Genomic DNA, 57671 nt, shown 5'->3' with positions numbered 1-57671 from the left:
GGCGGCCGGGCTCGAGCCGAACGATCCCGCGTTGCGCGAAGCGGCCGAGGCCTCCGAGGGAAGCGTCGCACGGGCGCTGACGTTGCTCGGCGGCGACGCCCTGAAACTTCAGCAGCGCACGGCGGCGCTGCTTGCGCGCCTGCCGCAGGTCGATCCGCGCGAATTGCACACGCTCGGCGATTCGCTCGGCACCAGCGACCGTGTCGCGCTTGCCGCCTTCATCGACGGCATTGACCGCTGGATCGCGGAGCGCCTGCATGCGGATGAGGCCAATGCCAACCAGAACCTGCCGCGCCTTGCGCGCCTAAGCGAGGTATGGGAAAAGATCGTCCGCGCCGCGCGCGACACCGAAACCTACAATCTGGAGCGCAAGCCCTTGGTCTTCTCGGTGTTCGGCTGGCTGTCGGACGCAACGCGCTAGAGCATGATCCGGAAAAGTGCGGAGCGGTTTTCCGAAAAGATCATGCGCAAAACAACAACCTAACGCAGGTTCGTTTCCAAATTTCGGACAAGCCGGTAAAAGGAATTCGTGGTGGCAACGCGAGCTAAGAAGACCGTCAAAGGCAAGCGCAGCAAGAAGGCTGCCAAGAAGCCCGTGAAGAAAGCCGCCGGGAAGGCCGTGAAGGCGCGCGCGACCAAAGCCGTCAAGAGGACCAAGAAGGCTGCGGCCAAGAAGGGCGTGACGAAGAGCGCTGCGAGGACGACAAAGAAGGCCGGAAAGAAGGCCGCGAAAGGGCGGGTCGTCGCCGGGAAGGCTTCGACGAATGCAACTGCAAAAAAGCCGGCCAAAACTCCGGCGAAGAAGGTCGCGAAGAAGGCGGTTGCGTCTGCCGTGACCGCCGCGCCGGCTCCTGTCGTCATGTCGCCGAAGGCCGTGACGCCCAAGGTATCAAAACCCAAGGTGTCGAAACCCAAGACCTCGCGTGCGCCGAAGCCGGTCGCTGCATCAAAGGCTGCCGCGCCCGTTACCGCCTCGGCGCGCGACAACGTCTTCTACATCACGACCGCGATCGCCTATCCCAATGGCAGCCCGCATATCGGTCACGCCTATGAGGCAATCGCGACCGACGCGCTGGCGCGCTTTGCGCGGCTCGACGGCAAGGACGTGTTCTTCCTGACCGGCACCGACGAGCACGGTCAGAAAATGGTTCAGACCGCGGCCGGGGAAGGCATGTCCGCCGCCGCGCTCGCGACCCGCAATGCCGGCCGCTTCAAGGAGATGGACGAGCGTCTGAACGTGTCGTTCGACCGCTTCATCCGCACCACCGAGGAGCAGCATCACCGCTCCAGCCAGGAGATCTGGCGGCGCATGGAAGCGAACGGCGACATCTATGCTGACAGCTATTCGGGCTGGTACTCGGTCCGCGACGAGGCCTATTACGCCGAGGACGAGACGCGCCTGAACGACGACGGCGTGCGCTTGGGGCCACAGGGTACGCCGGTCGAATGGGTCGAGGAGAAGAGCTATTTCTTCCGCCTGTCGGCGTATCAGGACAAGCTGCTCAAGCTCTACGCGGATCACCCTGATTTCATCGGACCGGACTCCCGCAAGAACGAAGTGGTGAGCTTCGTCAAGGGCGGCCTGCGCGATCTCTCGATCTCGCGTACCACTTTCGATTGGGGCGTGAAGGTGCCTGGCGACGAAGAGCACGTGATGTATGTCTGGGTCGATGCGCTGACCAACTACATCACCGGCGTCGGCTTTCCCGATGAGAGCGACAGGAACTGGCGCTACTGGCCGGCCGACGTGCACATCATCGGCAAGGACATCATCCGTTTCCATGCCGTGTATTGGCCGGCCTTCCTTCTGTCAGCGGGCATCTCGCTGCCGAAGCGGGTCTATGCCCACGGATTCCTGTTCAACAGGGGCGAGAAGATGTCGAAATCGGTCGGCAACGTCGTCGATCCCTTCAATCTCGCCGACCAGTACGGCGTCGACCAGATGCGCTATTTCTTCCTGCGCGAAGTGCCGTTCGGGCAGGACGGCAATTACAATCACGAGGCCATCGTGGCGCGTATCAACGCCGATCTCGCCAACGATCTCGGCAACCTCGCGCAACGTTCGCTGTCGATGATCGCCAAGCAGTTCGGCGGCGTGCTGCCCGAGCCCGGCGAGTTCAGCGACAACGACAAGGCGATTTTGGCGATGGCCGATGGCATGGTCGCTGCGTCACGCGAGTCCATGGCGGCGCAGCAGATCCATCAATGGCTCAACACGGTCTGGGCCGTGGTCGCGGAAGCCAACCGCTATTTCGCCGGGGAGGCGCCATGGGCGCTCGCCAAGACCGATCCTGCCAGGCAGAGAACGGTGCTCTACGTCACCGCCGATGTCGTGCGCCAGATCGCGATCCTGGCTCAGCCCGCGATGCCGACGGCTTCAGGGAAGTTGCTCGACAGCCTCGGCATCCCCGATACCGAGCGCAACTTCGCCATGCTCGGCGCCGCCAGGCGCATCGCGCCCGGCTCGACGTTGCCGGCGCCGACGCCGGCGTTCCCGCGCTACATCGAGCCTGCGGCCTAGGGACGCCGAGCGATGCTGGTCGACAGCCACTGCCATCTGGATTTTCCGGACTTTGCGGATGATCTCGACGGGATCGTATCGCGGGCGCGAGCGGCCGGTATTGGCCGCATGATCACTATCTCTACACGGGTGCGAAAGCTGAATCAGCTTCTGGCCATCGCCGAACGTTACGACGACGTCTATTGCTCGGTCGGCACTCATCCGCACAACGCGGACGAGGAGGACGGCATCGCGCCGGACGAGCTCGTTGTCCTGACGCAGCACCCCAAGGTCGTCGCGCTCGGCGAGGCCGGGCTCGACTATTTCTACGACAATGGCTCGCCGGAGGCGCAGGCGAGGGGCTTTCGCGCCCACATCGCCGCCGCCCGCGCCACCGGCCTGCCGCTGGTGATCCACACCCGGGAAGCCGACGAGGACTGCGCACGCATTCTGGAAGACGAGGCGGCAAAGGGATCGTTTCGCGCCGTGCTGCATTGTTACACGGGCGGGCGCGAGCTGGCCCTGAAGGCAGTGTCGCTCGGGCTCCATATCGGCTTCACGGGAATCCTGACCTTCAAGAAATCGGAAGCCTTGCGCGAACTCGCCGCCGAATTGCCCTCCGACCGTATCCTGGTTGAAACGGACTCGCCCTATCTTGCGCCGGGCAAATTCCGGGGCAAACGCAACGAGCCCGCCTATGTGGTCGAGGTCGCAAAAGTGCTCGCTCAGACGCGCGGCGTGTCGCTTGACGAAATCTCACGCCAGACCACCGAAAACTTCTTCCGCCTGTTCTCCAAGGTGAAAGCTTAGGACTGGAGCCGCATGACGCTGACGCTGACGATCCTGGGTTGCGGCTCCTCCGCCGGCGTGCCGCGCCCGGCGCTCGGCTGGGGCGCCTGCGATCCCAACAATCCCAAGAACCGCCGTCGCCGCTGCTCGCTGCTGGTCGAACGGACGTCCGAGCACGGCACGACACGCATTGTGATCGACACCTCGCCGGATCTACGCGAGCAGCTGCTCTCGACCAATGTCGACCACATCGACGCAGTGTTCCTGACGCACGAGCACGCCGACCAGACCCACGGCATGGACGATCTACGCTCGGTCGTCATGCACATGCGTCGTCGTATCCCGACCTACTTCAATCAGTCGACCGCCAAGGACATCCTGTCGCGGTTCTCCTATTGCTTCATCTCGCCCGAGGGCAGCGACTACCCGCCGATCCTGACTCGGCATTCGATCGAGGCGGGCGAAAGCCAAACCGTTCTGGGGAAGGGCGGCGCCGTGACGATGACAGCCTTCCTGGTGCAGCACGGCAACATTCCCGCGCTCGGCTATCGGATCGGGGATGCCGCCTACACGCCCGACCTCAACGACATCCCGCGCGAGAGCTGGGGCGCACTGGAAAATCTGGACCTCTGGATCGTCGACGGCCTGCGCTACACCAGCCATGTCAGCCATTTCAGCATCAACGACGCCCTGTCCTGGATCGAGCGGTTCAAGCCGAAGCGCGCGGTCATCACCAATATGACCGCCGACGTCGACTACGAGGTCATCCGTCAGTCGCTGCCGGCAGGCGTGGTGCCGGCCTATGACGGGCTGCGGCTGGAGACGCACTGAACCTGGGGTAGAAATTCCGGCGTCAGCCGGCATACTCCTTGCTTGCGCCGGCCCCATCATGTTGATCTAACGTCTGAAAGACAGGCGTTGGACAGGGCGAAATTCAGGCACGACCGCACAGGTCGATTGGATCGCCTTGTGCGAGGATGGGGATTGCCTTGGCAGGGGACGATGTAGCGGCTCGGGGACCAGTGCGACGCGCTCTGGACCTGCTTTATCTCGGCGCGGGCTACGCCGCGGGCGTCTTCCTGGTCGCGATCTTCGCAATCATGATGGTCATGTCGGTCGGGCGCCAGTTTGCGATCAACATTCCCGCCGGCGACGATTTCGCGTCCTGGTGCATGGCCGCGATGGCTTTCCTCGGTCTCGCACACACCTTCAAGCGCGGAGAGATGATCCGCGTCGGTCTGCTGCTGGAGCGTTTGCACGGGCGGACCAAGCAGATCGCCGAGATCACGGCGCTCGGTATTGCCACCGCCTTCATTCTCTATTTCACCCGCTATGCCGTGCAGATGACCTACGATTCCTGGCGCTTCAACGATGTGGCGCAGGGCGTCGTCGCGCTACCGCTCTGGATTCCGCAGCTCGGCTTTGCCGGCGGGCTTGCGATCCTGTCGATCGCGCTCATCGATGAAATGGTCAGTGTCGTCGGCGGCAACCGGCCGAGCTACGAGCGGGGCTCACCGGATGAGACACCGGACGAATTCATAGAGCGCATCTCGCAGGGCGGCGGAGGTTGACCATGGCCAATCTCGGCATGATCGAGCTGTCGTTCGTTCTGCTCGGCGTCATGATCCTGCTGCTGGGAAGCGGCGTGTGGATTGCGGTCTCGCTTGGACTTGTCGGCTTCGTGGCGATGGCGCTGACAACGAGCCTGCCGCTCGGCGCCGTGCTCGCCACCACCACCTGGAGCGCCAGTTCCTCATGGACGCTGGCGGCCCTGCCGCTGTTCATCTGGATGGGCGAGATCCTCTTCCGCACCAAATTGTCGGAAGAGATGTTTCGGGGGCTGTCGCCCTGGGTTCAGTGGCTGCCGGGGCGCCTGACCCATGTCAACGTGATCGGCTGCGGCATCTTTGCGGCGGTGTCCGGCTCCTCGGCGGCGACCTGCGCGACGATCGGAAAAATCGCGCTGCCTGAGCTCGACAAGCGCGGCTACGACAAGAGCCTGAGTCTCGGATCGCTCGCAGGCGCGGGCACGCTCGGCCTCCTGATTCCGCCCTCGATCCCGATGGTGGTCTACGCGGTCACGGCGAACGTCTCCGTGCTTCAGGTGTTTCTCGGCGGGTTCTTGCCGGGCGTGCTCGTGATGGTGCTTTATTCGGGCTACATCATCATCTGGTCGCTGCTCAATCCCAAGAAGGTTCCGCCGCGCGACCCGCCGATGCCGTTCCGGCAGAAGCTGCGGGAGTCGGCGAAGCTCGCACCCTGTCTGCTTCTGATTCTGGCCGTGTTTCTTTCCCTCGTGTTGGGCTTCGCGACCGCGACGGAATGCGCTGCATGGGGCGTTACGGGCGCGTTGCTGCTGGCGTGGTGGAGCGGCACGTTGACGCGGAAGAATTTCCTCGAGAGCATCATGAGCGCGACGCGCCTAACCTGCATGATCATGCTGATCCTGGCAGGTGCGGCCTACACCACGGCTGCGATGGCCTATACGGGCATTCCGGCCGCGCTCGCCACCTGGGTCCAGGGGCAGCAGCTCACGCCGAGCATGCTCGCGCTGTATCTGAGCATTATGTACATCATCCTGGGATGCCTGATCGACGGCATCTCGATGATCGTTCTGACGGCCGTCATCGTGCTGCCGATGGTCAGGCAGGCCGGGCTCGACCTGGTCTGGTTCGGCGTCTATCTCATCATTCATGTGGAAATGGCGCAGATCACGCCGCCGGTTGGATTCAATCTGTTCGTGCTCCAGAACATGAGCGGTCGTGATACGTTCACCGTTGCGCGGGCAGCGTTTCCGTTCTTCGTCCTGCTGCTCGCTTCCGTGTTCATCATCACGGAGTATCCGCAGATCGTGATGTTTCTGCCCAAGCTCGCTTTCCCAGACTGACCGCATCCGGTTTTCAAGTTTACTGTGAGGAGAAGTCCAATGATGTCTCGTTTAGTCCGCGCATCCTTGATCGCCGGAGCCGTGATGGCTGCGACACCGGCGTTGGCCCAGACCAAATGGAATCTGCCGGCAGCGTATCCTGCGGACAATCCGCACTCCGAAAACCTGGTCGCTTTCGCCAAGGACGTCGAAGCCGCCACCTCCGGCAAGCTCCAGATCACGGTTCATCCGGGCGCCTCGCTGTTCAAGGCACCCGACATCAAGCGCGCGGTGGTGACCGGGCAGGCGCAGATGGGCGAGGTGCTGCTCTCGATCCACGAGAACGAGGATCCGCTGTTCGGCGTCGACGTCGTGCCGTTCCTGGCCACCAGCTTCCCGGACGCGATGAAGCTGTATCAGGCCTCCAAGCCTGCGATCGTGAAGAAGCTCGATGCGCAGGGGCTCAAGCTGCTGTTCGTGGTGCCGTGGGCGCCGCAGGGCGTCTATGTCAACAAGCCGCTGGCCTCGATCGAAGACATGAAGGGCTTGAAGTGGCGGGCCTACAATGTCGGGACCGCGCGCATCGGCGAACTGGTCGGCGCCCAGTCGGTCACGATCCAGGCGGCGGAACTGCCGCAGGCACTGGCGACGGGCGTGGTGAACTCCTTCATGTCGTCGGGTGGCACCGGCTACGACGCCAAGGCCTGGGAGTCGCTCAAATATTTCTATGACGTGCAGGCCTGGATTCCGAAGGACTACACCTTCGTCAACAAGGCCGCGTTCGAGGCGCTCGACAAGCCGACCCAGGAGGCCATCCTCAAGGCCGCCGCGACCGCGGAAACCCGCGGCTGGAAGGCCTGGCAGGACAAGAGCACCTGGTATATCGACCAGCTCAAGGCGAAAGGCATGACGGTCGAGCCGCCGAGCCCGGCACTCAAGGCCGGCTTCCAGAAGATCGGTGAACAGCTCACGGCCGACTGGCTCAAGAAGGCCGGCGCCGACGGCCAGGCGGTGGTCGACGCTTACAAGAAGATGTGAGACCGATGCGGCCTTCCGCTCACCGCTCTCCAGCGCGTGGGCGGAAGGCCATCGGCAGCCAACTCAGCTCGAAATCGCCTGCGCCGAACCGACCTCGTTTCGCAGCAGGAATTTCTGGATCTTGCCGGTCGAGGTCTTCGGGATCGGTCCGAACACGACCGCCTTCGGTGTCTTGAAGCCGCTCATGTGCGAACGGCAGAAAGCGATGATGTCGGCCTCGCTGGCGCTGGCGCCGTCCTTCAGCTCGACGAAGGCGCAGGGCACTTCACCCCATTTCGGATCAGGCTTGGCGACCACGGCTGCGAACAGTATGGCCGGATGCTTGTAGAGGATGTCCTCGACCTCGACGGAGGAGATGTTCTCGCCGCCGGAAATGATGATGTCCTTGGAGCGGTCCTTGATGATGACGTAGCCGTGCTCGTCGAGCACGCCGAGATCGCCGGTGTGAAACCAGCCACCCTCGAAGGCTTCCTTGGTTGCTTTCTCGTTCTTGAGATAGCCCTTCATCACGATGTTGCCGCGGAACATGACCTCGCCGATGGTCTCGCCGTCGCGCGGGACTTCCTGCATGGTCTGCGGATTGATCACAGTGACTCTTTCCTGGAGCGGGTACGGCACGCCCTGCCGGCGCTTCATGCGCGCGCGTTCCGCAGGCGGAAGGTCGTCCCAGCCGGGCTGCTCGGCGCAGACCGAGGCGGGGCCGTAGACCTCGGTCAGGCCGTACACATGCGTCAGCTTGATGCCGATGCTTTCGGCGCCTTCCAGCACCGCGACCGGCGGCGCAGCGCCTGCGATCAGGCCGACGACGCGGCGGGCAGCATTGCCGGTTGACGTTTCCTTGGGCGCATCGGGGGCGTTGATCAGCGTGTTGTAGACGATCGGCGCGCCGCACATGTGGGTGACGCCGTGCTGCTTGATCAGCTGGAAGATCCTGGTCGGCTCGACCTTGCGCAGGCAGACATTGATGCCGGTGGCGGCCGCAATTGTCCACGGGAAGCACCAGCCGTTGCAGTGGAACATCGGCAGCGTCCAGAGATAGACCGGATGCTGGCCGAGATTGCCGGCAAGGATGTTGCTGACGGCGTTCAGGTACGCACCGCGATGATGGGTGACGACGCCCTTGGGATTGCCCGTCGTGCCCGAGGTGTAGCTCAGCGCGATGGCATCCCACTCATCCTGCGGCAGGACGGCGGTGAATGCGGGATCGCCGTGCGCGACCGCCGCCTCATATTCGATCTCGCCGATGCGCTTGCCGCCCTTGAACGCGGCGTCGTCGACGTCGATCACCAGCGGCTTGGGCCCTGCCATCCGCGCGAGTGCCTCGCTGATGACGCCCGAAAACTCGGGATCGACCAGGATGATCTTGGCGCCGCCATGTTCGAGCTGGAACGCGATCGAGGGCGCATCGAGACGGATGTTGAGAGCGTTGAGCACGGCGCCGGTCATGGGCACGGCGAAATGCGCTTCGTTCATCGCCGGAATGTTCGGCAGCATGGCCGCAACGGTGTCGCCGACGCCGATGCCCTTGCCCGCGAGATAAGAGGCAAAGCGGCGGCAGCGCTCATAGGTCTGCGCCCAGGTGAAGCTGCGGCCCTCATAAACGGTGCTGACGTGATCGGGATAGACTGTGGCGCTGCGCGCGAGGAAGCTCAGCGGGCTCAGCGGCACGTAGTTGGCGGGAGTCTTTTCGAGGCCGATATTGTACGGGTTCTGCCGCTCACTCATCGACACACTCCTTAAATCGCGTCAAAGAAATCCGATCGAGATCCAGGGGAAGATCGCGACGATGATCAATCCCACCAGCAGCGCCAAAAGATAGCCCCAGATCGGCCTGATGCCTTCAGCCGGATCGACGCGTCCGATGGCGCAGGCGGCATAATAGCCGACGCCGAATGGCGGGGCGAATAGCCCGATACCCATGGCGAGAATGATCACCATGGCATAGTGCACCTCGTGGACGCCGACGGCGCGGGCGATCGGAAACAGCAGCGGCCCGAACAGCACGATGGCTGGAATACCCTCCAGTACACTGCCGAGGATGGTGAAGGCCAGGATCGACACGGCAATGAAGGTCGCGGCCCCGCCCGGCAATCCCGTCATGGCGGCGGCCAGCGAGCGCGAGAATCCGGATTGGGTCAGGCCCCAGGCCATGCCGGTCGCCGTGCCGATAATCAAGAGGATCGCGCCCGACAGTGCTGCGGTTTCGACCAGCATCGGAAACAGCCGCCGCCAGTCGAAGCGGCGGTAGACGAGGAGGCCGACGAGGGCGCCATAGACGATGCCGATGGTGGAGACCTCGGTCGCGGTCGCGATGCCCTCGACGACCGCGTAGCGGATCACGAACGGCAGCGCGAGCGCGGGCAGGGCGATGATGAAGGTCCTGCCGATCTCGGATGCCGTGGCACGGCGGACATGGCTCATGTCCTCGTGGCGGTAGCGCCACCACACCAGCATGCAGAGCGTGACCGCGAGCACGACGCCGGGCAAGAGGCCGCCAGTGAACAGCGCCGCGATGGAGACGCCGGTGACCGAGCCGATCGTGATCAGCACGAGACTCGGCGGAATGGTCTCGGTCTGGGCGCCCGTCGCCGCCAGAAGCGCGACGAGGTCCCCAGGCTTGGCCCCACGCTCTTTCATCTCGGGAAACAGCACGGGCGCAACTGCGGCCATGTCGGCGGCCTTCGCCCCGGAAATGCCGGAGACCAGGTACATGGCGCCGACAAGCACGTAGTGCAGGCCGCCCCTGATATGGCCGAGCAGGCTTGCCAGGAACGCCACCATGGCCCGCGCCATGCCGGTCATCTCGATCAGGAGTCCCAGGAATACGAACAAGGGCACGGAGAGCAGGATGAGGTGGCTCATGCCCTCGTCCATCCGCCCGACCAGGACCATGACGGGCGTCCGCGTGGTCAGCGCGAGATAACCGAAGATCGCCAGGCCAAAGCCGAAGGCAATGGGAACCCCGGCAAAGACGCAAAAGCCGGCAACGCCGACGAAGAAGACGATGAGGTTGAGATTGCCTAGCGGCCGCAGGAGCGGCTCGGCCAGCCAGAACAGGCCGATCACGACCGCAACCGACAGCACGGCGGCTGCGACCATTCGGTAGTCGGCCGCGCGCAGCAGCCGCAGCAAGGCAAAGGCCGCCATCAGGCCGGTCCCGACCGGTAGCGCAGCGGCGCGCCACATATTCGAGATCTGGAGCGCCGGAGTGGTGATGTAGCTCTCTTCATAGGCATAGTCGCAGGACGGCCAGACGATCAGCGCCAGAAACGCGAGCGCCGCGCAGGTCGCGACCAAATCGAGATAGGCCCGCATCGCAGGCTTGGCGCTCGCGACGATCGCGGTCATGCGCATGTGCTCGGAGCGGCGGAATGCGACCGCCGCGCCCAGCATGGCCAGCCACAGGAACAGGATCGAGGCGAGCTCGTCGGACCAGATCAGCGGCCGGTGCAGGCCGTAGCGCGCGACCACCCCGGCGAACAGGATCACGATTTCGGCGACGACGAGAATCGCCGCCGGGACCTCGACGAGGAGGCCGAGCACGCGTTCCATTGAGCCCAGCAACGAAGGTCGGCGAGGGGACTGCACAGCCACCTCGCCCGTTACTTCGGTCACCTCAATCTCGATATGAGCCATGACGGCCCCGACGCGTTACGACAGCTTGCCGACGGCCTTCTCCAGGAGGTCCCAGGCCTGATCGCCGTACTTGCCTTTCCACTCGGCATAGAAGCCGGCAGCCCGCAGCTTTTCGCGGAATGGCGCCACGGCCGGCTGGTTGAAGGTCAGGCCCTTGGTCGCGAGTTCCTGCTGGAGGTTGGCATTGAGCTTGGCTGTATCCTCGCGCTCCTTCACGGCCGCGGCATTGATGTTCTTGGCGACGACGGTGCGCACGTCCTGCGGCAGCTTTTCCCAAGCTCTGCGGTTGGCCAGGAACCAGAAGCCGTCCCACATGTGGTTGGTCAGAGAGCAGTACTTCTGCACCTCGTAGAGTTTTGCGGTCGAGATGATCGCCAGCGGGTTCTCCTGGCCCTCGACGATCTTGGTCTGGAGCGCCGAATAGACTTCGCTGAAATTGATCGAGGCGGGCGCCGCATCGAACGCCTTGAACATCGAGGTCCACAGCGGCGACACCGGCACGCGGATCTTGAAGCCCTTGAGGTCGTCAGGACCGGTGATCGGCTTGGTCGACGACGTGGTCTGGCGGAAGCCGTTGTCCCAGATGTTGTCCATCACCTCGAGGCCGGCCTTCTTGATCTCGCCGCGGACATGGGCGCCGAGATCGCCGTCCATGGCTTTCCAGACCGTGGCGTAGTCGGGGAACGCGAAACCGATGCCGTTGATGGAAGCCGCCGGAACAAGGGTCGACAGGATCAGTCCCGACAGCGTGAAGAACTCAACGCCGCCGGAGCGGATCTGGCTCAGCATGTCGGTGTCGGATCCGAGCTGGTTGTTCGGGAAGATCTGGAGGTCGAACTTGCCGCCGGTCTCGCTCTTGATCGCCGCCGCCATCTCCTTGGCGCGCACGTTCATCGGATGGGTGTCAGGCAGATTATTGGCATATTTGTAGGTGAACTCGGCGCTCTGCGCGCGGGCCACATGGGGCGCACCGAGGCCGCCCAGGACCGCGGTCGCGGCGGAGGCCTTGAGAAGCGTGCGTCGGGAAAAACTCATCGGTCTGCTTCCTCGGAAGGTTTGTTGTTGTTCTGAGATGCAAACCTATACGGACGGTCGGCCTTAAGGTCATCTGCGATCTCGCGAGGCCTCGCTTATTGCAGCCGGACAAGGTCACGGCAATATCCGCTTTCGGGACACGGGGCCGATTTCAAAATCTGAAAAACAACCCCATGCACAGTAGCCGTCAAGAGCTGAGGCGCCGATTGAGACGCCAGAGAGAACGGCCGGTCAAGCGAAGGTGCTGCATCAGGAATTTCGGCTAAAGATTTGATCTGATTGTATATAAAAATATTCCATAATATACCTTATGCGAATTATGGATTAGCCGTGTCGGCTGGGACCTGCCAATTGATCTTGCCAGGACTGAGCCGCTGGCGCACTCCTTGGGTCTGCTCCGCTGTCGGCCGGTCGCACCCCAGCAGAGCCGCCGCGCGACATGCCGGCTCGGCAGTTCTAAAGGTTTCTGCAAGCGTGTCAGGCTGTGGAGAGCGATCGTAGCCAGGCCAGTCGCGAGATCGCGCGTTCGGCGAGCTGCTGCAGGCGTTCGAGGTGGGCAGCGTCGTTCGATCGCTCGGCGCCATCGAGGTAACCGTCGACGAGCGCTTCGGCGATCTCCAATGGGCCTTTGCGTTCCATGGGCGCCGGAAAGCTGCCGAGGCCCACGGCGGCGTCGGCCATCTCGATCGCCTGTTGGCGAATGTCCCTTATCCGGACCGCAGCTGGCCCGCTCAAGCGTTGTTCCATATCGGCAAGTTGGGCAGCTAGGCGGAGCTCGAGTCGCTGCGCGTCGATTTGCGGCGGTCGAGGCACCGCCGACGTCTCGGCACTGCTCCGTTCGTGTTCGTGATGATAAGCGCGCCGCCTCTCCTTCCGCAGCGTGGCGACATGGCCGAGCTCCTCCTTGGCCATCGCCTCGGAGGCCTTCTTGACCTCGGAATCGTGCGAGTAGGCCGCCAGATAGGACCAGAAGGCGAAGGCGCGCTCCTCGTTGCGGACCGCCATCGCGAGCGCACGGTACGGCGTCATCAGACGAGATGTCTTCACCTCGGCGGCCGCGTCCGGAGGAAGTGCTGCCGGCGCCTCCCAGCGCACCATGGCGGGATCCGGGCGTTTGCCGCGGCGCGACTGCGACCACTGCGACACACTGTCTACGTGCTCGCGCTCGGCGGCGGCAAGCCGCGTGAACACCTCCGCCAGGTCATCCTTGCCCTGCCCGCGCATCTCTTCGGCAAGAGAATCGTACTTGTTGGCCGCTTCCTGCTCCATTGCATGCGCTAGCGCAAAGAGTTCGTCGAGCGACTCCAATACACCGGCGGGCTCAGCAACAAGCAATGACGTGCGCAAGAGCGGCATGGCGAAAGTTCCCGATGCAGATGTGTGATTTGGTTCCGCGAGAGTACAAATATTTTGGTTCAGCTTGACAGATATCGACGTGCGCGATGAGTGTTGCACGTCAGCGGCGACAAATCATCGAAGAAGAATCACAAAGCATGCGCGGTCCGGTTGGTCGCGCAGATGGCATTTGGATCGACATGTCGAAGCGAGCGGTTGACGATATCGCCCTTGCAAGGCGTGCAGCGTTAGCGCTCGCCGGCTTGCTGCTGTTGAGTCTGACATATATTTCCATTTCACCCGCATGCGCCGCCGGTGATTTGCCGACCTACCTGCCGAAGATCACGCCTGCGGACTTCTTCCCCGGCGCGGATCGTTTTGGCCCGTCCCAAGGCGATCCGCCTGTCGTACCAGTCTACCGCGGCGACCAGCTGCAGGGGTTTGTCTTCCTCAACTCCGATTTCGCAAATTCTGTCGGCTACTCCGGCAAACCGATTCACTTGCTGGCTGGGATCGACCCGAAGGGTGTCATCACCGGCATCAAACTCGTCGATCACAAGGAGCCGATCGTGCTGGTCGGCATTCCGGAAGCGCGCATCATCGCCGCCGTGAATTCCCTGATCGGGAAGGACATGAAGCCTGTCGCAAGTGGTGCCGAGAAGCCGCCGCAGGTCGACATCGTGAGCGGCGCAACCGTCACCGTGCTGGTGATGGGCGACAGTGTCGTCCGCGCGGCGTCCAAGCTCATTCGAAGCGGTCGCGTTGCCGGCGGCGACGGCGCGGCGGCTTCGGCAGCCCTGCCCCCCGTCATCAAGACGCTCGATCTCGAGCGCAGCGAGGTGCGCGATTGGGAAAGCCTCGTCGGCGACGGTTCGATCCGCCGGCTTCACCTCGGCATCGGTGACATCAACGAAGCCTTTGCAAAGTCCGGCAGCGCGGCGGCCGCCCAGTATCCCGAACCAGGTGAGGCCAGCGACACCTTCATCGACCTCTACGTCGCGCTCGCGAGCGCGCCCACGATCGGCCGCAGCCTGCTCGGCGAAGACGGCTATCGACGGTTGAAGGACAACCTGAAGCCCGGGCAGCAGGCGATCGTCGTCTTAGGAAACGGCCCTTACTCGTTCAAGGGCTCGGCCTATGTCCGCGGCGGCATCTTCGATCGCATCGAGATCCTGCAGGAAGGTAACAGCACCCGCTTCCGCGATCGCAACCATACCCGCCTCGGCGCAGTGGATGCAGTCGGTGCGCCCGAGTTCAGGGAAATCGGCCTGTTCGTCACGCCTCCCGAATTCACCCTGGATCCGACGCAGCCGTGGCAGCTTCAGCTGCTGGTGCAGCGCAGCCTCGGCGGCCGCGACAAGGCGTTTCTGACCTTTGACCTAGGCTACACCCTGCCCGATGCCTACATACGCCGCGAGCAGCGTACGGTGACGGTGCCGGAGACCGCGGCGCCTCCGCCCTCGCAAGCGACCGCCGCGACCGCACTGCCCCCAGAGGCAGACGAGCCGCTGTGGATGCGGATCTGGCGATCGAGCACGGTGTCGATCGCCATTACTGCGTTCATGCTGGCCGGCCTCACCGGAATCTTCTTCTTCCAGAATCTGCTTGTGCGCCGGCCTGTGTTGTACAACTGGGTTCGGCGAGGCTATCTCGCCTTCGTTCTGGTCTGGCTCGGCTGGTACGCGAACGCGCAGCTCTCCGTCGTCAACGTCGTCACCTTCACCAATGCGCTGGTGACCGGCTTCCGCTGGGAATTCTTCCTGGCCGCTCCGCTGATCTTCATCCTGTGGGCCGCGACGGCCGGCGGGCTCCTGTTCTGGGGACGCGGGCCGTTCTGCGGCTGGCTCTGTCCCTTCGGCGCACTGCAGGAGCTGACCAACACGGCTGCGAAATGGTTGAAGGTGCCGCAAATAACAGTGCCGTGGGGACTGCATGAACGGCTATGGCCGATCAAGTACATCATCTTTCTCGGACTGTTCGGGCTATCTCTTTACTCCGTCGACATGGCCGAGCGATTTGCCGAGGTCGAACCCTTCAAGACTGCGATTATCCTGAAGTTCTCACGAAGCTGGCCGTTCGTCGCCTATGCAGTCGCCCTGCTGGTCATCGGCCTCTTCATCGAGCGCTTCTTCTGCCGCTATCTTTGCCCGCTGGGCGCCGCGCTCGCGATCCCCGGGCGCATGCGGACGTTCGAGTGGTTGCGCCGCTGGCAGGAATGCGGCTCGCCCTGTCAGCGCTGTGCCAAGGAATGCCCAGTGCAGTCGATCCATCCCGAGGGTCACATCAACGTCAATGAGTGCATCTACTGCATGCATTGCCAGGAACTCTATTACGACGACCACCGCTGTCCGCACATGATCCAGGTGCGGCTCAAGCGCGAGAAGTTCGCGGCCATGTCCTCGCCCTCGATGCGCTCGGGCGGCAAGGGTCCGGCGACCGTCATCACCGCCGGCGGCAAGCCCGTCGGCGCTTCAGCCGTCACCTCTCCACCACCAAACTGAACCGGAAGCCCAGGAGGCAATCATGAGCGAGAACGAAAAGACCAAAGGCGTCAGCCGACGAGCCGTGCTGGGAACGACGGCGGCCGCCGCGGGCGTAGGCCTGGCCGGCGGAGTGGCGATCAACGGCGGCAGCGGCTTCGTCTCGTCCGCCGACGCTCAGACCAAGACAACGGCACCAAAGGCGCCGGCCGCGCGACCGGCGGTGCAGAAGGCCGAAGTGGCGCCCGGTGAGCTCGACGAATATTACGTGTTCTTCTCGAGCGGCCAGTCCGGCGAGATGCGGGTCGTCGGCCTTCCGTCGATGCGCGAACTGATGCGTGTTCCGGTTTTCAATCGCTGTAGCGCGACCGGCTGGGGGCAAACCAACGAGAGCATCAAGGTCCTGACAGAAGGTATGCAGCCGGCAACGCGCGAATTCCTCAAGAGCCGCGGCGGCACCTACCTGAACGGCGACCTCCACCACCCGCACATCTCCTTTACCGACGGCACCTATGACGGGCGCTATGCCTTCATGAACGACAAGGCCAATAGCCGCGTCGCGCGCGTGCGGCTCGACGTCATGAAGTGCGACAAGATCATCGAACTTCCGAACCAGCACACGGTCCACGGCCTGCGCTTGCAGAAATATCCGCGCACCGGCTACGTGTTCGCCAATGGTGAGGATGGGGTGCCCCTGCCCAACGACGGCAAGATCCTCGACGATCCCAAACAGTATCGTTCCATCTTCAGTGCGATCGACGGCGACACGATGAAGGTCGCCTGGCAGGTGATCGTCAGCGGCAACCTCGACAACGTCGATGCCGACTATCAGGGCAAATATTGCTTCGCGACCTGCTACAACGGCGAAGAAGGCGTCACGCTGGCGGAGATGACCGCCGCCGAGCAGGACTGGGTCGTCATCTTCAACATCAAGCGGATCGAGGAGGCCGTGAAGAAGGGCGACTTCAAGGAAATGAACGGCGTGCCCGTCATCGATGGCCGCAAGGGATCGGCCTACACGCGTTACGTCCCGGTCTCGAACAACCCGCACGGCATGAACACGGCTCCCGACGGCATCCATGTCGTCGCAGCCGGAAAGCTCTCGCCCACCGTGACCGTGATGGATGTGCGCCTGTTCGACCAGCTGTTCGACGACAAGATCAAGCCGCGCGACGTGGTCGTCGCGGAACCCGAGCTTGGCCTCGGGCCGCTACACACTGCCTACGACGGCAAGGGCAATGCCTACACGACCCTGTTCCTCGACAGCCAGGTCTGCAAATGGAACATCGACCTCGCCAAGCGGGCTTTCAAGGGTGAGAAGGTCAATCCCATCCTCCAGAAGCTCGACGTGCACTATCAGCCCGGCCACAACCATACCTCGATGGGCCAGACCAAGGAGGCCGATGGAAAATGGCTCATCTCGCTGAACAAGTTCTCGAAGGATCGCTTCCTGAACGTCGGGCCGCTCAAGCCGGAGAACGATCAGCTGATTGACATCTCAGGCGATCAGATGAAGCTGGTGCATGACGGCCCAAGCTTCGCCGAGCCGCACGACGCGACCATCGTCCATCGTTCCAAGATCAATCCGATCTCGATCTGGGATCGTGCGGATCCCATGTTCGCGGATGCGGTGAAGCAGGCCAAGGCCGACGGCATCAACCTCGAGGCGGATTCGAAGGTCATTCGCGACGGCAACAAGGTGCGGGTCTACATGACGTCGACCGCGCCGGCCTATGGCCTCGAGCAGTTCCAGGTCAGGCAGGGCGACGAGGTCACCGTCTTCATCACCAATATCGACGCGGTCGAAGACCTGACGCACGGCTTCTGCATCGTCAACTACGGCATCAACATGGAGATCGGGCCGATGGCCACCTCGTCGGTGACCTTCACGGCCGATAAGCCAGGCGTCTATTGGTACTACTGCTCCTGGTTCTGCCATGCCATGCATATGGAGATGAAGGGCCGGATGTTCGTCGAACCGAAGTCGGTCTGATCGGAGCTACCTGGTGCGTCTCCTGTCACGCATGTTTCCGGCGGTGCTGGTCGCCGCCGGAATGTCCAGCTTCGCTGAAGCGGAGACCTTGACGGCTGCGCCCGGCCAGCCGCTGCAAGCGGTGCTGGATCGCGCGCGCGCGGGCGACGTCGTCAAGCTTGCCCCGGGGGACTATCACGGCTCGATCCGGATCGATCGTCCCCTGGAGCTGGTTGGGACGGAGGGCGTGGTACTGGACGGCGATGGCTCGGGCAACGTGATCACCGTCAGCGCGCCCGACGTCATCGTCCGTGGCGTAACCATTCGCGGATCCGGCCGCGACCTGCAGGCGATGGATTCCGGGATCTTCCTGAAGAAGACGGCCGAGCGCGCGGAGATCGAGGACAACCGCCTGGTCGGAAACCTGTTTGGCGTCTACGTGCATGGCGCCAAGGGCTCCCGCGTCGTTCGCAACGAGATCGAGGGGCTGCGCGGCGGACGTCTCAGCGAGGCGGGCAACGGGGTCTCGCTGTGGAATGCACCCGACGTCACCATCGCGAACAACACGTTCCGCTACGGCCGCGACGGCATCTTCTCGATCTCCAGCAGCAAGGACCGCTTCATCGACAACCGCTTCGAGCAGGTTCGCTTCGCGGTCCACTACATGTACACCAACGACAGCGAAGTCAGCGGCAACGTCTCGATCGGCAACCATGTCGGTTACGCCATCATGTATTCGAACCGCCTGGTGATCCGCGGCAATTCCTCCGATCGCGATCGCGATTATGGGCTACTTTTCAATTACGCGAACTATGCGCAGATCGAGAACAATCGTGTCACCGGCGGCCCGCTGAATCCGGTCATGCAGAAGACTGAGGATGCGCCCGACGAGGAGCGAGGCATGCTTCCGCAGCCGAAACGGGAGAGCTCTCTCAGGACCGGCCCGGAGAAATGCGTTTTCATCTACAACACCAATCACAACAAGTTCCGCAACAACTGGTTCGAGCGCTGCGCTATCGGCGTGCACTTCACGGCCGGCTCCGAAGGCAACGAAATCACCGGCAATGCCTTCATCAGCAATGCCAACCAGGTGAAATATGTCGGCACCCGGCATCTCGACTGGTCGATCGGCGGGCGCGGCAATTATTGGAGCGACAACCCGTCATTCGACCTGAACGGCGATGGAATCGCGGACACGGCGTACCGGCCGAACGATCTGATCGACCGCGTGCTGTGGACTGCGCCCGCTGCCAAGGTCCTCATCAACAGCCCCGCCGTCCAGGTGATCCGCTGGGCGCAGGCACAGTTTCCGGCGCTGCTGCCGGGTGGCGTCGTCGACAGCCATCCGCTGGTATCGCCGCCGAACACACCGAAGGAAACGCGATGACCGGCACGGTACGCGTCAGCGAGGTCACCAAGACGTACGGCCGGGTCACGGCCGTGCGCGAAGCCTCGTTCACGCTTGGCCAAGGCGAGCTGGTCGCCTTGATCGGTCACAACGGCGCCGGCAAGACCACGCTCATGAAGCTCATGCTCGGGCTGATCCGGCCGACAAGCGGCTCCATCGAGGTGCTCGGAGACAATCCCGCCGCCGGTGAATTCGCGGGCCGACGGCAGCTCGGCTATTTGCCCGAAAACGTCTCCTTCGACCCTGCCCTGACCGGCCGCGAGACGCAGGCCTTCTACGCCAGGCTGAAGCGGGAGCCGGTTGCAAAAGCCCTGGAGCTGCTCGATGCCGTGGGCCTGGGCGCAGCCAGCCGCCGCAGGGTGAACACCTACTCGAAAGGCATGCGCCAGCGGCTCGGCCTTGCGCAGGCGCTGCTAGGGCATCCGCGCGTGCTGTTGCTGGATGAGCCGACCACCGGCCTCGATCCCGAGCTGCGGCAGACCTTCTACGACATCATCGCGCGGCTTGCAGCTGGCGGCGCGACCGTGCTCCTGTCGTCGCATGCGCTCACCGAGCTGGAGGAGCGCGCCGGCCGGGTCATCATCATGAACCGCGGCATCAAGGTTGCGGACGGATCGATCGAGGAGCTGCGTCGCCTCGCCCGGCTGCCCACCAGGATTCGCCTGAGGGTGGCGGGCCTCGCTCCGAGCGAGCTGCCGGGCTGGGCCCCCAAGGACGCGACCTGCCGGCGCTTGAACGGCCACATCGTCGAGATCGACGCTGCGCCGGAGCGGAAGATCGAGCTTCTGCATCGCGCGACGGCCGCCGGAAATTCCGTCGAGGACGTCGACGTGGTCCCGCCGACCCTCGACGAGCTCTACGCTCACTTTCTCCGGCAATCGGAGCAGGCACCATGAACGTCCTGATCATCGCCGCCAAGGAAATCCATCAGGCCATCCGCAATCGCTGGGTGCTCGCGGCGACGCTCCTGCTCGCCGGGCTTGCCCTCTCGCTGACCTTTCTCGGCAGCGCGCCGACCGGGAACGTGGGCGTCCGGGCCCTCGACGTGGTCATCGTCAGCCTGTCGAGCCTAACGATCTTTCTCGTTCCGCTGATTGCGCTTCTGATATCCCATGACGCCGTCGTCGGCGAAATGGAACGAGGGACGATGCTGTTGCTGCTGAGCTATCCAGTCGCGCGATGGCAGGTGCTGCTCGGCAAATTCCTGGGCCACCTCGCCGTACTCGGCTTTGCGACCTGCCTCGGTTACGGCGCGGCCGCCGGAGCGCTGGCGGCGACGGGCAGTGACATCGACAGCGATAGTCTCCTGGCATTTGCCGCGATGGTGGGCTCCTCGGTGCTGCTCGGCGCTGCGTTCGTCGCCATTGGCTATCTGGTCAGCGCGCTGGTGCGCGATCGCGGAACGGCGGCCGGCATCTGCATCGGGCTGTGGCTGCTGCTGGTGCTGATCTACGACATGGCGTTGCTGGGCGTGCTTGCGCTCGACCAGGGACGCAGCATCTCAGCGACCGTGCTCAACGCCCTGCTCCTGTCGAACCCCACCGACGCCTACCGGCTGATCAACCTGACCGGGTTCGCCAATGTCAGCACCTTCGCCGGCATGGCCGGCCTTGCTCAAAACATCTCCCTGACGGTACCGGTCCTTCTCACCGCCCTGCTCTGCTGGACGCTGCTGCCGCTGGGACTGGCCGCGCTCGCCTTCTCGCGGAGGGAGCTATGACAGTCCGAACGCTGCTGCTCGCCCTGCTGCTGCCGCTCGCGCTCGCGGGCTGCAACGACAAGCAGGCTGCCAAGATTCCGCCGCCGCATCGGATGACCGCGGAGGACATCGGTCACTACTGCGGCATGAACGTGCTCGAGCATCCCGGACCCAAGGGTCACATCTTCGCCGCGAGCCTGATCCAGCCCGTCTGGTTCTCGTCGGTGCGCGACACCCTCGCCTTCACCGTGCTGCCGGACGAGCCCAAGGACATCCAGGCGATCTACGTGTCAGACATGGGCAAGGCCCCGAACTGGGACCAGCCTGGCGCCGACAATTGGGTCGAAGCGCGCAAGGCGTTGTTCGTGATCGAGAGCCGGGTCAAGAGCGGCATGGGCGGAGACGAGGCCGTTCCGTTCTCGGATCGCGCGGCCGCCGAGAGATTCGCAAGTGAGAACGGCGGCAGGATCGTCGGATTTAACGAGGTGCCGCGGGACTACGTCCTGGCCTCCGCGAATGCTGGCGACGCCGCGCCGGACGAAGCGACCGAAGGGGCGCCGGGTGACCGAGCGAGGAGGACGCCATGACGTCAATGCTGTCCCGCCGACGATTCATCCGCATCAGCGCCGCTGCCGCGGGGCTCGGCGCGCTGTCCGTCGCACGTCACGTTCGTGCCGAGGTCGCGCCGGTCACCTGGCGCGGCACGATGCTGGGCGCGGTCGCGACGCTGGAGATCCACGACGAAGACCGCCGCCGGGCCGAGCGGCTGATCGCGCTCGCCTGCGCCGAGGCGCGCCGGCTCGAACGGCTGTTCAGCCTCTATCTCGACGCCTCTGCCCTGGTCGCGCTGAACCGGACGGGGGTTCTGATCGATCCCGCCGCCGAGATGGTCGAGCTGTTGTCGGCCTCGCAGCGCTATGCTGCGCTGACGGGCGGTGTGTTCGATGTCACGGTGCAGCCGCTGTGGGAGCTTTATGCCGGTCATTTCGCGCGAGATGATGCCGATCCCGCCGGTCCCTCGCCGGCTGCGATCGAGGCCGCGCTGGCGCGCATCGGCAGCAGCCGGCTGTCGATCAGCCGAGACCGGATCGTGATGCCGAAGGGCATGACCGTGACGCTGAACGGGATCGCGCAAGGCTACATCACGGACAAGTTGGTCGACCTGCTGCGGGCGCATGGCGTCGCGCACAGCCTGGTCGACATGGGCGAAGCCCGCGCGATCGGCTCACGTCCGGACGGAAAGCCCTGGGATATTGGCATCGCCGATCCCGACATCGTCGGCCGGACCAGGACGGTGCTGCCGATCATCGACCGCGCCGTATCCACCTCGGGCGGCTATGGCTGCCGGTTCGATCGCCAGGCGCGCTTCAACCATCTGTTCGATCCGCGGTCGGGCGGCTGCGCGCTGCGCTATCGCAGCGTGACGACCGTGTCCCGCAGCGCGACCGCGGCGGATGCATTGTCCACGGCATTCAGCCTGATGTCGGAAGACGAGATTCGATCGTTGCTGCCGCGTGTTGACATCGATCGCGTGCATCTGATCGACGACGCCGGCACGTCGGTCGAGTTGGTCGCTTAGGCTGCCCACCTCCCGCGCTCCAATTCAACGTAGCGGCAGCAGATCGAGCTGGCTCTGCGCTTTCTTCATGGCCGCCGCGAAAGCGATTCCTGCACGATTTTCGGACGCAATTCGTTGCGAAAGGTTGCGAGGATAACGAAGCAACTGCAGGGCATTCACCAAAATCGGCGTAGAGCCGACTGCGTCGAGCTACTGCGAGCCGAGCACGGCATCCTGATGGCGCGGTATCGATACCAACCATGACTGGTCGAGCGAACCTTGCGTGAGCGTTGATGGCGCCCCGAACCAGGCGCTGCGTAACGGGTCGCTCGCGTATCCGCCAGCGAGAAGATCCGGCCGTCTAACAAATGCGCACGACCGGCAGTGCACGTGATCCTCGCCCTCGCGGCGGAGGCCAATCACTGCCCTGCCCTGAGCGGCTGCCTTTACATGAAAATGGAGAACGGCGCCCCTTCCGACGAATTCGTACGGCGAGTGCTCTGAGGGTAAAAGGGCGGGAAGCGCCCTTCTCCGAGTTGTCGAAGAGTCACTTGCGTGGGATCGAGCGCTCCTGCCCCTTTGGGAACATCATGGCTCGCAGCAAGGATGGTCAAATCCGATGGCGCCTAACCGCCAAATCTCTTGACGAGCTTTGAGCCCTTGGCCGTACTGATCTGCTGGCTGGTCAAGTCGCTTCCCGCGCTCAATCCCTTCACCATGAGGTTCTTGACGCGCTGCGCCGCCTGCTTCTCGTTGGAATAGTCGATCTCGACGTGATCGAGCTCCATGAGATGGCCGAGCTCGTGCGCCCAGGCGCGTCCATTGGCGTGGTCATTGCCATACCACTGGACGAAGCTCGCGGGCTCGGGAGAGCCATTCGGGTATGAACCTCCGCCGGCGTTCAGACTTGCGATCGAATTGACCAGGAAGATGTGGACCGCATTGTCCGCGGCGTGCCGGGAAGCGAGAACGCCCAGCAGGACCTCATCGCTGCTGCGCCTGCTCGGCGCCATGTCGAGCGGCTTGTCCATTATGCAATCGCTGATCACGAAGGCGATCTTCGCCTTCGACCAGATCGTATTGACGACATCGAGCGCCTTCTTCGCTGTGTCGCAGTCCCATTGCGCAGGCTCGAGGACGCCCCTGTTGGCGAATGGGGTGACATAAAGTCTAAGCGGAATGGACATGCGCCGTGCTACCGAGCAGTCTTAGGGCAGGAAGAACGGTATGAAGCCGATTCCGCCGCCGCCGCCTCCTCCGCCTCCGCCCGCGTTAGCCTCGGGCTTCGGCTGCCTTGCAGGCCGTGCCGGAGCTTCTTCGGGATCCCTGTTCCTGCGCTCGAGCTTTGCGGATGGTGTCGGACGGGCCCTGCGCTTCTCGCACTCATCGTCATTGTTCAGGAAGTAGCCCGCGGCGCAGGTGATCTTGACACATCGATCTCCATCGCGTTTCTGGCCGGATCCGCAAATTATCGGGCAAACCCGCGCCGATTTGAGCTTGATCGCGTCGAGCGCCTCAGGGCTCGCAGCCTTGGCATCGAACGTGGTGCCGGCATTCTTGTTGTACAACTCGAGCGAACGCCGTGAGGCCGCATCCCAGTCGCCATCGGCCGGTCCGCTAAAGCAACCGACCCGGCGCAACTCGGCTTGCACCGATTTTGCAAGCTCGGCCTTGGATGGCGGTGCCGGCGCGGACGTCTGTGGAGGCGGCAGCGCGGCCACTTTCGCATCCGAGTTCGGGGGGGCCTCTTGCGGGTCGGACCCAGCCTGAGCGCCAATTCTCGCGACGGCTATTTCAGCTTCCCGGCGACGCTGCTCGGCCTGCGCGGCCAATTGCTGCGCGGTTTCTCTGGCCTTCTCGGCCTCGGCACGAGCGTCCTGCGCTGCTTTCAAGTCCGAGGCGGCTTTGGCCAGTTGTGTCTGCTGGGCCCCCTGGTTGACGAGCCGCGCCTGCTCCTGCTCGGCCTGGCGCGCCTTTTCCGCTGCGGCCGCGCGCCTATCTTCCGCATCGATCTTGGCGAGCTGCAGCTTGGCCAGATTTGCGTAGTAGCCGTCCGGATACTGGGCAAGGAAGTAGTTCAGCGCATCCTTGTTGCCGATCTGCAGCGCGAGCTCGTAATCGTGCCGGATTTCTGCACGCGCCGAGACCGGTGGAGTTGCAGGCAGCGGTGGCGGGGCCGGTTGAGGCGCTGTGGCGACCGCTTCCTTGGCCGGTGCCGGCACGAGCGGCACATCATCGCCACCGAGCGTACCGTACACATAGGGCTCCTGCTTGTTGCCGGTCGCCTTCATGACGTCGTCGCGGACGAAGCCGAACACCCTGCGCAGGTCCATGCCCGGAGTAGCGATATATTTCACCAGTGCGGAGGCATAGGGACTGTTCCTGCTGCCACCGTCGGACGCCGTCGAGCCAGCCTTGGCAGCGAAAGCAACCAGCGTATTCGAGGTCGCCGGCTCGATCCTGGCGAGGCCCCGGCTGACAGCCCGCGAGCCGACCGTCCGCTTCATCTTGTCGGCGAAAGGATTGTTGCGGCAAGCATCGAGGATCACGAGCCGCAGCTGCCGTGCCGGCTCGATCGCCAGCAGCACTCGCTCGAGCGAAAAGGCCTCGTCGTACACATCCGTATCGCGCTCGAGCGTCGCATCCGTGGGGATCAGGTAGTTCGTACCTTCGAGCTCGATTCCGTGGCCCGCGTAGTAGACGACGGCGACATCCGAGTCGCGCGCCACATCGGCAAAATCACGCAGGGCACGCCGCATCTCAGATGCCTGGAGATCCGTGCGGGTCTGGACGACGCTGAATCCCGCTCTCTTCAGCGTCTCCTCAACGATCGCAGCATCATTGGCTGGGTTGGCAAGCGCTGCGGCGTTCTTGTAGGCCGAGTTGCCGATGACGAGCGCGACACGGTTCGCAGCCCATGCCGGCTGACAGACGATCAGCGCAGCGAGAAGAAACAGGGTACGGCGCAATGCCACAGATCGGTGCAAATGCATGGCAGTACTACTTTTTGATCTTCTTCCATCATTTGTGTCGTCACGACGGAAGCGGTTCAATGCGATCTCATGATCCGGCTGTGGAACCCTCAGGGGATGGCATGACCGCGCTGGCTGGCTGGTCCAATTGACCTCACCGCAAGCCTGCCGTCTAATGAGGCAGGTTTCGAACAGGCGAGATCACTCCCGTGACTGGCGCGAAGCTCGATCAGGCGGGAACAGCGCGGAAGGAGATTGCCGGGCGCGGGGGTAATGCCTTGTTGGATTGGAGCGCCAGGGCAGTTGTCGTGATCATCTATGGCGGGTCTGCTCTGATGGGCGCCGCCAGCGTCCCTCACCTGCTTCCGCCGGACAATCTCCGCGACGGGCTTGCGCTTGCGGCCAGAATTGCAAACATCCTGTTCCTCGGCCTCGTCGCGCTGACAACCATCACCCGGCTGGTGCCGATCATGAAATCGCAGGGCATCGAGACGCGGGTCTCAGCCTTGCTGGGTACTTTTTTGAGCATCGTCCTGGCATTTCTTCCGAAGGCAGAGCTCGGGCTCGTCTGGTCGGCTGTGTCCTCGACGTTGGTCTTGGTGGGTACCTCGCTCTGCATCGTGGTGCTCCGCTGGCTCGGCAGATCCTTCAGCATTCAAGCGGAGGCCAGGCGTCTTGTGACGGAAGGGCCCTATCGGATCGTCCGGCATCCTCTCTATCTCTGCGAGGGGATTGCCCTGGTCGGCGTGACACTCCAGGTCCTTTCACCGCTTGCCGTCCTCGTCGCCATCGTGATTGTGATGATCCAATGCCGGCGGATGATCAACGAAGAGCGGATCCTGAGGCGGGCATTTCCCGAATATGCCGCCTACCGCACGACAACTCCTTTCCTGATCCCCACGTGCCGGACGATAGGCCGGGGCCAGGCACCGGCCAAGGCGATCGATCCGCACGTCTGACACCAGCTTCACATCCGCTCGATCTGTAACCGGCGGAGTTCGATCCGAACCGACTTTCGGCCTTCTTCAGCGCTTCAGGCAAACGATCCAGCCGATCAGTAAAAGTAGACATATCAACAATTTACCTCAAGGAACCGGAGTGCGAAGAGCGCCGGCGGGACCGCTCGCCGGCCCCAACAATCGTCCGAGGCCCTTGAACGCGTTCACTGGAATACGCGACCAACATCAGGAATGGATCGGGCTCGAGACTGTTCCCTGCACGAGCCAGGCGGTCGCCAGGAGCTATGAGTTTAGTCAGCATTCTGCGCGGCCATGCCAACTTCGTTGACGCTACCATTCTTCGGCTGATGTTGGACGTCGCGCCATGAGCAATTACACGCAGATCAAGTTGTACGCTCTTCTACTCGCTGTCTCGCTGTTCCTGACTGCTCAGCCGGCTTTCGCGACAAAGCGCGTGGCCCTGGTGCTTGGCAATGCCACATATCAAAACGCTCCCTTGCTTCCCAATCCGGCCAACGACGCCGGCGCCATCGCTGCGACGTTGAGAGCCGCGGGGTTTGACGTGGTCGACTCGAGGCTCAACCTCGCAGCGACGGACATGAAGCGAGCCCTGAGGGATTTTGCAGATCAGGCGCGCGACGCCGACATCGCACTCGTCTACTACGCAGGCCACGGCATCGAGATCGATGGCACGAACTATCTGATCCCAACCGACGCCAGGCTTGAACGTGATACGGACATCTACGACGAGGCGTTCTCGCTCGACCGTGTCTTGTTGGCGATCGAGCCTGCAAGGCAGCTACGGGTCGTGATCGTCGACGCGTGCCGCAACAATCCTTTTGCCGACACGATGAAGCGAACGGTCGCCTCGCGATCGATCAGCCGCGGGCTCGCCAGGGTCGAGCCAACGGTCTCCAATACGTTGATCGCCTTCGCCGCGAAGGCCGGGTTGACGGCGCTCGACGGCAACAGCCAGAACAGCCCGTACGCGGCCGCACTGGTCAAGTATATCGCAAAGCCGGGCCTCGACCTGCGCAGGGCCTTTGGGTTCGTCCGCGACGACGTCTTGCAAGCCACGGGCAATCGGCAGGAGCCTTACGTCTACGGTTCGTTGGGCGGCGAGGACGTTGCGCTCGTGCCTGCTCCAAAGGCCGTGGAGCCCGCGCCCGCGGCGGCCAACCCCCAGTCGGAGGTTCGCCGTGACTACGAACTGGCGCTGCAGCTCAACAATAAAGCCGCTCTGGGCGTATTCCTGAGCCAGCATCCAGACGGATATTATGCAAGCCTCGCCAAGCTTCAGCTCAACCAGATCGAAGCGGAGGAGGCTCGGGTTGCGGCGACCGAAAAGGCGCGCCAAGCCCAACAGCAGCAAGCCCGGCTTGCCTCCGAAGGCGCCCTGCGCGCAGAGCAGGAAAAGGCAGCCGCTGATCTGAAGGCTGCGGAGGACGCCCGTATTGCGGCCGAAAGAACAAAACTAGCGGCGCAACAGCAAGCGGCCGATGCCGAGCGGAATCGGACCACATCCGAGGGATCGCTCAGCGCCGCGCTCACTCGGAACAAGGCCGCCGTCGAGAATTCCACCACGGTGAGTCCGCCTCCAGCCGCTGTGGCCGCTCAGAGTGACACAGACACGAAGGTCGCCGCTCTGAGCGCCGGGCCGCAGCAGGCCGATCCGGCCAGGGCCGATATCCCTCAGGCCGATCTCGCCAGGCTGGTACAGGGCGAATTGAGCCGCGTCGGATGCTTCACCAGTACCGTCAATGGCGAATGGAATGCCGCTTCGCAGCGCTCGCTCTCGCTCTTCAACCGCCACGCGGGAACCAAGTTCGACGCGAAGCTTGCGAGTCTCGATGCACTTGACGCAATCAAGCTCAAATCGTCGCGGGTCTGTCCGCTGGTCTGTGAACGCGGCTACAGGGCTAATGGCGACCAGTGCAGCAAGATCACCTGCGCCGAGGGCTCGTTCCTCAATGACGACAACGAATGCGAGAAGCGGCGCGGCAAGAAGCCTGTTGCAAACCGCAATACGGGCGAGCGCGCGGATCGCCCGGCCCGCGAGAGGTTCGCGCCGGCTGCGGAGGCCCCCGCGCCACGGCGACAGGCGACTGCCAAGGGAGGCAGTGGCAGCATCTATTGTGATCAGCATCTTTGCCGTCAGGTCAATCGTGGCTGCCGCCTCGAATACCGCGGCGGTGGAGGTCCCGGCGGCAACACTGGAAATGTCGAGGTCTGCAACTAGCGCCAAGCAAAAAAGAGGTGTCCGAAGGAGTGACCTGAGTGACAACCTGCGAGCTGGAGCAGAAAGATGTCGGCACCTTTCCGGGTGTGACGCTCTTCACGAAACGGCAGGCGCCCGGCATGAGGCCGACGGCGGTCTATCTTCCACCGAAGCACGCAACCGCCGCCACCCAGTTCGATGTCGTAATCTGGCTACACGGTTTCTATGTCAGGGATCATGAATACCTGTTCCGGAACGATCCTGCGCGTCTGCGCGAACAGGTCCGGGACTCGGGGAAGGATGTCGTGCTTGTCGCGCCATTCCTGGGCTACGAATATGCTGTCGGTGACACCTTTGCCGGGAACTACAGCGTGAAGGATCTGGCTTCTGCCAAATGGGGCGAACGCTATCTGGACGAGATCCTCGGAGCTCTTGCCAAGTTCGTGGCGCCTGTTACCAGCACCGTCAACGGCACCCGGAGCATACCCCAGCTCCAGGTCGGCAAGCTCATCATCGCCTGCCATTCCGGCGGCGGAAGCGGCATGCGCAACCTGGTCGGAAGCCTGGGAAAGTATCAGCCGAACCTGTCGGCCTGCTGGGGATTTGATTGCCTCTACGGCGTCAAAGCGCAACCGGACGACGCCACGTTCTGGTACCAATGGCTGTCGGGCCAGAGCACCTGCGCGCTCGAAATTGTCTATGGCCCGACCACCCTTTCGCAATCGGTGAAGCTGGACCTGGTCGGACGCGGACTCGCAACGCTCGATGGCAATCGCCCTCCGTCACAGCGCCCTGCTCTCAAAAACCTCACTGTGAGCGTGGGTCACTATGATGCATTTCCGGCCTTTGGGCAGATGGTCAGGGTCAATGATCTGGATCCGGCCTTCGTCGACCGCTTCATGATTCCGCAGGTCGCCGACAAACCTCCACTGGGCCAGAAGTCGGCGTCACGCAATGGAGAATTCCTCAAACAGGCGATTGCCAACGTTCGCGGCGCTTTCCCCTTTCCGAAGGACATTCACTACATGATTGCCCGCGGCGGTTTCTACAGCCGCCTGAGTAGGCTGTAGCGTCGCAAAGGCCCCTCCGGCGGCCACGAATACGCCAGTCACCGGCTCGCTGCTTAACCTTGACTGTAACGATGCAAGGAGACACGCAGGACATGACGGAACCACCCTTCGATCCGAACACCGCGCCGAGAGCCGGCAACTCGGCTCAGGACCGCGCCGCCATGCGGGCGGACATGAACAAGGTCGCGCTGAAGCTGCGCGAAGCCGGCATTCAGCTTTACGGATTCTACAAGATTCACGACCTCGTGCCGTACTGGAATCCGCTTGGTTTCGATTTCATGTGCGACAACTGGCGGCAACTGCTCGATGCCGCCGGCAAGGCACCGCGGCTAGGCTCCGACCAGATCAACATGCCGGGCTACGATCCGTGGCTGCAGGCGGGCGTCAAGAGCGTCGGCTTCACGCAGACCGGCAAGGCTCCGCACGTGCATCTCGACATTGCGATCGATCGGCCCGGGCTCTGTCGGATTTACATCCTGGAGAAAGACGAGGAGCGACGTCTCGACGCCCTGCGACGGGCCCGGGTGGTCACCGCGAGAGATACCGACGTATTCAGGAAGATCCACCGGCGGGTGGAGGGTCTCGGCATCGATCTCGACGATCACATCGGCTCGCACCTGGAGGCGGGGCGGCTCGTGCTCGATGGCATCAATTTCGTGGCCAAGGATCACAACCGTCTTCTCGATGCGCTAACGAACCTGAAATATCCCGCCGGCAACAATGTCTTTTTTCGCGGAGAGAGATCCGGCCGCGGTCATTTCTTTGGCATGGCCTCATTCCTGGCCACCGACGGCATCGGTTTTCGGCAAATCTGGCAAACATTTCCGGAGGAAAGACCGATCGCAACACCAGATCCGCGTACCGGACCGGCGATGGATCCCAAGGCTTCGGGGCGGTTCGGCGATTCACCGAACCTGCCGGATCTCACGTCGGTGCACTGTGCCGTGTCGAAGCGGATCTGCAACGTCCATATCGACGAGATGGGCTTCGTGGTCACGGACAGCAAAGGCACCATCATCGTCGACCCTGATGCGCTGCGGCACATCTTCGTCGAATTGCTCTGGAAGACCAACCTGCAGGGCAAACTGCCCTTCTGGGCGCTCGACAACGTCAACTTCATCATCCCGAGCTCGCCAAACGACTTTTCCCGCGTTGGAGTCAGCGTCGACATCGCGAAGTTCGGGCGAGTCAAGATTGCGCTCAACGGGAGCTGCTCGGCCGACGGCAAGATGGAAGCAGCCGGCACGCTCACGCTCGGGTTCAAATTCTGAGACAGCCGACAGCCACGGCTCACTTGATGGAATAGGATTTGACGTCGAACGACCAATTGCTCGGCACCAGTTTTCCGCTGCCGCCGTCCGGCACACGCAGCTCCCTGGTCCACGCCGACAAATAGCTCAACGTATCGGCTTGATCCTGTAGTTTGCGCGGGAGATCCGGCAAATCGAGCAATTGCACGCGCCGTTCACTCAGGATAGCAACCATGATTGCCGAGCCGGTCGGCGGTGCGACGACATATTCAAAGCCACGTTGCCGCCCTGCCGGGGTCGGCACAACAAATTGCACGCCGGGCTTGACGAGATTGATGTCGCGGCCGTCCGACTGCTCCAACAATTCGGGAGTCGGAAAGATCTGGGACATCCGTCCTTCCGCATCGACATCCACCAGAATGAGATAGCCTGCCTTCTTCGCAGTCACGCCGAATGACACCTTGCCGCCAACGTCGACGGTCAGGCTGGGCAGGATCTCAAGGGACACACTTGCAGCATTGCTCTGTGCGGCGCTGGACTGTCCGCGCGTCGCCTGGATGCGCCAAAACCTTGGTGCGCTCGCCATGCTCGCATGTAGAGATTCCGGCCGCAGCGGCGCCGCGGGCGCGGCCCCGCTTCCCGCCAGCAGCAGGGCGAATGCGAAGCATACTCGTTTACGGCGGATCAGCTCCGATCGCCACATGGGGCTCCCCCAAACAGATGTCAGGGAGCGCTGAAGAAGCCGATCGAGGCGATCCGCGCGTCCGCAGGCAGGTAGCGCTCGAGGTTCTTGATCAACTGCCCTGAGGCGCGTCGCCGATTGAGCTGAATCAGGACGGTCTCGAGATCGACCATGCGCCGCTGCGAGGTTACAGCAACGATCTGCTCGGCACCGAACGGCTCACCCACCCGGAGTGGCAGCCGCAAGTTCGACGATTTGGCCACTGCCGCATCTGTACCCACCGGGTACAACATCTGGATGGTACCATCGCCGGATACATTGAACAGCAGCAATGCCCTTGAGGCCACGTCGGACAGTTCGACTTCGACGGTCTGACCAGCGCGCTGCTGTCGATCATCCGGCCAAATACGCATGATCTGCGGCGATCGGGTCGCCATGCGCTTGAGCTCGCGCATTGCTGCGGTGCGATCCACGACCGTCGGCAAATTGGCTACGTCCATCCCATAGGCGACGACATCGCCCCAGGCGATCACGTCATGAGAGACCGGGTCCCAGATCAGGTCGGGATTGTCCGTCGGCTGAACGGCCTGCACGGTGGCGTCCTTCGGCGTCACGCCGGCGAAATAGTTCATCTTGCCGTCGAGCGCCGCCAGACGGATCGGTGCCGTGAGACGGAGGGGCGCCGGTGCAGCGACGGTCGGGGCTGCAGCAGTCGGAGCGGCGAAGGGCGCAACCGTATTGGGTCCAGCGGCCAGCGTCGGCAGCGCCGGAGCCTTGGTCGTCGCAGCCGGCGGGGCAGCCGCCTGTCCATCAGCAGCCTGACTGGAGGCCGTCCTCGCGGCCGGCCCCTGAATCAGCACCACGCCGCGCGTCAGCTCGAAGGCGACGGCGGTCTCCGGCGCCTGCGCCGGTGACGATATCGTCACGATGTTCTGGCGCTGGTCCGAGAGCTGATAGACCACCTGCCGGACATTGGCGAAGAGCTCCTTGAGCGTCACCTTGCCATCGCGATTGATGTCCGCGCTGCCCTCCACTGCCCGCGCCACCGCGTAGCTGAGAGCCCCGCGCAGCCCATCGATCCCGGGAATCCGTACCTCGGGCGCCTTGGTGTAGCGATCAACAGCGGCGAGGAAAGCCGTGTGGTCGAGATCGAGCTCGGACTTCGGACCGTTGCTGTCCGATACCGGTTTCAATTCATCGACAAGCAACGTGTAGCGCGGCACCTGCCGGAAGCTCATCTCCGCAGCCCGCGGGTCGATATCGCGCACCATTCCGCCGCCATGGCAGGTGTCCGCCACGAAGATCACCTTCGCGCCGCGCAGCTCGAACTGCCGGATGAAGTGGTTGAACTCGCTCCCCAGAATGCGCTCGACGGACCCCTTCGGCGTGGTTTCGAAACCGGGCAGCAGGAACACGTTCTCCATCCCATCGGGCTCCGAGCCCTTGACGCGCTCAGGCTCCTGCGTGCCGTGGCCGGCGATCGACAGGAAGACGAGGTCGTTGGTCTTTGTGCGCGTCACCAATGCACTGATTTCACGCAAGACGCTCGCCCTGTCCGCTTGGGCATTGGTCAACTCGACGACATCGCTGACCCCCATCGTCTTCAGGCTGGACACGAGATCTCCAGCGTCAGCGACTGCGCCCTTCAGTTTGCGGACGTGCTGGTAATCGTCGATTCCGATCACGAGCGCGCGCACGGCCGCCCCATCCGGATTGCTGATCGCCAGTGCTTCCGCTGCCTGGGCGCGCTGTAGCGGCAGACCGATCACCGCAGCAAGCGCAATGGCGGCAGCGCAGCAGATCCCGTACTCAAATCCTCTGGGCCTTCGCATCGTGATGCACCTCGATGTCATGCAAGCCGGTTCCCGAACCGGGCCGGTCGGACGTGGCGGCGACACCTCGCCCGAGCGTCCCGGATCCAGCCTGCGAACAGCATTCGCTATCCATCTGTAGCGCCAGTGACACACATGGTTCAGCGCCTCTTGGTCGCGGTTTTCGTAGCCGCCGATTTGCGGCCCGTCGGCGCATCGGAGTCCTGGTAGGCGTCAGCCGAAACGGTTGTCTGGTCATCGGCGAAGGCACGGAAGCGAACCGGAGTGTAGCCACGCGCAAGCAGGCTCGCCAACGGATAGATGTTGCGGCAAACGCGTCCGTTGCAGCCGCCGGTCGAGGACTCCATCACCTCCGCCTTGCGATCCGGCGTGAACCGCAGGAACAACATCACATGGGAGCCGGGCTTGTTGAGTGCATCGCCGGGCTTCAACTCCCAGGGGTTCGTCACGGGCGCAGCGATCGCGGGAATGGCGGCGGTCGTGTAGTGGACCGAGAGTCCCCACGTGGCGCTGACGAACGCCGAGCAGTCGACGCCCGCCACATCCGGCCGCGGCGCGTTGCGGGTGCAGACATTCCCGGCCAACGTGCCGCTCTCGATGCGCTGCCGGAAGTTTGCGAGCGAGCCGTGACAGCCCCAGCAATAGGGTACGCCGCGCACCTCCTGGTTTACCTTGCCCTGAAGGTACCATGGGCGGCGAATGCGGTTGAATCCGCTGCACTGGCTGTCCGGATCGTTGCCATAGTTCGCCGGCGTCAGCTTCCACTGCACGCCCTCGAACGCAAACGCGGTCTCGATCGCCTGCTGGCGATTTGACGGCCGCACCGCCGCTGTCGCATTGAACTTGCCATTGTTGTAAGGCTGCGCGGTTGCCGTCCGCGACGGCCGCGCGTCGATCACCGACGCGTTGCGCAAGGGGCGGAAGCCGACGCCAACCACATCGACACCGGTTGGCTTGGTTCGCAGGAAGTAGACGTCGCCGTCACCCGAGATCGTGACGAACCGCCTCGTCAGCGGGGTGTTTTCCAGAGGCAGCTCGTAGATTCCCTCGATCCGGCCGTTGGCGGCATAGCGCACGACAAAAGTGGATGCGTTCTTTCCCGACGGCGGAATGTCTTCGGCCAACACATAGAAGCGATCGCTATTGTCGATCTCGAGGAACTCGACCGTACCGAGCTGGTCACGCACGCGCAGGCCGAGCGCGCCAATGGTCTCATTGGTAACCATGGTCTGGATCTCGATCCGCACGCTGGAATTGCCCTTGTCCGGGATGATATCGGCAATGACCGAGCCCTTGCTGCGGGACGCGACGTACTGCCGGTCGGGCTGCCGGCCCGTTTTGACGACGGCCGCGCGGGTGTTCTGGTCGAGCAGCTCGGTCGCGCTGCCGGGTGGCTGCGATCCCATCTGGGCGAAGGCGGAGATGGCGACCTGGTCGTCCGTGGCGCGGCTCGAGACTTCCTCAAGCTGGATTTCGTCGCCACCGAGCCCGCGCGTGGACTGGTCTGGCGCTGCCTTCAATGTGCGGACGCCGCCGTCCCAAACCATGATGTCGCCGTTATGAACGACGAGATCGGTCGGCTGTACATCCCTCGGCATCTTGAGGACGTCAGGATCGGAATCCGGTCGCTTGGGATCGAACTGGAGAATGCGTCCGTTGACCTGATCGAGTACGAACAGGTTGCCCTGCCCGTCGGCACTGAGCGCCTGGGGACCAGCCAGTTCCACGTCCTCGCCGGCCGGGACGATGCCGACCATGGAGGCAGCCGAGCCGCCCGAAAAGCTCCGCACGACGGTGTCCTCGGCATGCGTCCCGGTGGCGAAAATGCTCGCACCGACGATGAAGACCCAGATCCAACTCGTTGGACGAAACATGTTCGCCTCAATGTGCCCGAACCGATTGTCGCGCCAGATCGACTAATCCGAGATGCCGTTGATGCGGCGCGTCAATTAGTGGTGAGCAATCTCAATCGCGTTCAATTCTATCACCGGACGGTGATAGTCCGAATGTCTTCAGCTTGCGGTGCAAAAACCATGGCCAAGAATAGATTTGAGCAGGTCAACGAGATCCAGCCCGACGCCATTACGCTGATCCTGAAACGCGACATTGACGGCGCCACCGGATCGGTCGTGATGCCGGCTGCCAGCAGCGGCGGACGGCTGTCCAATGACCAGGTCAGCGCCCCCTTGCCGGCCCAGGACGCCTTTCGCGGCGCGATCCGGCTGGCCAATGACGTGAAGCTCGCGATCGTGGTGTGCGATCCGGACGGCGTCTGGAAGCCCGAATGGGGCGATCTTTACCACGCCCTCGACTGACTCATTGCCGGGCAGACCGGCACATGTTGCGACGCCGTATGGAGAAGAGCATGCTGAACGGACCGCTGCCCCGCGCGCCGTTGCGGGTCCGAGCCTTGATGGTCGCGTTGTTGGTTGCGACCAACTGGCCGGCACGGGCCAACGACTCGGCCGCCGAATTGTCGATCGGAGGGCTCCAGTTCGTTCGCACCCGCGAAGTGGCCATGGAGAGCGAGGATCTGCGTATCGCACTCGACAGGATCATCGTTCGCTATCAATTCGCCAACGTCACCAACAAGCCGGTGAGGCTGACTGTGGCCTTTCCGCTGCCCGACATCGACCTGTCGGAGGCCGATAACATTGCGCTGCCGTCGAACGACCCGGTGAACTTCGTAGACTTCGAGACCCGGATCGACGGCAGCCCAGCGCCGCTGACGATTGATCAGCGCGCCATGATTGGCGACAAGGATGTCAGCGCACTGCTCCGCCAGCTCAAGCTGCCGCTGTTGCCCATCGGCAGCCGCGAGATCCGCGTGGCCGACCTCCCGGCGGCAACCCGAACCCGGCTTGTGGACGAAGGGCTATTGATGCCTGCCGGAATGAGCGACAACGGCCGTCAGCAATATGCTCCAGGCTGGGTCACCAGGACGTCTGCCGTGCGCCAGCAGGTGTTTCCGCCCTCGCGCGCCGTTGTCGTCGAACACCAGTATCGGCCGAGCGTCGGCTCCAGTGCTGACACGATACTGCGCCCGGGCCTGCGCCGCAGCAACGCACTCGGCCCGGAAGTCGCGCGTTACCGGAAGGATTATTGCGTCACGGACGAGTTCCTTGCCGAGCTCGACAAGCGCGCCGGCGACGGCACGGCCAACACCGCTAAGCTGCAGGAGCGGCGCATTTCATATGTGCTCAAGACCGGCGCGAATTGGGCCGGGCCGATCCGGGCGTTCAAGCTGACCATCGACCCCGGTGGCAGCGACCGCCTGGTCAGCTTCTGCCAGGGCCGGCTCAAGGCGTCCCCGACCGGAATCACGCTTGAATATACGGCAAGCGATTTCAAGCCGGATGCCGACCTGAAGATCCTGATGATTGGAAAATTCTGAGCGCCGATCAGTTCGTAAGCATGACGTAGCGCGCGGCCGCGGTGATCGTCACGTGGTTGCGCTGGGCGTCACTCAGCGCCTGCAGGAAGAACGTGTCGGCAGCCGTCGGTCGCGGCTGGCGCAACGAGTCCAGAACCTGCGGAGTCGCTACGGCCAAGATCAATTGCGGACCGCTCGCGCGCGGCACCGGGAGCGAAAACGACAGCGAGTCAATACCCGGCTTCAGAAGGTAAGACAGGCTTTGCACCTCACCGCGATCCGATACCACGAGCAATTCCACCACCCGATTGGCGAAGTTCTCGATGGTGCCGTTGAGGGTTTCGCCAGCCTTCAGTTCCGTCGCTGACAGGGTGACGCGCGGCACGCGCACCTGATCGCTTCCCACCTGGCTCAAGAACTTGACGGCCGGGCACTGGGCCTGGGTCACCTGCCTGACGCCGACCGAAGCCTCAAATCCCTGGTCCCGCCGAAACGCCTTGTCGAACGTATCGAACGGGGCCGTCGAGGCGCCGAAGCCTTCGATCACGGCGGCGGTTTGACTGACCGCAACCGGCAAGATGAAGAAGCAATCGCCGCCGGAATATTGAGTCACATATTTGCGGATGCGCTCGGCTCGTCCCTGCCCGTCGGCTGGCGGAGTGGGCGTTACCGTCGGCGGTGGTGACAGCTTCACCGGCTCCCGACGTCCGGGCTGTGGTGCAGAGGGCTCGACTTTCGGCGGCGACATTGTCCCCGCGAGTTTCGGAGGCGGCGGCAAGCCCGCCACGCCAGGCGCCGACCAGACCAGCTTGTAGAAGGCATATCCACCCCCGCCCAACATGAGCAGCACCGCGGCTGCGCTCGCATAGAGCCAGAGACCGCGCGGCCTCTTCTGCGCGGTTGAGGGCGCCCTGTCCTGCCAGGCCGGCGCCGCGCTTTCCGGCGGTGCCAGCGGATCGAAGCCGGACAGCGGCGCGGTGGATGTCTGAGGCGGACCTGTCGGCGTCCATCTGGCGACCTCTGCCATGGTCGCACGCAACGCCGGATCGGGCTGCAGCATGCGCTCCAGCAAAGGCCTGATGCGCATGTCTACCGCACCGAGATCGGGCACACGGCGGCGCTTCTCCACCAGTTGAAACTGGCTTCCGCCCATGTCGAGCTTCTGTCCGGTCAGCGCATGGAACAGCACGAGGCCGAAGCTGTAGACGTCGGACTTCGCCGTGATCTCGTTGCCGTACAGGCCGACCTGCTCCGGAGACGCGTAGTTGTCCTTGCCGGCGAAGCCCGAACCGATGATGGTCTTGTCGCCCATCTGGGTCGATCGGGCGATACCGAAATCGATGATCTTGGCGCGTCTCACATCGTCGAGCGGCACGATGATGTTGTCCGGGGAAACGTCGCGATGGATGATGCCGTGCTCGTGGGCGGCCTCCAGTCCCGATGCAACGCGCTGCATCAGCCTGACCAGCGCCTCGAATGTCAACGGCCCTTCGTCGAGCATGTTCGAGAGCGAACGGCCGTTCACGAACTCCATCGCGAGATACGGTCGCTGCAGCACGGGCTCCACGGTGAACAGGAAGTAGCGAACGATCGCGTCGTGCGGGAGATTGTGAAGCGCCGCTGCCTCCCGCCGGAACAGCGCGAGCGCGGCCTCGTTGTCGACCATGTCCGGCAGCAGCATTTTCACCGCAACCGGCGATCCGGTTTGGATCTCACGGCACTTGTAGACCTCACCCATGCCGCCCGCGCCGATCACCGCTTCGATCTCGTAGATGCCGTTGAGGCGGGTGCCGGGCGGCACACCGCGGTAGCCCGACGGGAATGGATCGTTGACGGTCATGGTTGCGACTCCCGATCCAGCGGCGATCTTGTCGGTTCTGAGGATCGCGGCATCAGCAGCCGCACAACCACGATCGTCACGTTGTCGAGCCCTCCTCGATCAAGGGCCAAAGCGAGCATGTCATCGCAAGCCGCCTGGGCGTGCCGCGTGATCGCGTGCCGCAGGATCTCGTCGTCTCGCACATGCTTGGTCAAGCCGTCGCTGCAGATCACGAAGACGTCTTCCGGCTCCGCCGGTCCTGTCACGACCTCGAACTCCGGATCGTCGGCGACGCCAACGGCCCGGGTAATGGCATTGCTCGGCCAGTCCTTGACGTCCTCGCGCGACACCGCGCCGCCGGCAATCAGTTCCTCCAGCTCGCTGTGATCATGCGATACCTGATTGATGCTGCCCCGGTTGACCAGGTAGACCCGGCTGTCGCCCGCCCATATGCAGGCATAATAGCCGTCGCGCACGAGCAGAACCGCCGCCGTGGTGCCGACGGTGGCACCCTGCCGCTCCTTGCTGAGCGACAGGATCTGTCGGTTCGCGTGGAACAACCGCTCCTCGCACTGCGCCAGCAAGTCGGCGGCCGAGTCCGGCAAGCCGATCGTGTTAAGCGACTGCACCACGATGCGGCTGGCGAGATCGCCGGCCTCGTGACCGCCCATACCGTCGGCGACGGCCCACAGGCCGACATCGGTCCGGACCAGGCACGAATCTTCGTTTCGCGTCCGCACCCGTCCGGCATGAGTGACGCTACCGACATCGAACAAGGAAGGGACATGCACCATCGCGCGTCACCCCGTCCCGGATGCTGTACGGCCGAGATCGCCGGTCAGCAGTGTGGAATAGTGAAATGGATCCGGCAATCCGCGGCAAGCGAGCGCGATTGATGGAAAGCCTTCGCCACCCGCGGTCCACCAGAAACTTGCCGCAGCATAGATCTGCGGACTGGCAGCGGAAAGCGCGGCAAAGGTCTGGGTGAATGCGCCATCCGCGGAAACCGCCCCGACGGTTGTTGCGCCCAGTGCGATCATTTGCGATTCGTCGGCGATCGGCGCCTGCGGTCGCGGCACCGCGAGGCGATCCAGGGCATCCGATATCTGCTCAAAGGTTGAAGTTTGATCCAGGGTCGAAAGCAGGAACGCCTCCGCCTGCCCGTACCATTCATCCTGAGGATCGACGCTCGGCGGCGGCAGTAAGGCGCTTTCGTCCGACACCGCATGCAGCGTCAATGGATAATACCGCCCTACCCCGTCGAGCGAAGGCATCATTGCCCCCGCCACCGTCGTGCCGCAGATGGCGGCGCCAAGCCAGAATCGCCAGACCGGTGCGGTCAGGAACGCCTGCTGCCAGCCCGGGCCGAGCTGATGACAACTGGCCGACAGCGCAGACTGCACCCATGGCTCCCAGGCTTCCAGGAAGCTGCGCGGGGTGGCGATCGCGATGAAATCACGCTTAGCGCCGATCTTGCCGAATAGCCCACAACGCATGGTCATATTCCGGTCGGGCAGCGAAACTCGCGGAGCACCGACAGGTTGAGGGGATTGCGCAACGACCCGGTCGAAATCTGATAGTTGAGCTCGCGCCCGGCGACGATGAAAGTCGCGCTGGCGGTTTCCGCCTTCACCACCAAGGATCCAGCCTCCAGCATCCGGAACAACGACCAGGGACCGATGCGCTCGAGCACGGATGGCGGCCCGATATCGTTGCTGACCGAAATTGCCGTCCGCGGCGACGGACCCGGCCAGAGAACGGTGGTCGGTGCGTTGCTCTGAGGCTGCGGCGGTGGTGGCGGAGGTTGCGGCCCGCCGAACATGGACGAAGCCGTTGGCGGGCCCGGCGTGACCGGGCTGGTGATCGTCGTACCGCCAATCTCGGTCTTGACCGTCACGCCCGGCCCGGATGCCCCGGGCGGCCGGATCGCGAACGACACCGCGGGCACGCCACCGCCGGTCTGGAAGAAGGCGTCGCGGACGTAGGCCGCATTCTGGAACTGCTTCAGCGTGTCGGGCGAGAACGATCGGCCGACGGGACTCTCCTTCCGCCACGTCCAATCTGATCGCGAAGTGTCGGCGTAGGATGCCAGGAACTGGGTGAAGAATTTGTCCATGACGCCGTTCGGACTGAAAAGCTTGGCGAAGTCGGCGAGTGGCACCTCCTGATTGCTGCCGCGGACGAACGGATACCGGTTGGCCACCGTCTGCTGGCAAACCGGCGTGACCTGATCGCGCAGCGCCTGCAGGATCTGTCCGGCAGTCGAGGCGGCAATGCTGCCCTCGAACTCCGCGGCGGCCGCGCGCAGCATGTCGGAGAACGGCGGCGGCATGCGCGAGGCATTGTTGCGCAGGGCCGCAACCTCGCTCTGAAGCGAAGCGGTCGCCTGCGCAGTCAGTTGCGGGTTCTCGATGATCAGCGTCAGATTCTGCGCGATGTCGTTCAGATTGGCGATGGTCGAGTCGATCGGCCGGCGGGTGCTGTCGCCTTCCAGCACCGCATGATATGGTTTGAACTGCGCTTCGATCGTCGTCCCGGGCGGTCCATCCTGGGCGTTGGTGAACAGTGGCGGCGCGGCCGCAGCAGGCGTGGCCGGGTTCGTGGCAGCATTCGCCGGCTTCGGCCGTTCCTTGGTCAGCATCGTCTCGTCGCGCACCGATTCCAGGATTTGCCGCATCGGTGAGGTCGGCGCGGAAACCGCCCTTAGCACCTCGTATTTCGGCTTGTCGGCGAGCAGTTTCTTCAGACGCAAGCTGCCCAGCGCGGTTCGCCAAGTCGTGACAAACTCGTTGGAATAGATGTTCAAGAGGTCGCCGGCGAGGTTGTCGTACTGCTGGTCGATGGCCGACTGCTGGCCGGCATCGCCCAGAACCCAGCGTTCCTTCTTCATGCGCTCCGACAAACCCGGCAGCCGGGCGACGAAGTTCTGCTGGAAGCCGTTATACGTGAAGAACTGGGGCACCCGCACAGCGTCCAGGGGCTGCCCCGTCGTGGTTTCGAACACGACCGCCATGTCAGGACCGCCGCGGCGGGCGGCGATCCAGTCACCTGCGGTCGATGAGCGAGCCTCGGATTTCAGGAATTCGTAGGCGCGCTGCGACACGCTCAGGCGCGCGAGCGAATTCTGCGCCTGCTTGATCAGCCGGCCGTCCAGCTCGACAAGCGGGGGCTGCTCCGTCTCGAGGTCGAACATCGCCGTGAGGTTATCATCGAGCAGGCGCCGTCCTTCTGCGTTGGTTGCGCCGGGATAGAGGTTGTCCTGCCAGTCGCGCTGCATCCAGGAGCGGATCAGTTCGCGGTCCGGCGACTGCAGGCCGCCGAGCATCAGATAGACCTTCAGCGCCTCGTAGACGAAAGCAGGTTCGTTGATGCGCGCGTTGAGCTGCTCCTCCAAACGATACAGCAGGCGTGGCCTGAACATGCGCTCGAGCGCCGCATGATAGGCCGCCTTGGAGGGCGACATCAGCCGGGCGTGCTGGCTGAGCCCGTAACGGGCCGACAGGGGCACCGATTCGTTGCGCGATCCGTAGCCCGCCGGGGCATTGCGCAGCCGATAGAGCAGTGGCAACACCTTGTCGAGGTCATGATCGTCGATCAGCGTCTGCTTGATGAGAGGCGCTCCGGCGGCTGCATATTCGTTGTCCGCCTGCACACTCTGCGCGATCAAGTCGGAATTGCGCTTGTAGCTGGTCAGCCATCCTGCGATCAGCCCGATCGAGACCAGACCGATCAAGGAAAACGCTGCGGTTTTCAGAATCAGGGCGCGGCGCACCGCCGCACGGTCGGTCGAAACCCAGTCGGCCTCTCCGATGATGACCTTGGAAATGAGATCGGCTAGGAAATAGCTCTTGCCCGTCCCTGAATAGGATCCGGAACCGACCTCCTCCGCGCCGAACGTGCGCGCCAGCGACCCGATCAGTTGGTCGATGGGCGTCCCTTGCTGCGTACCCGAGGTGAAGTAGAATCCGCGCAGGTTCGCGTTCACGTGGTAGCGCGTTGGCTCGAAGATCTGATTGAGGAAGTCGTGGATCTTGGGCTTGAGCCGCGCCATCTGTGCCGGGAAGCCGAACAGTTGCACGCGGTGCTGCGGCGTCGGCTCGTCCTGCAGGCGGTCGAGTGTTTCCTCGCTCAGGCGCTCCAGCAGACGGTCGGATTCGACCGGTATCTGTCCCACCAGATTCTGGGTCTTGTCAGCGGTTTGGAACGTCGCACCCCAGACCTGGCGACGGCCGGCCTCGCCAAGATAGGCGAAATATTCGGTGAAGCCGGCAACGAGGTCGGCCTTGGTAAAAAGCGCGTAGACGGGGAAGCTGACCTTGAGCTTCTGATGCAGCTCGAGCAGGCGCATTCTGATGGCATCGGCGTGAAGCGCGAGCTCCTGCTTCGGCAGCGTCAGCACGTCCTCGATGCTGATGGCGACCAGGACGCCGTTGATCGGCTGGCGCGACCGGCTCTTCTTGAGGATGTCGAGGAAAGCCAGCCAGCTTTCCTTGTCGGCCTTGGCGTTGGAATCCTGAGTGGTATAGCGGCCGGCCGTATCGATCAGCACGGCCTCCTCGGTAAACCACCAATCGCAATAGCGGGTACCGCCGACGCCCGCGACCGCAGCCGGCGTCGCCCCGCGCGCGAGCGGAAATTTGAGCCCGGAATTGACCAGCGCAGTGGTCTTGCCGGCGCCGGGCGGACCGATGATGACGTACCAGGGCAGATCGTAGAGATAGCTCGATTTGTTGCCGCTGGCGGTCTTCAGCGTGGCGAGCGCATCCTTCATGCGCTCCTTGAGAACCGGCTCGTCGCTGACGGGCTGGTCTGCCGCACTGATCCCGTCGGCGATCTCCTTGGCATTCTTGCGCCGCTTGAAGAAACTGAAGCCGGCGACGCCCGCCACGGCCGTGATCAGCAGCAGAATCGCGATCTGGCGGATGATGTGGTTCTCGAGCGGATGCCAGTCGCCGAATGCAATGAAGGGACCTGCGAAATAGATCACGGCGCCGAGCGAGCTGAGCCCAACTCCGTAGAGAATGATGCGGATGATATCCTTGGCAAGCATTGATCGGTACCTGTCGCAAACCGCGTGAGCCGTGGAGCCTGCTTATTCACTGCGTTCGATGAAGATCTCGACACGCCGGTTCTTGGCGCGTCCGTCAGGCGTCGAATTGGGTGCGATCGGCGCGTCCGCTCCCTTGCCTTCGACGTCCACGCGCGAACCATCGGTCAGGCCGGGCTTCAGCGCGGCGGCAACCGCCTTGGCGCGCTCGACCGACAGCTCGAAGTTCGAAGGGAAGCGCACTGTGCGGATCGGCGAGCTATCGGTGTGACCGACGACCCGGATTCGTCCCGGCTCCTTGTCGAGGGTTGCTGCGACGCGGGCCGCAACCGGCTTGAAGCCGTCGAGGATGGTGGCCTGGCCTGACGAGAACAACGCGAGGTCACAGACCCTGATCACGATAAAGCTCGCGGTCTGGTCCGCGGTCATGGCACAGGCGGTGTTCTCCTTGGCGAGCGCATTGCGGATGCGCTGCAGCTGGGTGATACGGTCCGGCGGTGGCGGCGGAGGTGGCGGAGGCGGCGGTGCAATGACCTTGCGCTTGAGCTCGATCGGATCGCTGGGATGCAGCGCCAGAGCGACTTCGGCAGCGTTCTCCGCCCGGCCGGCCAGCAGCGTCCGCAGGACGAAATAGGACCCCGTCAATAGCGCGGCGGCCACGGCTGCCACCAGCCAGACCGGAACGCGGAGACGCTGCCGGCGACCGGCCAGCGCCTGCCCCCTCCAGTTGGGCGACAGGTCGCTCACCGTCTTGGGACGGACCCGGCGCAACAATTCGTAGAGGTTGCGCTGGATCACCTGCAGGTTCGCAAGCCCGCCTGCCGACGTACGGTGGATGCCCTGGAAGCCGAGCGCGAGACAGGCATGCTGCAGTTCGAGCACTGGATAGTTGATCAGCGGATCAACCTTCAAATGGTCGAGGATCTCGAAGAAACGGACACCGCCCACACGCTCGCCGAAGAATCGGCTCAGCATGGAATATTGCGTCCAGACGTGGCGCTCATCGGTCGGGATGTGCTGCACGATATCGTCGGCGGTGGCGCATAGGATGTATTTCGCCGTGTTGGCCTGTTGCTCGGAGATGCCCGCCGAACGGATATCCTTCTCGAAGAATTTGATCGCGTCTGCGACCTGCTCCATCAGACTTGCGAATGAGGCACGCATGAGCGCCACGCGCAACCGGCCAAGCAGTTGCAGCAAAGGGCCGGCCGCGCGCATCACCGGATTGGCGTTTGGCGCCACCAGATCGTCGACGCGCAACGGCGGTCCGGGCGGCAGCATCCCCTGCTGCACCGGTGCCTGCGCGGGTGTCGATATCCATTCCTCGGACGGCTGGCTGGTCGGCGCAGAGGCGTAGCTCGGGCGCTGCGGAATGGGAGAAGAGGATGACGGCGAGGAAGGCGCGGGCGCGCCGGGAGACGGCACAGGTGACGGCGAATAGCTTGGACGGGCTGCGGGTCCCTCGCCCGCGGGAGGCTGAGCCGCGGGCGCCGGCGGCAACCTCCCGCCGGGATTGGGACGAATGATCGTCCGCTCGCCCCGACCGAAAGGATTGACCGGCTTGTCCCTGTCGCTCATGGCCTGTCTTCCAGGATGGCCCAAAGGTACAGCTCGAGCTCCGGCCAGTCGCCGGAGAAATGCATCCCTATCGAGGCTGCCGTGCTGAACTCCGGCCATAGCGGCGACTTGCGATCGAGATAGAAATAGACGTGATCGGTGATGGCCCGGATGTGCGGCGGCGGGGTCGGCAGGTGCACCAGCGTCAACCCTGGCAAGTTGGCGTGCACGATCTCGTTCATCTTGGTGTTCGGGCCGACCTTGAACAAATGCGGGAAGTCGTTCTGGATCTCCACGAGCGGCCGCCGTGCGGCGACCTCCAGCACCAGGGTCGCATTCCGGAACAGCGCTCGGTCGCGGATCGGCGACACGAACGCATTCTGGGCACGCTCGATGATCTCCAGGCGGATCGCCCGCCGGCCCAGCCGCGCGCTCAGGAAGTCCTGGATGTCGCTCACCAGGGGCGTGAAGATATTCTCGAGATCGTCGTGATCGTACGCCGGATAGTTGCGAGCACGGCGTTCTGGTGTGGCAAACGTCGCAAGCTCGCCGGCAAACCTCAGCAGCTCCTCGTACAGCCGTTCCGGATGAACGCTGCCCGAACGCTGGAAATGGGTCAGCACGGGAATGGTCCGGTTCAGCACCTGCAGCACCAGATAGTCGACGCTCTGCAACCCGCCCCCGGACGACGGATCGACCGCGTAACGTGCCAGCTCGTCGAGCTTGGTCTCGACCCAGCCGATGATGCGATTGAGCCAGCCGTCGATGATGGGATGTGCGGCGCAGACCAGCATCGGCGGCACGAACTTGTCGTCGAACAGGATGTTCTTGTCGCGCACTTCCAGAATGCGCGCAATGCCGAGTCCCATGTATCCCGGCTTGCTGGTCTTGCGCAGTTCGAACGACAACCGCGGATAAGCGATGTCGATCTCTTCCTCGATACGCAGCGCCGAGGTCGAATCGATGAAGGTCTCGGACGTACGAACATAGCGACTGGCGCTGTCGGTGCGATCCTCATCAACCTCGCGGGTGTTTGGCGCGGCGATCGGCATCATCAGCCAGACGATCTGGCCGGCGGCAGAATCCGGCACCTCGATCGCTTCCGGAATCGGGCTGTCCGCGGGGATGTCGAACGGCGTTCCGTCCGGCATGACGCCGGACGCGTTGCGTACCGCGAACTTGCTCTGTTCGGTGAGGTCCTTGTCGATTTCGAGCTGGGCAAATCCCCAGGGGTATGGCGTTGTGTAGCGAACGCGCTTTTCCAGCAAATGTTCGAAATAGCGATCGTTCTGCTGCAGATGGTGCGGCCGCAGAAACAGTCCTTCTGACCAGAAAACCTTGCTGTACCAAGACATTCCTACATCCACTCAGCAGCGTTTGGCGACCGCGTGGTCGCCGATAGTCACTTTGAGCCGCCCTTGTCGGCGCGGTCGTAATAGTCCGAAAAATGCATCATGAAAGTATCGATCGGCGCGCTATTGTCGCGGCCGAGATGCGCCTTCCAACGCGTCAGGAATTCGTCCCAGAGTTTGCCCTTGTTCGAGCCGAACCAGGAGTTTGCGCCGCGCTGAAGCTCGAGCTCGCGCGCCATGAGCGTCGGATCGATGCCGGCGATGAGCTCGTGGACGGCGTGCTGCATCGCCATGTACGTCTTCAACTGATGCGATTTGAGGTCGCCGAAGCCCTGCGCGAAGGCTCGTTGCGCGTCGAGATAGCTGCGCGTCCGCGGCCCGAACAATATGCGCATGGCCTCTTCCGACGTCGGCGAGAATTTCAGCGGGTTGTTCTCCACGGCCTGGACAGTCGTCTGGCTGGTGCTGCGGGTCAGCTGCTTGGCCTGAGTTCGCGCCTGCAGCAGCGCCATCAGATTGTCTACGGTCATGCGCAAGATCGTGCCGAGCTGTTCGGCGAGCTCCGCGTCGGTCTTGTTGGCAAAGAAATTGTCCGGCAACCCCGCAGCACGTGCCACCAGCCGCGCGAACTCGGTATCGCCGACCGGCTTGGCCGCGGCTGGCCCTTCGCCCACCACTTGTGCCGGGCGGGACTGCTCAAGGGGTGGCCGGGCCGGCGATGGCGGCGGCTGGACGGGCGCTGTTTCATCATCGGTCCACACCGATGGCCGGCGCGGTGTCGGCATGGCGGGTGTTGCCTCGACCAGTGCTCTCGGCGTCGCGACCGGGCCGGCGGCCCAGCTCATGTCGTCCTGCGCATCGGGCTGGTGCGCAGGCGTCGGCGATGGACGTCGAAACGGATCCACTCCCGGCGCCGGGACGCTCGCGGCCCAATCCAGAAACTCCGGATTGATCGGCCGCGCCGCCTCGCGTGGGTTCTTCAGCTGCTGTGGATCGATCGGCGGCGGCACGTCGCGGTCGGCCGCCCAAAGCTCCTGGTACCCGGCATGCTGCTGGACGGGAGAAGCGCGCGGTTGCGCCTCGCGGTCCGGGGCGCGCCCGCCCGCCTCGTCCTCCAGTGAAACGCCGATGATGTAGTGGCCAATGGTAAGTCGATCGCCATCGCGCAACCGGTGTGGCCCCCGGATGCGCTGGTCGGCGCCATTGAGAAAAGTGCCATTGGTCGAGACGTCATGCAGCCAATACGCGCCGTCGCGAAAATGCACCTCGCAATGCTTTCCGGAAATCATCCGCGTCGGATCGGGCAACGTCCAGTCGAGGTGACGGTCCCGGCCAATATCGACCGACCGCCTGCCCGTGACCGAAAACGATACAGGGCCGCCGTCCGGAAGATTCGGTTCGTTCTCGATATTGAAGCGAAGCACCATCTCATCGTCTCGTCAGCGCGGAGGGCGCGGTTCGCCGCGTGCCAATTGAATACCATCCTCCAGGCATGCCGTCATTATCCGGTCCCTGGACTCGCGGGGCAGTCGGCAAAGGGCGATCAGCAAGGCCGCCCGCACCGCGCGCGCGGCTTGGTCGGGCTTGGCCTCGACCGGGGCAAATTCTGCCGGAACCACGCTTCCGCCGGACCATCCGGCCGCCAGCGCCAGCCACGTCGCCGGCTGCTCGGGATCGTTGGCATTGCCGACCGCGAGCGCCTTGTTCCGGGATTGCTCGTCCGGCTGCCGGACCCAGGTCTCCACGAAATTCAGCGACCTGCTGTCGTTGGCATCGAACTGGTCGAACATCCGTCGCAGCGAGCGGCATCCCCAGGCAACCGCCACGCGCCTGGGCAGCAGATAGGCGCAGAAAGATACGGCTCCGTGCCAATTGCGCGCATCGGTGGCGTCCTGAAGGAAGTCCAGCGAAGGCTTGTCGACCTCGGCCTTTCCGACGTCGTGGCGCGCCATGGGATAGGCCTGAAACAGATCCTGCACCGTAGCAAACCGAGCCTGGCTCATAGTGGTCAGCCGACAAGAGTTGGAAGGCCGTGGGCGCCCAGCGGTCCCCCGGCTGCTAGTGCCATGGCGCCCTGCGCGGTCATCGCGATAGTCGGCGCGTTGATGACGATACCCGCAGGGGTCAGGATGATCTGGCTGGGGCCAACCTGCAGGGTGATGTTGACGTTCGCCATGAGCGTGATGGTCAGGCCCGCGGTGACGGACTGATCCATCGTCATGGTGATATGTTGACCTCCCAGCGCGATGTCGAGCTTGTCATTGCCGTTGACGAGGGTGGTCTTGCGGGTGTCGCCACCGAACGCGGCTTCGCCGATGGTCCGTGTCTCGGTGTCGCGGACCGTCACGTCGTGGTCCTTCTCGGCGTGCACCGTGATCTTCTCGGAGCCCTTCTTGTCCTCGAAGTGCCACTCGTTGTAGCCGCCGCCCCCCTTGGTGGAGTCCGATTTCAATCCCGCGATGGTCTTCTTGGACGGCAGATCGTAGGGCAGCTTGTATTCGTCGTTATACACCGTCCCGATCACCAGCGGCCGGTCCGGATCTCCTTCCAGGAATTCCACGACCACCTCCTGCCCTACGCGCGGAATGATCTGACCGCCCCATTTCTTGCCGGACCAGACCTGGGCGACGCGCAACCGGCATGACCGCTTTTTCTTCCGGTCCCAGAAGAAACGGACATAGATTTCGCCGAGATTTTCGACGTCGATTTCCTCGCTTGAATTGTCGTCCTTGGTCACCACCTTGGCGGTCTGGACACCGTTGATCCTCGGCTTCGGCGTCAGCATCGGCGCGCGGAACGGCCGATCGCTCGGCAGAAACTCGTAGCTGCCGAAATAGACGTGCTGGCCGGCATCGCTCGGGCCGCCAGTGCGATAGGATTCGATCGAGAACGAATGGGTGGCTCGCACCACGAGATATTCGATGTTCTGCGAGTCCTTGTGGTGCTTTTCGAGCTTGGTCAGTCCGCCGGGGAACAGGCTGACCGCGTCGCCGTTGCCCCGCCGCCGCCGGTCCATGGCCTGTTCGGACTGGAGCTGGATCTTCGCGTAACGCTCGCCGTCGGATTTCTCCTTGAACTTGCCTGGATAGTCGTAGAATTCCATCTCCGACCGCGTGTAGTGCTCGTTACCCTTGGCGTCGCTGATCATCTGCGCGTTGGGCTTCTGGTAGTTGTAGTCGTTGAGCTCGACCTTGCCGGTCCGAAACCGACGCTCCGAGACCCATTCGTAGATGTGTTGCTCGCCGCGCCGATCGGCTCCCGTCAGCGGAATATAGGGTATCGTGGCAAGACCGTTGATCGGGCTGTGCGACGATTTGGAGTCCGCCAACACCAGCGTGTGCTTGCCGCCCTCATGCTTGAAATAGTAGTAGATGCCGTGCTGTTCCATCAGCCGGCAAACGAAATTCAGATCGGTCTCCCGGTACTGAACGCAATATTCGAGCTTCGGACAGGAGCCCTCTTCGGTCAGCTTGGATTCATAATCGGTGAAGCCGCGATCGTTGAAGACCTCCTTGATGATGTCGGGCGCCTTCTTGTCCTGCCAGATCCGGCAATCGGTGGTTCGCGACAACAGCCATAGCCAAGGCCTCAGTACGATCCGATAACTGAAGTAGTCGTTCTTCACCCCCAGCCATTGGGCTTCCGTGAGAATGCCGCTGAACTCGCGTTCCTTTTCGTGCAGCTTGATGGTCAGCGTGCATTGCTGACCGATCGCGCGGTCGAAGTCGAGATCGGCATCCTCGCTGAGACACTCGATGCGATATTCGAAGAGTTCGCTAAGTCCTTCCGAAGCCTCGTACCCGACGAAAACCAGAACGTCTTTGCCGAGAGGCGTCTTGAGCTCGCAGAGGCGGGTATCCTGGGTAAGCTGGCCCATGTGGGCGTTAACTCCCTCTTCGTCCGCGTGATCGGCAGAAGTGCGGATCAGGCGTCATGCAAGAACCACGGAAATCCCTTCTGCCGCTGACAGGGCCGGCAAGTCCGCCCAGAGGGTGGGTGGGCCTTCTGACGCGCCACGGCAGCCGTCCAAAGAACCACCTCGCCCCTCAAGTATAGTCGCCTCCAAGAGCTTGCCGGTTCACGCGAAACTGTCATGATCGTTTGGGGAATGAACCAGCGCCATCATGGATCTGACCTACCAAGGCAATCAGATCATGATCCTCCCCTGCCCGATCCGCTGGACGACACGGGCTTCGGCAGAGGGGCGGATGGCTTAGGAGACGGACGATCCTCGCATGCTCGACGTCGCATCCCTCACCCAGGCCATAGCGGCCGATGATCCCTGCGGGCCGGACCTCGACGCCGCCGGCGACATCCAGTACCTCAATTTTTTCGCAGGTGCGGAATCCCTGCTGCCGATGTCGTATTTCGAGGTCGTCAACGCCAACGGAGAGCGCGGACGCTTCGATCCGAAGGCCGTCGATATCGCGGGCCAGTTTGAGGCCGTACGGCCCCTTCTGGCGCGCACCCGCGATCTGCGCCTGAACATGCTGCTGGCCAAGTTCTCCATCCTCAACCGGGATCTCGACGGCTTTCTGAATTGCCTGAAGGCGACCACCACGCTGCTCAGGGATCAGTGGGAAGCGGTGCATCCCAGGGCCCAAGACGGCGACTATGCGCTTCGGGCCGTCACGGTCGAGGCGATCGATGTGTTTCCAACCGTGATCAATCCCCTCCAATTCCTTCCGCTGATCGAGAACCGCAGGCATGGCAGCCTCAATTACCGGGCCTATCAGGTCGCCAAAGGCGAAGTTGCCCCCGGCGATGCCGACGCGGGCGGCCCCGATCTAGCGACCATCGAGCGCATCATCGGCGATACCGATCTCGACACCCTCAAGGCCGTGAGTGCCCGGTGCTCGGCGGTCGCGGCTGAAATTTCGGGCCTCAAGGCGATCTGGCACGAAAAGTTGAACACGGGTCAACCCATCAGCCTCGATCGAGTCTCCGGAGTCGTAAACGGTATGGCCGCGTGGCTTGCGGGTCTTGTCACGGAGCGTGATCCGGCCGCAGTGGCCGCGCTATCGGACGATGCCGCACCGGTTGACGCGCAAGCGCCACTGGAAACGACCGGCGCGCTGGCTTCGTCAGCGCAGGCCACCGCAGCACTTGCGGCCGCGGCGGACTATTTCTCCCGAATGGAACCGTCCAACCCGGCGCTGTTGCTGGTGCGCCAGGCGCAGGAAATGGTCGGCAAGTCATTCATCGAGGTGATGCGGATGCTGGTGCCCAGCCACGTGGAGAGCGCCGCGATCAACATCGGACGCGACAAGGTTTTCGACCTGCCGATCGAGCGGATGGCGGAGCTCGCCATAACCCCCTCATCCACGGTCGAGAACGCATCTCAAGATATTGTTTTTTGTGTAGAAAACAGAACTCAAGCTCTGGGCCTGCTGGCAAAGGTGGCGGCATTTTTCCGAGCCGCAGAGCCGTCCAGCCCGATCCCTTTTTTGGTCGATCGCGCGCGCGATCTCGCGCAGCGAGACTTCCTCAGCCTCTTGAATGACGTCCTGCCCGAGGGGGCGCTCAAGACAATCGACAAATCGCATTGAACCCGCTTTTCGCTCGACGGCACTAACAGGACATAAGGAAGCTTGTCGACCGCGAGTTGAGCCGCCTTATCAGCCTGCGTCGCGCAAGTCGGTTTCCAAAGCGATTTTGTAGAGAGGGCAGCCAATGGCTACGGACAGCGGTCAAAAATTCATTCGGCGAAACCGCGCACCGCGCGTGCACATCACCTACGAAGATCCCTACGACGCCGAGCGGCTGATCGAGCTGCCGTTTGTCATGGGCGTCCTCTCCGACCTTTCCGGCAACAACGCCGGCGTCGAGAAGTCCAAGGTCGAGGAGCGCAAATTCCTCGAGTTCGACATGGACAATTTCGACAACCGCATGGCGGCAATTCAGCCCGGCGTGACGACACGCGTGGCTAATCGTCTGGGCGATGCGCCCGACGAGAAGATTTCCGTTGCCCTGCGCTTCAACAAGATGGCCGACTTCTCACCGGTGGCAATCGCTCGGCAAGTTCCAGCCACGGCCAAGCTGCTGGAGGCACGCGAACAGCTCGCCAACCTGCTGCGCTACATGGACGGCAAGGCGGCCGCCGAGGATCAGTTGAAGAAGCTTCTCAGCGATCCGCAACTGATGGCCGCGCTGCAGGAGCGCGCAGCCAGCCAGCCGACCGAACCCGACGTTGAGAAATAAGGGAAGGACTGGGGACCATGGCAAAAGAAGCTCAGAAAGCAACCGTTACTCAGCTCGGGACCGTCGAGGCTGACGAGTTCGCGACCCTGCTGAAGCAAAGCTTCAAGCCTCGCACTGAACGCGCGGCGACCGAAGTCGAGAACGCGGTATCAACGCTCGTCCAGGAGGCGTTGAAGGACACCAGCGTCATCAAATCCGACGTCCTCGACACGATCGAGGAGATGATCGCGCGGATCGACCAGAAGCTCACCGCGCAGATGAATGAGATCCTCCACGCACCGGAGTTCCAGGCGATCGAAAGCGCCTGGCGCGGTCTGCATTACCTCGTCTTCAATTCCGAGACGGACGCCAATCTCAAGATTCGCGTGATGAACGTCTCCAAGAGTGAGCTCTATCGCAACCTCCGGCTTTACCCGGACGCCCGCTGGGATCAGAGCCCGCTGTTCAAGCAGGTCTACGAGTACGAGTTCGGCCAGCTCGGTGGCGAGCCGTTCGGCTGCCTCATCGGAGACTACTACTTCAGCCATCTGCCCACCGACGTGCAGTTGATGCGCGATCTCAGCAAGATTGCCGGCGCGGCCCACGCCCCCTTCTTCGCCGGGGCCGAACCCACGCTGATGGGAATGGATTCGTGGACCGAACTGTCCAATCCGCGCGATATCGGCAAGGTGTTTGACACGCCGGAATATGCGGCATGGAAGGGTCTGCGCGACCAGGATGACTCACGCTATCTCGGTCTCTGCATGCCGCGGGTACTGGGTCGCCTCCCCTACGGCGCCAAGTCTGAGCCTGTGGAGGAGTTCGCCTTCGAGGAAGAAACCGACGGGCATACCGGCGACAAGTACGGCTGGATCAACGCCGCCTACGCGATGGCAGTCAATATCAACCGCGCCTTCAAGGAATTCGGCTGGTGTACGCGCATCCGCGGTGTGCAGTCCGGCGGCGAGGTCATCAACCTGCCGACGCACACGTTCCCGACCGACGACGGCGGCGTCGACCTGAAATGCCCGACCGAGATCGCCATTAGCGATCGTCGCGAGCACGAACTTGCAAAGGCGGGCCTCATCCCGCTGATCCATCGCAAGAACACCGACAAGGCGGCCTTCATCGGTGCGCAGTCGCTCTACAAGCCGAAAAAGTATTTCGGCGAGAAAGGCGTGGATGCAACCGCGTCCGACAACCTATCGTCACGTCTGCCCTACATGTTCGCAGTGTCTCGCTTTGCGCACTATCTGAAGTGCATGGTTCGCGACAAGATCGGATCCATGAAGGAGAAGGATGAGCTGACGGTCTGGCTGCAGACCTGGATCAACGAATACGTTGATGCCAATCCAGCCCTGTCGTCAGAAGCTCAGAAAGCGCGCAAGCCGCTGGCCGCTGCGAAGGTTGAGGTCATAGCAAACGAGGAGAACCCGGGATACTACAACGCACGCTTCTTTCTCCGTCCCCACTTTCAACTTGAAGCGATGGACGTCGGCCTCAGCCTCGTCTCGCGCCTGCCGGGCCCGAGCTCCTGACGTCACGCCATCACGACCTTCAATATCAAGATTTTTGAGAGGACTATGCTATGGCTGTCGATATTTTCTTGAAACTCGATCCGATCAAGGGCGAATCGAAGGACGACAAACACCCCGACGAAATCGATGTCTTGAGCTGGTCTTTCGGCGAAAGCCAGACCGGTACATTCCACAGCGGATCCGGCGGCGGCGCCGGCAAGGTCAGCGTCCAGGATCTCCACTTCACGCACTTCGTCGACAAGGCCACGCCGGAACTGTTCAAGGTCTGCGCGAATGGCAAGCACATTGACACCGCGATCCTCACCGTTCGCAAGGCCGGCGAGAACCCGCTGGAATATCTCAAGATCGAGATGAAGCAGGTTCTGGTCACCAGCGTGTCGACCGGCGGGTCGCACGGCGAAGATCGTCTCACGGAGAACGTGAGTCTGAATTTTGCGAAGGTCAAGATGACCTACAAGACCCAGACGGAGAAAGGCGCCGCCGGCGCGTCGCCGACCTTCGGCTGGGACGTTCCTGCCAACAAGGAATGGGCTTGATCTACGGGTCATCGTCTGGCGCCGGTTACCGATAGCGGAAACCGGTGCCATACGACGCGATCCCGCCCGCACCTTTAGGGCTATCCCGGCTTTCGGGCTGGACGCTTGATCACGGCAGGTCACGCCGGACGCCAATTGCCGCCCCCGAAGCTGCATAAGCGCTGGCCGACATGGGGACCGAAATGACGCTTACGCCCAAAAAAGATCGGCTTTCTCCACCGCTCATGCTGGCCTTTCGCGCGGCTCACGAGGCACGTGATGCGCGCAAGGAGCTCAATCTGCGCGACCAGTCCGGTGAACGGATCATCGCAGGCCGGCGCAGCACGGGACGCCATCCGATCTCGGAAACATTGCTGAGGCGCGAGGTCTCCCATGACCTCGAAACGCTCCTGAATACGATCGCTCTGGAATCGACGCTGGACATGACCGGCCGGGATTGCGTGCGAAAGTCGATCCTGAACTACGGCTTCCCCGATATTGCCCATCGCTCGATCGACGAGGTCACGGACGATGAACTCAGCGACGCGCTGCGCGAGACCCTGACGACTTTCGAGCCGAGGCTCGATCGCAAGACAATCCGCGTCCGCCGCGACGGCTCGGTCGGCCCCGAGCAGCTCAAGCTGCGCTTCATCGTTCACGCCGACATGAAAGCCGAACCGCTCAACGTTCCCGTGGAATTCGTCGCCGACGTCGAGCTCGACAGCGGCGATATTCAGATCAACCGACTTTAGCATGAACCGCGAATTCCTGGACTTCTACAATCGTGAACTGTCACTGCTATACGAGCAGGCGGGAGACTTCGCCGAAGAATTCCCCGGAATCGCGGAACGCCTCGGCGGCCTGATCCGGGATCGCTCGGATCCGATGATCACCGGCCTGCTGGAGGGCGCCGCGTTTCTCGCCGCCCGCGTCCAGCTGAAGCTCAAGCACGAATTTCCGGAATTCACTACAAACCTGCTCGAACAGCTGGTTCCTAACTATCTTGCCCCGACTCCGTCGGCCATGCTGGTCGCGGCGCAGCCCCCCTATGCGGATCCGGCGCTGCGCGACGGCAAGAAGATCGCGCGCGGCGCGTACTTCGACGCCACGTACCGCGAGAGAGAACGAAGCCTCGCCTGCCGATTTCGACTTTGCCGCGACATCGTGCTTTGGCCGTTCGACCTCAGCGGCGCCGAATACTTTTCGACAGCCGGCGCACTGCAGGCACTCGGGATACCGGTCGGCGGCGACGTCATAGCGGGACTGAGACTGTCGTTGACCCACCGTACCGCGGCCCGGCTCGATGAGGAACCGCCCGACACCGAAGCCCGGACCAAGCCGGAAACCTGGTTTGCAGGCTGCCGCGTGGGCGAGCTCCCGATCTACCTCACCGGCGCGGAGTCAGATTCCATCGCGCTTTACGAGCAATTGATCTCGAATTGCAGGGGTGTCTACTTCCGCCATCTCGACGACTTCGGCGATCCCGTGGTGACGCGTGCGCCGGCCGACTGCGTTCAACAGATCGGCTTCGATGAGAACGAGTCGCTGTTTCCCAACGACAATCGGATCTTCCGAGGCTCGGAGCTGCTGCGGGAATATTTCGTATTTCCACGCAAGTTCCTTGGGGTCAACCTGACCGGACTTCGCAGCGTGATGCCGCGGCTGCGCAGCAAGTCGATCGACATCGTCTTCGCTTTCGATGAACACAATTCGCGGCTTGCCGCCGCGGTGCGTCCCGACAGCTTCAAGCTCTATACTGCGCCGGCGATCAATCTGTTCGAGAAGACGAGCGATCGTATCCCGGTCAAATCGAATACCCACGAATACCACGTGGTGCCTGATCGTAGTCGCTATCTCGAATACGAACCGCACCAGGTGATCGAAGTCTACGCGCACCTTCCGGCGGAGAAGGACAAGCGGCTGGTGCGCCCGCTGTATTCGGCTGCCGTCAACCCGGCCAGCGCATCGGTCGAGGGTCTCTATTTTACCGTCCGCCGCCTGCCTCGACGCCGCACGATGGAGGAGAAGACGTATGGCTCATCGTCCGACTACACCGGGACCGACATGTTCCTGTCACTGCTCGAGCCCGGTGAGCTGAACGGAGAAAACCCGGTTGCCGAACTCAGCGTCCGGGCGCTGTGCTCCAATCGGCACCTCACGGAGCACCTGCCGGTTGGCCACGGCGGCGCTGATTTCCGCCTGCTGGATGATACGTCCCTCGATCTGGTGTGCGTCGCCGGTCCCACACGTCCACGGGAGCCGGTGGTGGCTCAGTTGCGCAGCCGCAGCGAGATTGCCAATAGCGGAGTTGTCAGTTGGCGGCTGATCAACATGCTGAGCCTGAACTACCTTGGCCTTGTCGAGCGTGGTGGCGGCAAGAACGCCGGAGCGCTGCGCGAAATGCTGTCTTTGTTCGCCGACCAGTACGACGACGCCACGGAACGTAAGATCCGCGGCGTGCGCACGATCGAAAGCCGGCCGGTGGTGCGGCGGGTGCGAGAGCGCACGGGGAGCGGCGCAGCGCGCGGGCTGGAGATCAGCGTCGTACTCGACGAGAAGGCTTTCGAGGGGAGCGGCGTGTTCTTGCTCGGAGCGGTACTGGAGCGTTTCTTCGCCGATTATTCGGGCTTCAACACGTTCACCCAGACAGTCATCTCAACGCCGGAGCGCGGCGAGATCATGCGGTGGCAACCGCGCATGGGCACGCGGAGACCGTTGTGACGCTGATCGACCAGATGAAGTCCGAACCCTGGCGGTTCGATTTCTTCAATACGCTGCGCCAGCTGGAGCGAGCCAACCGGGATCGACCGCGGATCGGTGACAGCGCCGCTCGCCGCGAGGAGTATGTCGACCTCGGTCAAGTCCCCTATCTGGAGTTCCCCGCCTCCAATCTTGCAGTGGTCGACGACCAGAACGGCCGGCTCAGGATACTCGTCAAGTTTCTGGGTCTGCTCGGGCCGCAGGGTGCGCTGCCGCTTGCCAGCACCGATG

45 protein-coding genes (2 of these 45 cut by a window edge) are annotated in these 57671 nt (G+C 63.1%); 27 read left to right on the top strand and 18 right to left on the bottom strand.

The window, feature by feature from the left end; genetic code table 11:
* The 7 genes from EHH60_RS19125 to EHH60_RS19095 form a co-directional block, all read left to right on the top strand.
* A protein-coding gene (locus EHH60_RS19125; protein ID WP_124160991.1) for a DNA polymerase III subunit delta' crosses the window boundary here: on the top strand, positions 1-421 show its end. Its footprint begins 626 nt before the window's first position; the window shows 421 of its 1047 coding nt (coding positions 627-1047); the start codon falls outside the window, past its left edge; the stop codon is at positions 419-421.
* Positions 422-532: 111 nt separating this feature from the next.
* Complete coding sequence (metG, locus tag EHH60_RS19120; protein ID WP_124160990.1) at positions 533-2521, top strand: methionine--tRNA ligase; 1989 nt, start codon at positions 533-535, stop codon at positions 2519-2521.
* 12 nt (positions 2522-2533) lie between these two features.
* Positions 2534-3310, top strand: a complete 777-nt coding sequence (locus EHH60_RS19115) for a TatD family hydrolase (RefSeq protein ID WP_124160989.1) — start codon at positions 2534-2536, stop codon at positions 3308-3310.
* Positions 3311-3322: 12 nt separating this feature from the next.
* The gene (locus tag EHH60_RS19110; RefSeq protein ID WP_124160988.1) at positions 3323-4120 is read left to right on the top strand and encodes an MBL fold metallo-hydrolase; all 798 of its coding nucleotides are present in this window, start codon (positions 3323-3325) and stop codon (positions 4118-4120) included.
* A 146-nt stretch (positions 4121-4266) separates the two neighbouring features.
* Positions 4267-4860, top strand: coding sequence for a TRAP transporter small permease (locus EHH60_RS19105; protein WP_124160987.1), 594 nt, complete (start codon positions 4267-4269; stop codon positions 4858-4860).
* 2 nt (positions 4861-4862) lie between these two features.
* Positions 4863-6176, top strand: coding sequence for a TRAP transporter large permease (locus EHH60_RS19100; protein WP_124160986.1), 1314 nt, complete (start codon positions 4863-4865; stop codon positions 6174-6176).
* Between the two features lie 39 nt (positions 6177-6215).
* On the top strand, positions 6216-7193 hold the full coding sequence (locus EHH60_RS19095) for a TRAP transporter substrate-binding protein (RefSeq protein ID WP_124160985.1): 978 nt from the start codon (positions 6216-6218) through the stop codon (positions 7191-7193).
* Positions 7194-7256: 63 nt separating this feature from the next.
* Here EHH60_RS19095 and EHH60_RS19090 read toward each other — a convergent pair whose 3' ends face one another.
* The 4 genes from EHH60_RS19090 to EHH60_RS19075 all read right to left on the bottom strand — a co-directional run bounded on the left by EHH60_RS19090 (position 7257) and on the right by EHH60_RS19075 (position 13220).
* Positions 7257-8918, bottom strand: coding sequence for an acyl-CoA synthetase (locus tag EHH60_RS19090; RefSeq protein WP_199751577.1), 1662 nt, complete (start codon positions 8916-8918; stop codon positions 7257-7259).
* A gap of 21 nt (positions 8919-8939) precedes the next feature.
* Positions 8940-10829: a TRAP transporter large permease gene (locus tag EHH60_RS19085; protein WP_124160983.1), complete on the bottom strand. Its 1890-nt coding sequence runs from the start codon at positions 10827-10829 to the stop codon at positions 8940-8942.
* Positions 10830-10844: 15 nt separating this feature from the next.
* On the bottom strand, positions 10845-11864 hold the full coding sequence (locus EHH60_RS19080; protein ID WP_124160982.1) for a TRAP transporter substrate-binding protein: 1020 nt from the start codon (positions 11862-11864) through the stop codon (positions 10845-10847).
* A 477-nt stretch (positions 11865-12341) separates the two neighbouring features.
* Positions 12342-13220 carry a ferritin family protein gene (locus EHH60_RS19075; protein WP_124160981.1) on the bottom strand — a complete coding sequence of 293 codons (879 nt, stop codon included), beginning with the start codon at positions 13218-13220 and terminating at the stop codon, positions 12342-12344.
* Positions 13221-13399: 179 nt separating this feature from the next.
* On the opposite strand from EHH60_RS19075, the gene EHH60_RS19070 reads away from it, so the two are divergent.
* The 7 genes from EHH60_RS19070 to EHH60_RS19040 are packed head-to-tail and all read left to right on the top strand — an operon-like array spanning position 13400 to position 22337.
* Positions 13400-15700: a NosR/NirI family protein gene (locus EHH60_RS19070; RefSeq protein ID WP_124160980.1), complete on the top strand. Its 2301-nt coding sequence runs from the start codon at positions 13400-13402 to the stop codon at positions 15698-15700.
* Between the two features lie 22 nt (positions 15701-15722).
* Positions 15723-17672 carry a TAT-dependent nitrous-oxide reductase gene (nosZ, locus tag EHH60_RS19065; protein WP_124160979.1) on the top strand — a complete coding sequence of 650 codons (1950 nt, stop codon included), beginning with the start codon at positions 15723-15725 and terminating at the stop codon, positions 17670-17672.
* Between the two features lie 13 nt (positions 17673-17685).
* Positions 17686-19038 carry a nitrous oxide reductase family maturation protein NosD gene (locus EHH60_RS19060; protein ID WP_124160978.1) on the top strand — a complete coding sequence of 451 codons (1353 nt, stop codon included), beginning with the start codon at positions 17686-17688 and terminating at the stop codon, positions 19036-19038.
* Positions 19035-19955 (top strand): ABC transporter ATP-binding protein, encoded by a 921-nt coding sequence (locus EHH60_RS19055; protein WP_124160977.1) that lies wholly within the window; start codon positions 19035-19037, stop codon positions 19953-19955. Before EHH60_RS19060 ends, EHH60_RS19055 begins: the two co-directional genes overlap by 4 nt.
* Positions 19952-20779 carry an ABC transporter permease subunit gene (locus tag EHH60_RS19050; RefSeq protein ID WP_124160976.1) on the top strand — a complete coding sequence of 276 codons (828 nt, stop codon included), beginning with the start codon at positions 19952-19954 and terminating at the stop codon, positions 20777-20779. The genes EHH60_RS19055 and EHH60_RS19050 overlap by 4 nt, the downstream gene beginning before the upstream one ends.
* Entirely contained in the window at positions 20776-21345 is a 570-nt protein-coding gene (locus tag EHH60_RS19045) for a nitrous oxide reductase accessory protein NosL (RefSeq protein WP_124160975.1), read from the top strand. Before EHH60_RS19050 ends, EHH60_RS19045 begins: the two co-directional genes overlap by 4 nt.
* Complete coding sequence (locus tag EHH60_RS19040) at positions 21342-22337, top strand: FAD:protein FMN transferase (protein ID WP_124160974.1); 996 nt, start codon at positions 21342-21344, stop codon at positions 22335-22337. Before EHH60_RS19045 ends, EHH60_RS19040 begins: the two co-directional genes overlap by 4 nt.
* Before the next feature lie 605 nt (positions 22338-22942).
* On the opposite strand, the gene EHH60_RS19035 is transcribed toward EHH60_RS19040, so the two are convergent.
* Together EHH60_RS19035 and EHH60_RS19030 are read right to left on the bottom strand one after the other, a co-directional pair.
* Positions 22943-23503, bottom strand: a complete 561-nt coding sequence (locus tag EHH60_RS19035; protein WP_124160973.1) for a hypothetical protein — start codon at positions 23501-23503, stop codon at positions 22943-22945.
* Between the two features lie 21 nt (positions 23504-23524).
* Positions 23525-25309 (bottom strand): caspase family protein, encoded by a 1785-nt coding sequence (locus EHH60_RS19030; protein ID WP_124160972.1) that lies wholly within the window; start codon positions 25307-25309, stop codon positions 23525-23527.
* Positions 25310-25497: 188 nt separating this feature from the next.
* On the opposite strand from EHH60_RS19030, the gene EHH60_RS19025 reads away from it, so the two are divergent.
* From EHH60_RS19025 to EHH60_RS19010, 4 genes are all read left to right on the top strand, one after another.
* Positions 25498-26247 (top strand): methyltransferase family protein, encoded by a 750-nt coding sequence (locus tag EHH60_RS19025; protein WP_245454526.1) that lies wholly within the window; start codon positions 25498-25500, stop codon positions 26245-26247.
* A gap of 364 nt (positions 26248-26611) precedes the next feature.
* The gene (locus tag EHH60_RS19020) at positions 26612-28486 is read left to right on the top strand and encodes a caspase family protein (RefSeq protein ID WP_124160971.1); all 1875 of its coding nucleotides are present in this window, start codon (positions 26612-26614) and stop codon (positions 28484-28486) included.
* Between the two features lie 38 nt (positions 28487-28524).
* Positions 28525-29535, top strand: a complete 1011-nt coding sequence (locus EHH60_RS19015; RefSeq protein ID WP_124160970.1) for a hypothetical protein — start codon at positions 28525-28527, stop codon at positions 29533-29535.
* Positions 29536-29627: 92 nt separating this feature from the next.
* Complete coding sequence (locus EHH60_RS19010) at positions 29628-30806, top strand: hypothetical protein (RefSeq protein WP_124160969.1); 1179 nt, start codon at positions 29628-29630, stop codon at positions 30804-30806.
* Between the two features lie 19 nt (positions 30807-30825).
* Here the strand turns inward: EHH60_RS19010 and EHH60_RS19005 are convergent, their stop codons facing one another.
* The 3 genes from EHH60_RS19005 to EHH60_RS18995 form a co-directional block, all read right to left on the bottom strand.
* Positions 30826-31488 carry a DUF4384 domain-containing protein gene (locus EHH60_RS19005; RefSeq protein ID WP_124160968.1) on the bottom strand — a complete coding sequence of 221 codons (663 nt, stop codon included), beginning with the start codon at positions 31486-31488 and terminating at the stop codon, positions 30826-30828.
* 20 nt (positions 31489-31508) lie between these two features.
* Positions 31509-33299 (bottom strand): caspase family protein, encoded by a 1791-nt coding sequence (locus EHH60_RS19000; RefSeq protein WP_199751575.1) that lies wholly within the window; start codon positions 33297-33299, stop codon positions 31509-31511.
* Positions 33300-33439: 140 nt separating this feature from the next.
* A complete protein-coding gene (locus EHH60_RS18995) occupies positions 33440-35173 on the bottom strand; it encodes an NHL repeat-containing protein (RefSeq protein ID WP_124160966.1) in 1734 nt (577 codons plus the stop codon).
* A gap of 159 nt (positions 35174-35332) precedes the next feature.
* Between EHH60_RS18995 and EHH60_RS18990 the strand changes: the two genes are divergently transcribed.
* Together EHH60_RS18990 and EHH60_RS18985 are read left to right on the top strand one after the other, a co-directional pair.
* Positions 35333-35614 (top strand): hypothetical protein, encoded by a 282-nt coding sequence (locus EHH60_RS18990; protein WP_124160965.1) that lies wholly within the window; start codon positions 35333-35335, stop codon positions 35612-35614.
* A 98-nt stretch (positions 35615-35712) separates the two neighbouring features.
* On the top strand, positions 35713-36693 hold the full coding sequence (locus EHH60_RS18985) for a DUF4424 domain-containing protein (protein ID WP_199751598.1): 981 nt from the start codon (positions 35713-35715) through the stop codon (positions 36691-36693).
* 7 nt (positions 36694-36700) lie between these two features.
* Here the strand turns inward: EHH60_RS18985 and EHH60_RS18980 are convergent, their stop codons facing one another.
* The 9 genes from EHH60_RS18980 to EHH60_RS18940 are packed head-to-tail and all read right to left on the bottom strand — an operon-like array spanning position 36701 to position 50324.
* On the bottom strand, positions 36701-38512 hold the full coding sequence (locus EHH60_RS18980; protein ID WP_124160964.1) for a serine/threonine-protein kinase: 1812 nt from the start codon (positions 38510-38512) through the stop codon (positions 36701-36703).
* A complete protein-coding gene (locus tag EHH60_RS18975) occupies positions 38509-39285 on the bottom strand; it encodes a PP2C family protein-serine/threonine phosphatase (RefSeq protein WP_124160963.1) in 777 nt (258 codons plus the stop codon). The genes EHH60_RS18980 and EHH60_RS18975 overlap by 4 nt, the downstream gene beginning before the upstream one ends.
* 6 nt (positions 39286-39291) lie before the next feature.
* On the bottom strand, positions 39292-39993 hold the full coding sequence (tagF, locus tag EHH60_RS18970; RefSeq protein WP_124160962.1) for a type VI secretion system-associated protein TagF: 702 nt from the start codon (positions 39991-39993) through the stop codon (positions 39292-39294).
* Positions 39990-43541: a type VI secretion system membrane subunit TssM gene (tssM, locus tag EHH60_RS18965; protein WP_124160961.1), complete on the bottom strand. Its 3552-nt coding sequence runs from the start codon at positions 43539-43541 to the stop codon at positions 39990-39992. The genes tagF and tssM overlap by 4 nt, the downstream gene beginning before the upstream one ends.
* 42 nt (positions 43542-43583) lie before the next feature.
* A complete protein-coding gene (gene tssL, locus EHH60_RS18960) occupies positions 43584-45116 on the bottom strand; it encodes a type VI secretion system protein TssL, long form (RefSeq protein WP_124160960.1) in 1533 nt (510 codons plus the stop codon).
* A complete protein-coding gene (gene tssK / locus EHH60_RS18955) occupies positions 45113-46450 on the bottom strand; it encodes a type VI secretion system baseplate subunit TssK (protein ID WP_199751573.1) in 1338 nt (445 codons plus the stop codon). Before tssK ends, tssL begins: the two co-directional genes overlap by 4 nt.
* Positions 46451-46497: 47 nt before the next feature.
* Positions 46498-47874 (bottom strand): type VI secretion system-associated FHA domain protein TagH, encoded by a 1377-nt coding sequence (tagH, locus tag EHH60_RS18950; protein ID WP_124160958.1) that lies wholly within the window; start codon positions 47872-47874, stop codon positions 46498-46500.
* Positions 47875-47886: 12 nt separating this feature from the next.
* Positions 47887-48426, bottom strand: a complete 540-nt coding sequence (locus EHH60_RS18945; RefSeq protein WP_244430064.1) for a DUF6931 family protein — start codon at positions 48424-48426, stop codon at positions 47887-47889.
* A 29-nt stretch (positions 48427-48455) separates the two neighbouring features.
* Entirely contained in the window at positions 48456-50324 is a 1869-nt protein-coding gene (locus EHH60_RS18940; RefSeq protein WP_124160957.1) for a type VI secretion system Vgr family protein, read from the bottom strand.
* A gap of 358 nt (positions 50325-50682) precedes the next feature.
* Here EHH60_RS18940 and EHH60_RS18935 point away from each other — a divergent pair, with 358 nt between their 5' ends.
* From EHH60_RS18935 to tssG, 7 genes are all read left to right on the top strand, one after another.
* A complete protein-coding gene (locus EHH60_RS18935; RefSeq protein ID WP_124160956.1) occupies positions 50683-51996 on the top strand; it encodes a type VI secretion system protein TssA in 1314 nt (437 codons plus the stop codon).
* A gap of 124 nt (positions 51997-52120) precedes the next feature.
* On the top strand, positions 52121-52648 hold the full coding sequence (gene tssB / locus EHH60_RS18930) for a type VI secretion system contractile sheath small subunit (RefSeq protein ID WP_124160955.1): 528 nt from the start codon (positions 52121-52123) through the stop codon (positions 52646-52648).
* Between the two features lie 17 nt (positions 52649-52665).
* Entirely contained in the window at positions 52666-54165 is a 1500-nt protein-coding gene (gene tssC, locus EHH60_RS18925; protein ID WP_199751570.1) for a type VI secretion system contractile sheath large subunit, read from the top strand.
* Between the two features lie 50 nt (positions 54166-54215).
* The gene (locus tag EHH60_RS18920; RefSeq protein WP_018318179.1) at positions 54216-54701 is read left to right on the top strand and encodes an Hcp family type VI secretion system effector; all 486 of its coding nucleotides are present in this window, start codon (positions 54216-54218) and stop codon (positions 54699-54701) included.
* 224 nt (positions 54702-54925) lie between these two features.
* Complete coding sequence (tssE, locus tag EHH60_RS18915; RefSeq protein ID WP_245454524.1) at positions 54926-55432, top strand: type VI secretion system baseplate subunit TssE; 507 nt, start codon at positions 54926-54928, stop codon at positions 55430-55432.
* Between the two features lies 1 nt (position 55433).
* Entirely contained in the window at positions 55434-57401 is a 1968-nt protein-coding gene (gene tssF / locus EHH60_RS18910) for a type VI secretion system baseplate subunit TssF (RefSeq protein ID WP_124160952.1), read from the top strand.
* Positions 57365-57671 carry the start of a type VI secretion system baseplate subunit TssG gene (gene tssG / locus EHH60_RS18905; RefSeq protein WP_124160951.1) on the top strand. Its footprint extends 758 nt past the window's final position, so 307 of the gene's 1065 nt are visible here — the first part of the coding sequence; its start codon is at positions 57365-57367; the stop codon falls past the right edge of the window. The genes tssF and tssG overlap by 37 nt, the downstream gene beginning before the upstream one ends.

Source organism: Bradyrhizobium sp. RP6 (assembly GCF_003837805.1).
Classification (GTDB): domain Bacteria; phylum Pseudomonadota; class Alphaproteobacteria; order Rhizobiales; family Xanthobacteraceae; genus Bradyrhizobium.
Note: the sequence above shows the minus strand (reverse complement) of the source record. Positions and strands in the feature narration are given on the sequence as shown.

Coding starts and splice junctions, on each gene's coding strand:
- EHH60_RS19115 (WP_124160989.1), top strand. CDS start 2,534: ATGCTGGTCGACAGCCACTGCCATCTGGATTTTCCGGACTTTGCGGAT.
- EHH60_RS19110 (WP_124160988.1), top strand. CDS start 3,323: ATGACGCTGACGCTGACGATCCTGGGTTGCGGCTCCTCCGCCGGCGTG.
- EHH60_RS19105 (WP_124160987.1), top strand. CDS start 4,267: ATGGGGATTGCCTTGGCAGGGGACGATGTAGCGGCTCGGGGACCAGTG.
- EHH60_RS19100 (WP_124160986.1), top strand. CDS start 4,863: ATGGCCAATCTCGGCATGATCGAGCTGTCGTTCGTTCTGCTCGGCGTC.
- EHH60_RS19095 (WP_124160985.1), top strand. CDS start 6,216: ATGATGTCTCGTTTAGTCCGCGCATCCTTGATCGCCGGAGCCGTGATG.
- EHH60_RS19090 (WP_199751577.1), bottom strand. CDS start 8,918: ATGAGTGAGCGGCAGAACCCGTACAATATCGGCCTCGAAAAGACTCCC.
- EHH60_RS19085 (WP_124160983.1), bottom strand. CDS start 10,829: ATGGCTCATATCGAGATTGAGGTGACCGAAGTAACGGGCGAGGTGGCT.
- EHH60_RS19080 (WP_124160982.1), bottom strand. CDS start 11,864: ATGAGTTTTTCCCGACGCACGCTTCTCAAGGCCTCCGCCGCGACCGCG.
- EHH60_RS19075 (WP_124160981.1), bottom strand. CDS start 13,220: ATGCCGCTCTTGCGCACGTCATTGCTTGTTGCTGAGCCCGCCGGTGTA.
- EHH60_RS19070 (WP_124160980.1), top strand. CDS start 13,400: ATGTCGAAGCGAGCGGTTGACGATATCGCCCTTGCAAGGCGTGCAGCG.
- nosZ (WP_124160979.1), top strand. CDS start 15,723: ATGAGCGAGAACGAAAAGACCAAAGGCGTCAGCCGACGAGCCGTGCTG.
- EHH60_RS19055 (WP_124160977.1), top strand. CDS start 19,035: ATGACCGGCACGGTACGCGTCAGCGAGGTCACCAAGACGTACGGCCGG.
- EHH60_RS19050 (WP_124160976.1), top strand. CDS start 19,952: ATGAACGTCCTGATCATCGCCGCCAAGGAAATCCATCAGGCCATCCGC.
- EHH60_RS19045 (WP_124160975.1), top strand. CDS start 20,776: ATGACAGTCCGAACGCTGCTGCTCGCCCTGCTGCTGCCGCTCGCGCTC.
- EHH60_RS19040 (WP_124160974.1), top strand. CDS start 21,342: ATGACGTCAATGCTGTCCCGCCGACGATTCATCCGCATCAGCGCCGCT.
- EHH60_RS19035 (WP_124160973.1), bottom strand. CDS start 23,503: ATGTCCATTCCGCTTAGACTTTATGTCACCCCATTCGCCAACAGGGGC.
- EHH60_RS19030 (WP_124160972.1), bottom strand. CDS start 25,309: ATGCATTTGCACCGATCTGTGGCATTGCGCCGTACCCTGTTTCTTCTC.
- EHH60_RS19020 (WP_124160971.1), top strand. CDS start 26,612: ATGAGCAATTACACGCAGATCAAGTTGTACGCTCTTCTACTCGCTGTC.
- EHH60_RS19010 (WP_124160969.1), top strand. CDS start 29,628: ATGACGGAACCACCCTTCGATCCGAACACCGCGCCGAGAGCCGGCAAC.
- EHH60_RS19005 (WP_124160968.1), bottom strand. CDS start 31,488: ATGTGGCGATCGGAGCTGATCCGCCGTAAACGAGTATGCTTCGCATTC.
- EHH60_RS19000 (WP_199751575.1), bottom strand. CDS start 33,299: ATGCGAAGGCCCAGAGGATTTGAGTACGGGATCTGCTGCGCTGCCGCC.
- EHH60_RS18995 (WP_124160966.1), bottom strand. CDS start 35,173: ATGTTTCGTCCAACGAGTTGGATCTGGGTCTTCATCGTCGGTGCGAGC.
- EHH60_RS18990 (WP_124160965.1), top strand. CDS start 35,333: ATGGCCAAGAATAGATTTGAGCAGGTCAACGAGATCCAGCCCGACGCC.
- EHH60_RS18985 (WP_199751598.1), top strand. CDS start 35,713: ATGGTCGCGTTGTTGGTTGCGACCAACTGGCCGGCACGGGCCAACGAC.
- EHH60_RS18980 (WP_124160964.1), bottom strand. CDS start 38,512: ATGACCGTCAACGATCCATTCCCGTCGGGCTACCGCGGTGTGCCGCCC.
- EHH60_RS18975 (WP_124160963.1), bottom strand. CDS start 39,285: ATGGTGCATGTCCCTTCCTTGTTCGATGTCGGTAGCGTCACTCATGCC.
- tagF (WP_124160962.1), bottom strand. CDS start 39,993: ATGACCATGCGTTGTGGGCTATTCGGCAAGATCGGCGCTAAGCGTGAT.
- tssM (WP_124160961.1), bottom strand. CDS start 43,541: ATGCTTGCCAAGGATATCATCCGCATCATTCTCTACGGAGTTGGGCTC.
- tssL (WP_124160960.1), bottom strand. CDS start 45,116: ATGAGCGACAGGGACAAGCCGGTCAATCCTTTCGGTCGGGGCGAGCGG.
- tssK (WP_199751573.1), bottom strand. CDS start 46,450: ATGTCTTGGTACAGCAAGGTTTTCTGGTCAGAAGGACTGTTTCTGCGG.
- tagH (WP_124160958.1), bottom strand. CDS start 47,874: ATGGTGCTTCGCTTCAATATCGAGAACGAACCGAATCTTCCGGACGGC.
- EHH60_RS18940 (WP_124160957.1), bottom strand. CDS start 50,324: ATGGGCCAGCTTACCCAGGATACCCGCCTCTGCGAGCTCAAGACGCCT.
- EHH60_RS18935 (WP_124160956.1), top strand. CDS start 50,683: ATGCTCGACGTCGCATCCCTCACCCAGGCCATAGCGGCCGATGATCCC.
- tssB (WP_124160955.1), top strand. CDS start 52,121: ATGGCTACGGACAGCGGTCAAAAATTCATTCGGCGAAACCGCGCACCG.
- tssC (WP_199751570.1), top strand. CDS start 52,666: ATGGCAAAAGAAGCTCAGAAAGCAACCGTTACTCAGCTCGGGACCGTC.
- EHH60_RS18920 (WP_018318179.1), top strand. CDS start 54,216: ATGGCTGTCGATATTTTCTTGAAACTCGATCCGATCAAGGGCGAATCG.
- tssE (WP_245454524.1), top strand. CDS start 54,926: ATGCTGGCCTTTCGCGCGGCTCACGAGGCACGTGATGCGCGCAAGGAG.
- tssF (WP_124160952.1), top strand. CDS start 55,434: ATGAACCGCGAATTCCTGGACTTCTACAATCGTGAACTGTCACTGCTA.